Here is a 57,671-nt window from a genome sequence, read left to right on the forward strand (position 1 = left end):
TTCGGTTCCTTGCGCGAGTTCCGTCCGCGCTGCCGAAGTTTCACGGTAATACATCAAGTATTACCGCAAAACTGTGCCTCGTCAGTACGCAAAATTTACTCGCAAATCACTCTTGTTCAATTATGCGGTATTGCCTTAACAAACAGCAAAACACCCCGAAAACCGGAAAGTTTTCGGGGTGTTTTGCTGCAACAGATGTTCCCGCCCTGTCCGTGAAACGGACACGCGCGGCGACACCGTCCCTCGATTCAAAGGACAAGTCCTTTGAATCGAAAAAGCCGCAGGCTTTTAGCCCTGTACAGCTACTACTTCTACCTCAACCTTAGCGCCGAGCGGCAGAGCAGCTACTTCAACGCAGGAACGAGCCGGAGCGCCTTCCGGGAAGTACTTCGCGTACACGCCGTTGAATGCAGCAAAGTCGTTGATGTCGGACAGGAAGCAGGTGGTCTTGACAACACGGTCAAAGCCTACGCCGCCCTGTGCCAGAACGCACTGCAGGTTCTTCATAACCTGCTCGGTCTGCTCCTCGATGGTGGTTGCTACAATCTTGCCCGCCTTCGGGTCGATCGGAACCTGACCGGAGGTAAATACGAAACCGTTTGCAGCGATTGCCTGAGAGTACGGGCCTACTGCTGCCGGTGCGAGATCAGTGTGCAGAACTTCCTTGATAGCCATGGTGGGAATTCTCCTTTATATATCTTTATTTTTTGATAACAGGGTGAAATGAGTGCTTTTGTGCATAAAATCCGCACAGAAACGCAATTGTGGCGTAGCCAGTGGTAACGACGCACGGTTCATCGAGAGCGATTTACGAGCAAATTTTGCGTCTTGATTAGGCGCGGCTTTGCAGCAATACTTTGTGTATTGCAAAAAGCCGGAACAACATCAAGGCACAAAGGCACAAAATTTCCGTAAAGCGCCGAAGATGCAACCGTGTGGCGTTGCCACAATTACTTCTTGCCGCCCTTGGTCTTTTTCAGACGCTCGGTGTTGGACAGAACGCGCTTGCGCATACGGATGCTCTCCGGAGTGATCTCGAGCAGCTCATCGTCGGAGATGAACTCGAGTGCCGCCTCGATGGACATCTGGCGCGGCGGAATCAGACGCAGCGCATCATCCGAGCCGGATGCACGCATGTTGGTCAGCTGCTTCTTCTTGCAGACGTTTACAGCCATGTCCTCGCCGCGCGGGTTCTCGCCGACGATCATGCCTTCGTATACCATCGTGCCGGGGCCGATGAACAGCGGGCCGCGATCCTGTGCGTTGAACAGGCCGTAGCCGACAGCCTCGCCGGCCTCAAACGCGATCAGAGAACCGGTGGTGCGCTTCTGGATATCGCCCTTGTACGGCTGATAGCCGTTGAATACGGAGGACATAACACCCTCGCCCTTGGTATCGGTCAGGAACTCGGTGCGGTAGCCGAACAGGCCGCGTGCCGGAATGATGAACTCCAGACGCATACGATCGGTGCCCTTCGGGTTCATGGAAACCAGCTCGCCCTTACGAGCGCCCATCTTCTCCATGATCGCGCCGACTGCATCGGTCGGAACGTCCGCGATCATGCGCTCCATCGGCTCACAGGTCTTGCCGTCGATCTCCTTGAGCAGTGCCTTCGGTGCGCCGACCTGGAACTCGTAGCCCTCACGGCGCAGGTTCTCGATCAGGATGGACAGGTGCATCTCACCGCGGCCGCAAACGCGGAATGCGTCGGTGGTGTCGGTTTCGTTTACGCGCAGGGATACGTCCTTGAGCAGCTCACGGAACAGACGCTCACGCAGGTGGCGGGAGGTGACAAACTTGCCTTCCTTGCCGGCGAACGGAGAGTCGTTGACCATAAAGGTCATCTCAACGGTCGGCTCGGAAATCTTAACGAACGGCAGAGCCTCAACGTGCTCGGGGTCGCACAGGGTCTCACCGATGGTTACGCCCTCGATGCCGGAGAAGCAAACGATCTCGCCTGCCTGTGCCTCCTCGATCGGCTGACGGCCCAGCTCCTCGATGGAGTACAGGGTAACCAGCTTTGCGTTGTACGGCTTGGTGTTGCCGTGGTAGTCGCAGACGGTAACCTGCTGACCTACCTTCATCGAGCCGCGCTCGATACGGCCGATGCCGATACGGCCAACGTACTCGTTGTAGTCAATAGAAGAAACGAGCATCTGGGTCGGGCCTTCGGTATCAACATGCGGCGCCGGAATGTGCTCGAGGATCTGCTCGAACAGCGGGGTCAGGTCCTTGCCCTCCACGTTCGGGGACATGGAAGCGGTGCCTGCACGGCCGGAGCAGTAAACGATCGGGCTGTCCAGCTGCTCGTCGGTCGCATCAAGGTTGAGCAGCAGCTCGAGAACCTCGTCGCCGATCTCGTTGAGACGAGCGTCCGGACGGTCGATCTTGTTGATTGCAATGATGATCTTGTGACCGAACTCCAGTGCCTTCTGTAGCACGAAGCGGGTCTGCGGCATCGGGCCTTCTGCTGCGTCAACCAGCAGAACAACGCCGTCTACCATCTTGAGGATACGCTCTACCTCGCCGGAGAAGTCGGCGTGGCCCGGGGTATCTACGATGTTGATCTTTACGCCCTTGTAATGTACAGAGGTGTTCTTTGCCAGAATGGTAATGCCGCGCTCACGCTCGATGTCGCCCGAGTCCATGACACGCTCCTCTACCACCTGATTTTCGCGGAAAGCGCCAGCCTGCTTGAGCATCTGATCGACCAGAGTAGTCTTGCCATGGTCAACGTGCGCAATGATGGCGATGTTGCGTAAATCGTTACGGATCATATATTCTATTCCTCCATCAGCGGGATTATTTTCGTACAGAATTTATTATACCCGTTTTTTCGTTCATTTTCCACCTATTTTATCGTCAAAATTACGGCGATATATCCGCTCTAAATTGTAAAATATTTTGCTAACTGATAAAGATTCCGCTCAGGATACAGTTGACGCAGACAGACCGCTGCCGTACAATAAGGAAAAAGGCGCAAGCCTGATAAAAGGAAGGAGAATCTCTATGAACAAAATCGAAAAGGCAATGCTCTGCACCGTACTGACCGGCGCGATGGCAGTCGGCGCCGCAGGCGCGGCTGACCTCGGTTCCCTGTCTCCGCAGGGTGCTAAGGCGTATCTGAATCAGATCACCACCCTGCAGAACAAGTATGGCAAAGCTGCCGCCCGCACGGACGATGGCTTCAAGGGACTGCTGACCGGACTTTCCATGGCAAAGCTGGTGGATATGGACGGCGATAAGATTCCCGAGCTGTACTGCGGCGCAGGTCTGGCAGGACAGCATATGTACTCATATGCAGACGGCAAAATCTACGCACTGAATATTCCGGAGAGCGTGAGCAATTTCGCCACGGATGTTTCGCCGTGCGCAGATTTCTATGTTGACGACACGAAAGCCTATCTGGTGGACGGGCACGAAATAATGAACGGCTTTCCTGTCCGCTACCTGACCAAGCAGGGCCGCAAGATCGTCACCGCGCTGACCTATACCGATGCCATCGACGACGATACTGGAAACCATATCTGTACGCTCAACGGCGAAAGCGTGACCTATCACGAGCTAAGTGCCGCACAGGTTGCCTTCACTAAGGGTATGACCTGGGAGCACTACTCCTTCTGGGAAAGCCCATACAATGTGCCGGAGGTGCGCTCCGCCCGCGCATCGCTGACCGACACCATCACTTCCCTTCGCACGCTCACCAATCCGACTGCATATGTTTCCAGGCACAAGGTCGAGCTCAACGGTGCAAAGGTCAATCTTGCAGCCTATACCATCAACGGCAGCAACTATTTCAAGCTGCGCGACCTCGCCGCTGCCCTCAAGGGTCTGGACAGCGAGTTTGCGGTAACATGGAACGCCGCCCAGCAGCGCATCGACCTGACGAGCAAGACCGCATACACGCCGGTCGGCGGCGAACAGGCTGCCCTGCCCGCCGGCAATAAGGCCGCCACGCTCACGAGCGCCGCTGTCTACCTCGACGGCAACCCGCTTTCCCTCACCGCCTACTCCATCGGCGGCAACAACTACTTCAAGCTGCGCGACCTCGTTTTCGCGCTCGGCTTTTCCGTGGATTGGGATAACGCCACCTCTACTGTTACCATTTCGGCTCAGTAATGGAGAATTGAGAATTACAAAAAAGCCATAGCGCGATTCAATCCCGGTTTGCTTGCAAGCCGCACCCGCATGGCAGGATTTCGCATAGAAATCCGAGCCATTGGCTCCGCCGCAGCGGACCGCGCGTAAGCGCGGATTCCATCGCGTTTACCCGCAAACGCAAAAATTCCGAGGACATGTGCCTCGGAATTTTTACAAGAAAGCCTCTCAGTGTGCCCGCCTTCGGCGGACGCGCTGAGATGCGCAAGGACGTATCCGAGTCAAAGGCTCGGTACGTTCCTCTCGATTAAAAGGCCGAAGGCCTTTCAATCGAGAAGCGAAGCGCCCTTACTGGTTTGCTTCGATGTAGTTTACGATGTCACCGATGGTGCTCATCTTAGCAGCTTCCTCGTCGGAAATCGTTACGCCGAAGTTCTCCTCGAGGTCCATCATCAGCTCTACAACGTCCAGAGAGTCTGCGTTCAGGTCTTCCTTAACCTTGGTGTCCATGGTCATGGTGGAAGCGTCAGCGTCAAACTTGTCTGCCAGGATTTCACATACCTTTTCAAACATGGGATTTACACTCCTTCATTACTTTCTTGATTTATTGTTCTGAAAACTCCGACTCTGCGGAATTTTTCATACCGTTTCTGCAGCATCGTGTCGATGTCCGGCTCAGCATCCAGCTCGGCAAGCTGGTCGCGCAGCGTGCGCGCCACATTGCGGATAAGCTGTGCGGAGGATGTGCCCTCCTGAATGATGCCTTCGATCATACCGAAGCTGTACAGGTCCTGCGCGGTGATATGCAGCGTGTCCGCTGCCTCCGCCTCGCGCTTGGGGTCCTTCCAGAGAATGGACGCGCAGCCGCGCGGCGAAATAACCGAATACAGGGCGTTCTCGAGCATGAGCACACGGTCTGCCACCGCCAGCGCCAGTGCGCCGCCGGAGCCGCCCTCACCCGTCACGATAGAGATAACAGGCGTTTTCAGCTCGATAAACTCATACAAACAGCGGGCAATGGCCTCGCCCTGACCGCGTTCCTCCGCGCCAACGCCGCAGAACGCGCCGCCGGTGTCAACAAAGTTGATGACCGGGCGGTGGAATTTCTCCGCCTGATGTGCGAGACGCAGGGCCTTTCGATAGCCCTCCGGGTGCGCCATACCGAAGTTGGCGTCCATATTCTGCTCAATGGTGCGGCCCTTGCGGTGACCGATTACCGTCACCGGTGTGCCGTTGAAGTAGCCAACGCCGCCGAGGATGGCATGGTCGTCCGAAAAATAGCGGTCGCCGTGCAGCTCGGTGAAGTCGGTGAACAGCTCATTGATATAGTCCGTGATCATCGGACGCTTGGTATCGTGAATGATACGCATTTTTTCACTTGCGGGTTTGTTAGTCACGACGCCACACCTGCCATTTCTTGGACTTGGAGCCGCAGTGCAGCTTCAAGAGTTTTTCCAGCGTTTCTCTGAGTTGATTACGCGGAACTATTTTATCACAGAAACCGTGCGATAGCAAGAACTCCGAGGACTGAAAATCGTCCGGGAGGGTCTGACCGATGGTTCCCTCGATAACACGGCGGCCGGCAAAGCCGATGGTCGTGCGCGGCTCCGCGAGGATAATATCGCCCAGCATGGCGAACGACGCGGTAACGCCGCCCGTGGTCGGGTCGGTCAGCACGGTGATATACAGCAGTCCGGCGTCCGAGTGACGGCGCGCCGCCGCGGACACCTTTGCCATCTGCAGGAGCGAAAACATGCCCTCCTGCATGCGCGCACCGCCGGAGCAGGTGAACAGCACGACAGGCAGACCCTTTTCGGTCGCGTACTCGAACAGGCGGGTCAGCTTTTCACCGACGACCGAACCCATGGACGCCATCATGAAATGGCTGTCCATGACGCCGATCGCGGTCTCCACGCCGCCGATCTTACACACGCCGGTCTTGACTGCGTCCGGCATGCCGACCTTTTCAGCCAGCACTGCCGTTTTCTCTGCGTATCCCGGGAAGTGGATCGGGTCCGCCGGTGCCAGATTTGCGTACAGCTCCTCAAAGCTGTCCTTATCCGCGATCTGACGGATGCGCGTGCGCGCGAGCAGTCGTCCGTATCGTCCGCAGTGCGGGCACACATACAGATTCTTGCCGTAGGCATACGCCTTCAGTTCTGCGCCGCAGCCCTTGCAGGTTACGACCTTGGCCGCTTCGTCCTCCTGCGGTTTCATTTCCATAGAGGTCTCGCGTGTTTTTTGAAACAGGTCGATCAGACCCATGCGTAACTCCCCTTTCACTGTTAAGATCAATACCGCGTGATTGTTTACAATCATGCGGTATCACCTCTTGAATCCTGCAGATTAACAGTCTGCGGATTGCAAAAATCTGCGGATTGCTCAAACTCCTTCGGATTCAACTATGCTTGTGCTAAATCTATTATACCATAATAAATGATTTAGTCAAAATCGCCGTTTGCGATGGAATTAACATTAAAGTTTGCTTCCACAAACGCCTTCGAGCACAGGATGTGCATCTGATAGTCGGTTGCGGTCACAACACCCTCGAACAGCATCTCCGCGAGGGCACGGCGCATGCGAACGATGGCCTGCTCACGGTCGGCGCCGTAGACGATCAGCTTGCCGATCATGGAATCGTAAAACGGCGGAATCTTGTAGCCCTGATAAGCCGCGGAATCCACGCGCACGCCGGGACCGCCCGGCAGATGCAAGGACACCAGTGTGCCCGGACAGGGTGCAAAGTTTCTCGACGGGTCCTCCGCGTTGATGCGGCACTCGATGGCGTGACCGCGGATGGTCAGATCCTCCTGCTGAAAGGACAGCGGCTCGCCTGCCGCCACGCGAAGCTGCTCGCAGACCAGATCTACGCCGGTGACCTCCTCGGTGACCGGGTGCTCGACCTGAATGCGGGTGTTCATCTCGCAGAAGTAGAAATTGCGATCGTTATCGACCAGAAATTCGATCGTACCCGCGTTTCGGTAGCCGACGCGCTTTGCCAGTGCAACAGCCGCCGTGGTCATCTTCTTGCGCAGCTCGGGCGTGACGAAAGCCGACGGACTTTCCTCGATCAGCTTCTGGTGGCGGCGCTGCACCGAGCATTCACGCTCGAACAGGTGCACCACGTTGCCGTAGTTATCGCCCAGAATCTGCACCTCGATATGGCGCGGATTGTGAATATATTTTTCCATGTACAGGCGGCCGTCACCGAAGTTGGCGATAGCCTCTGCAGCGGCGCTGTCGTACGCGTCCTTGAGGTCCTTGACGCTCTCCGCCACGCGGATGCCCTTGCCGCCGCCGCCGGATGCCGCCTTGAGCATGACCGGATAGCCGATGCGCTCGGCCTCGGAGATGGCTTCGTCAAAATCGCGCAGCGGACCGTCCGTGCCGAGCGCGACCGGAACGCCTGCAGCGATCGCGTTGCGCTTTGCCTCGGATTTGTCGCCCATCAGACGGATGGTTGCCGCAGTCGGGCCGATAAACGCCAGACCGGCCTGCGTGATGCGTTCGGCAAAATCCGGATTCTCGGACAGGAAGCCGAAGCCCGGATGAATGGCCTGACAGCCGGAAGCCAGCGCCGCCGAAATGATATTATCCATATTCAGGTAGCTGTCCGCCGCACGAGCCGGACCGATGCAGACCGCTTCGTCCGCGATCTGCGCGTGCAGCGCTTCGCGGTCAGCCTCGGAGTAAACGGCCACCGAGATAATGCCTAAATCACGGCAGGCCTGAATAATGCGGACCGCAATCTCGCCGCGGTTCGCAATGAGTACCTTCTGAAACATTCGATTAGCTCTCTCCCGCCTCAGTCATTGATGACCATGCATTTGATCTCCGCTTCGGCGGCCTTCTCGTCACCGACCCAGGCGATGCCCTCGGCTACTGCCATCGGGCCGCGGCGCTTGGTGAAGGTGACTTCCAGACGAAGGGTATCGCCCGGCTTTGCCATTGCGCGGAATTTCGCCTTGTCAATGCCGGTGTAGACCGCAGTCTTGCCCTTGAATTCGGGCAGAGACAGCAGCGCTACGCCGCCTGCCTGCGCGAGCGCCTCCAGACGGAACACCGCGGGCATGATCGGGTTGCCCGGAAAGTGGCCCTGGAAGAAGAACTCGTCGCCGGTCAGGTGCAGCGCACCGACTACATGGTTCTCGTCCATTTCGAGGATCTCGTCCACCAGAAGCATCGGCGGACGGTGCGGAAGGATCTCCATGATCTGTTCTTTGTTCAGCATATTATAATCCCTCTCAATCTAAAAAGCAAGATAATTACCGCAAAACTACAGTTTTGCCGGTAATAGGAACGGATCGTGGACCGTTCCCAAGTCATACGAAAGTTCCTCCCGTCGGTCGAAACTTTCTCCCTCTATCGGTATAAAAACGGTGATACTTGCTCCCCGTTTTTATGAATTTGCTATGCAAATTCTATTGAATCCGCGCTGATGCGCGGCAGATGCTTACGTCTTACTCAATAACACAAAGGACTTGGTTATACTCCACCATATCGCCCGGCTGCGCCATAATGCGGATGACCTTGCCGTCGCACGGTGCCTTGATCTCGTTCATGATCTTCATCGCCTCGATGATGCAGAGGGTATCGCCCTCCTTCACCTGCTGACCGACCAGCACGAACGGCGGTTCGTCCGGAGACGGAGAAGAATAAAACGTGCCGACCAGCGGGCTCTTCACCTGCGTGCCTGCCGGAAGCTGCTCCTCTGCCGGTGCCGCGTCTGCGCTCTCCGCTGCGGGTGCTGCCGCCGGCGCCGCTGCGGGTGCCGCCGCTGCTACAGGTGCTGCAGCAATCACGGGAGCCGGTTCAGCTGCCTTGATCTTGATTTTTGCGTCATCCAGCTCGAGCTCGACCTCGCCCAGCTTTTTTGCAGCCAGTGCGTCCATCAGCTCAAGCGCGATGTCTTTCAATTCTTTGATGTCCATTTTTATACCTTCTTGATCAGGATGCAGGCGTTGTGGCCGCCAAAGCCGAGCGAGTTGGAGATGGCAACATTGATCGGCATCTCAACCGCCTTGTTCGGGGTGATATCCAGATCACACTCCGGATCCGGCTCCTTGTAGCCGATGGTCGGCGGTACAATGCCCTCGCGGATTGCCATAACGCAGGCAATGGCCTCAACCGCAGCCGCGCCGCCCAGCAGATGGCCGGTCATGGACTTGGTGGAGGATACCTTCACGTTGTAAGCCTCGTCACCGAACGCCTTTTTGATGGCGATGGTTTCGTACTTCTCGTTGAGCGGGGTCGAGGTGCCGTGCGCGTTGATGTAGTCAACGTCAGCCGGGGTCAGACCGGCATCCTCGATCGCGCCGCGGATAGCGTGTGCAGCCGCTTCGCCGTCCGGAGACGGGCTGGTGATGTGGTACGCGTCGCCGGAGGCACCGTAGCCTGCCACCTCTGCCAGAATGGTCGCGCCGCGCTGCTGTGCGTGCGTCAGGCTCTCGAGTACGAGACAGCCTGCGCCTTCGCCCATGACAAAGCCGGAACGGCGTGCATCGAACGGGATGGAGGCCGCCGTCGGGTCCTCGCCCATGTGAACCGCCTTCATGTTCTGGAAGCCTGCCATCGAGATCGGGATAATGCCGTTCTCCGTGCCGCCGCAGACAACAACGTCCTGATAGCCGTGGCGGATGGCGCGCATTGCCTCACCGATGGAGTGGTTGCCGGTCGCGCACGCGGAAACCGGGCAGAAATTCTCGCCCTTGAAGCCGAAGTGCATGGAGATATACGCCGCCGCGATGTTGGCGATCATCTCCGGGATAGCAAACGGCGAAACGCGGCCGGGACCCTTTTCGAGCAGCTTCGGGACCTCCTGCTCTGCAACGTGCAGACCGCCTACGCCCGAGCCGAAGATAACGCCCGTGCGATAGGGATCGAAATTGCCTTCCTTGAGGCCCGCCTGCTCGACAGCCTGAATCGCTGCCGCCATTGCGTAATGCACATTTGCGTCTGCGCGGCGCGCATCACGCTTCTCCATATACTGGGTCGGGTCGAAGTCCTTGACCTCTGCACCCAGCTTTACCTTAAAATTGGATACATCAAACTTGGTGATGGGACCGATACCGCACTTGCCGGTCTTGAGCGACTCCCAAAACGACGGCACATCGTTGCCGACCGGAGTGATGGCACCCATGCCGGTGATTACTACACGTTCCATATATTTGCTCCTTCATTCCAATATCACGCATTTATCTAATCGCAATTTTTATTCCACGCAGCAAAAAGGTATCACCGGATAATTCGGCAAGAGCAATTTGCGCAGGAATTTTGCGTTCTGATTAGGCGCGGGTTTGCAGCAATACTTTGTGTATTGCAAAAAGCGCAGCAGTGCGGCCGGAGCCTGCACAAGAAACTGCGGCCGGCATCAGAGCGGAAAATTACCGCAAAGTGCCGCAGGCGAATTGTCCGGTGATGCCTTAATAAAGTCCGCCGTCAGCGATGATCGTCTGGCCGGAAATATAGCTTGCAGCGTCGGAGGCCAGAAAGGCAACCACGCCTGCGATCTCCTCCGGCTTGCCGAAACGGCCGAGCGCGATCTGCTTCTTGGCGTTCTCGCGGATGTCCTCGGGCACCTTGTCGCTCATCTCGGTGGCGATCCAGCCCGGAGCGACCGCGTTTACCGTAATGCCGCGCGCACCCAGCTCCTTGGCGGCGGTCTTGGTCATGCCGACCATACCCGCCTTGGCAGCGGTGTAGTTGATCTGGCCGTAGTTTCCGGTGAACGCCGAAACCGAGGTGATGTTGATAATACGGCCCTGCTTTGCACGCATCATCATCGCACCGCACAGGCTGAGCATGTTGAATGCGCCCTTGAGATTGGTGCGGATAACGTCGTCGAACTGGTCCTCCTTCATGCGGACCATCAGACCGTCGCGGGTAATGCCCGCATTGTTGACGAGAACGAACGGTACGCCGATCTCTTCCTTAATTTCCTTGAGCGCGGTGTTGCAGGCGTCATAGTCCGCAACATCCCACTTCTTCACATAAGCGTTAACGCCGTGCGCGCGGCACTTCTCCGCCACAGCCTCAGCCTTTTCGACCGAGGACGCACAGTTGATGAGGACGTCGAAGCCGTCCTGCGCCAGCTTTTCCGCGATTGCCGCGCCAATGCCGCGGGAACCGCCGGTTACGATTGCTAAGCTCATTGTTTACTCCATTCTATAAGCAGGCAAGAGTGAGGAGTTTTCGTATCTCTTCACTCTCCGCTCTTATTCAAATCTCTTGTAAGCGTTCTTCAGAAGGTCTTCTGCCTGCGCGGTCATGCCCTTGAGAATCTCCTCGCACGGATGCAGCTCCTTGAGCATACCCGCAATCTGGCCGGACATGAACGTGCCCTCCTCATAGTTGCCGTCCTGCACGGCCTTGCGCAGCGAACCGGCGGTTGCCTTCTCAAGCTCCTCAAGGGAGGCATTGGTGTTCTGCTTCTCGAGCTCGAGGCACTTGCGCGCCATCGGGGTCTTGAGCGAACGCACCGGATGACCGGACGGACGACCGGTAACAACGGTCGAAATGTCGGTAGCCTTGAGAACGAGCTCCTTGTACTTATCCGAAATATAGCACTCGTTGGATGCAAGGAACACGGTGCCGCACTGTACGCCTTCGGCGCCGAGCATCATGGCAGCTGCCATGCCGCGGCCGTCTGCAATGCCGCCTGCGGCGATGACCGGAATGCTCAGTGCGTCTACGACCTGCGGAACGAGCGGCATGGTGGTCAGCTCACCGATGTGGCCGCCGCCTTCCATACCCTCTGCGATAACCGCATCTGCACCTGCGCGCTCCATGCGCTTTGCCAGTGCAACCGAAGCAACGACCGGCATAACCTTAATGCCTGCGTTCTTCCAGTCCGCGATATACTTGCCCGGATTGCCTGCGCCGGTGGTCAGCACTTCGATCTTCTCGTCGATAGCCAGCTGCGCCAGATCATCCGCATTCGGGGAGAGCAGCATGATGTTCATACCGAGCGGCTTGTCCGTGATGGCACGCGCCTTATGGATCTCCTCACGGATGTAATCCACCGGAGCCGCGCCGCCCGCGATGATGCCCAGACCGCCGGCCTTGGAAACCGCAGCCGCAAGATGATGCTCTGCGATCCACGCCATCGCGCCCTGCACGATCGGGTATTCGATACCGAGAAGTTCTGTGATCTTGGTTTTCATAGGTCATTCTCCCCTTTTATACAGGTAATTTCTTGTAATTCTAAATCTATCAAGTTATTATAGCATATTTTTCACGAAATGTAACCAAATGTTATTGCGCTGAATATCTGGTATCGTACATTTCTGTTGAATATTGTACTGTAATTACAATTTCAGCACAAAAGCGCCATAAGTAAGTCCTCCGCCGAAGCCGGTGCAGACAATGGTCTGACCCTCGTGCAGCAGGCCGTTCTTACGCATTTCGTTCAGGCAGATCGGCACGCTTGCCGACGAGGTATTGCCGAAACGGTCCATATTGACGTAGATCTTCTCCTTCGGCAGATGGTATCTGCGTGCAATAACATCCAGAATACGCAGATTCGCTTGATGCGGTACCACCCAGTCGATTTCCTCTGCGGTGACGCCCGCCCGCTTGAGTGCGGTGTCGATCGCAAGCGGTACGGCTCTTGCGGTGAAGCGCACGACCGGTGCACCCTGCATTTTCAGGAAACGCGCCTTCGGATCCACCGTGCGGTCGCCGGAAAGCGGATCCTCGACCGGCAGGGCTTCCATGTGCAGGTACTCTGCACCCGAGCCGTCTGCCGCAGTGAAGGTAGACAGAATGCCTACCGATTCGTCCTCGGTCGCCTGATAAACGGCCGCAGCGGCACCGTCGCCGAACAGAATGCAGGTCGAGCGGTCGGTGTAGTCCACGATGCGCGAAAGCGTTTCCGCCGAGACAACCAGTACGGTCTTTGCCTTGCCGGATTTAATGTAGCTGTCCGCAATGTCGGTCGCGGAGACAAAGCCGGTGCAGGCATTGTTGATGTCGAACGCGCCGACCTGACGCGCCCCCAGCTTGTCCTGCAGGATAGACGCCGTATTCGGCGTGTTGGTATCCGGCGAGCAGGTGCTGACGAGAATGAGGTCAAGCTCCTCTGCGGTGATGCCTGCGTCCGCGAGTGCGTCCTGTGCGGCACCGAGCGCCAGCTCCCATGTATGTGTATTCTTTGCGATGCGGCGCTCGCGCACACCGGTGCGCTGCACGATCCACTCATCGTTGGTATCTACCATTTTTTCCAGCATGGCGTTGGTCAGGACAAAATCCGGAATGCAGGCGCCCGTGCCGATCAATTTACTGTTGATGATTTCCACGCTCCTAAAAAGTCCAAATCGCTCTCCCAAAAAGCGTGGAAAAGCGACAATAGTTAGATTGACAAAGTATTCTCCGACTATTATAATAAAAGCACAGTAGATTGTCAAGACAGACCGTTATTATTTAGCAACACTTTGTGCGAAAATATCTATTAAAATACGGTGCTGTCAGCGTTTGATTATTATTTTGGAGGAACGAAACGTGAACTACGGTTTTGCATTTTTCCCGGGTCAGGGCGCACAGGCCCCCGGCATGGGCAAGGATCTTTATGAGAACTCGCAGGCTGCCAAGCTGGTTTTTGAGGAAGCAAGCGAAGGCGCCGGTCTGGATGTAGCCAAGCTGTGCTTTGAGAGCGACAAGGAAACGCTCTCCCGCACGGAGAACAGCCAGATCGCTATTTTTACCCATTCCATGGCAGCCTGGGCTGCACTGAAGGAAGCGGGCGTGGAATTCAAGGCAGCGGCAGGCTTCTCGCTCGGTGAATACACCGCACTGGCGGCTGCAGGCGTTGTTTCCCTCGCAGACGGCGTAAAGATCGTTTCCATGCGCGGCAAGCTGATGCAGCAGGCTGCGGACTCGATCGACGGCGGCATGGCGGCTATCCTCGGACTGGAGGACAGCGTAATTGAAGAAGCCTGCGCGAAGGTGACCTCCGGCGTTGTTCGTCCGGTAAACTATAACTGCCCGGGTCAGCTGGTTATCGCAGGTGAAAAGGCGGCTCTGGCAGAGGCGATCGAAAACTGCAAGGCTGCAGGCGCACGCCGTGCGCTCCCGCTTGCGGTATCCGGTGCATTCCACACCCCGCTGATGGCAAAGGCTGCCGCAGAGCTGCGCGCTTACGTTGCGGACTTTACCTTCTCCGCACCAAAGATGGATATTTACTCCAACCTCGACGGCAAGGTTTACGACTGCTCCGACCTGCCGGCACACCTCGAGCAGCACATGATCTCTCCGGTTCGCTGGACGCAGCTGGTGAAGAACGGCATGGCTGCCGGTCTGACCTCGGCGTGCGAGATCGGTCCGGGCAAGACGCTGACCGGCTTTGCGGGCAAGATCAGCAAGGAGCTGACCTGCAAGACCGTGCAGGATATGGCAGGCGTCGAAGCCGCCTGCCACTAAGGGGGACAGCGTCCCCCTTAGTTACCGAGGCAGTTTCCTTGGGAACTGCCTCGGATAACCCCCTCTCGTCCGCACGGCGGACGAGGCTCGGGACACGTGTCCCGAGGCAGTGGGATAAAAGTCAGGTACACGCCCTGACTTTTATAGAGAATTGAATGCGGCGCACTGCGGTGCGCCTGTCCTGCCTGTTTCGGCTTTGCCGAAATGCGGCAGGAGCTGCAAAAAAAATTGCACGCCCTTGGGCGTGCTCTTTTTTTACTGTGGAACGGTAAAATCCGCTTTATCCCAGAAAGCCCAAATGCTCCAGCAGGATTTTGAGACCCATCAAAATCAGCACGATACCGCCGAACAGCTCTGCGCGGGACTTGTACTTTGTGCCGAACACATGGCCGATCTTCACGCCGATGCACGACAGCACAAACGTGGTTGCACCGATGAACGACACCGCCGGAACGATATCGACCTGCAGGAATGCAAACGTCACGCCGACCGCAAGTGCATCAATGCTCGTGGCAACCGCAAGCGGCAGCATGGTCATAAAGCGGAACGAATCGCTGACGCTTTCGTCATCGTGCTCGCGCGACTCGCGCACCATGTTTGCGCCGATAAGCCCCAGCAGCACGAAGGCGATCCAGTGATCAATGCTTGTGATGAGCGACTGAAAACGCACGCCGAGTGCATAGCCGATGAGCGGCATTAAAAGCTGAAAGCCGCCGAAATACAGTCCGCAGATGACCGCGTGCTTAGCCTTGAGCGTGCGCACGCTCAGTCCCTTGCAGACAGACACCGCGAACGCATCCATCGACAGACCGACTGCGATTAAAAACAACTCCAATAAACCCATTTTCTTGTCCTCCTCAGTCGTTTATCCGGCGGAAAACAGGCACAAAAAAAGACCCATCTGCCGCGTAGAACAGATAAGTCTCGTCATTTCATGCAAAACCAGAGGAGCGTCCTCCCCAGTATGTTGGCTCTGCCGCGCGGCGGAACGCTCCGCGCCGACTACTCCCTTATTGCGCTTTATGATAGCATATGCGCAGCCGAAAGTCAATATGCGGGCAAAATTGTTGCCCTATGCAAACCGAAAAGCCGATACGGAAACGGCGGCACAGACTGTCCGGTGTGCCCGAACCGCGCAGGCGGTTCGCCCTGTCCGGGCGGGGAGCTTTGCCGTGAACCACAGCGGGGAATTGCCGCTACGCGCGGCAGGCGCACAAGAGGGTAGACAACCTGCGGTTTTCCACCCTCTTGTGAATCTCCCCTTTTCCCTACTACCTTGGGTGCAGACGGTAGACTGCGTAAGCAGGAAAAGGACGCGGCAGTCGGGTTACCTCAGCGTGTCTTTCTCCGCCTTTTCGCAGTTCACAGACAGCGTACTGCTACACATGCGGGTTAATCAACGCAGAGTGCGGCACAAGGTGAATTGCCCAAAGGGCAAGAGAGGGTCCTCTGGAGGATGACAGTGCCGCACAACTCGTAAGTCTGGAGTTTGCGGACAGCACCTACGGATTAGGCGTTCGGTGCAATTTATCCTCGCAGGTGCCGTGCGTTACAACGTGCCAAGGATTTGCGCGACACGGGTATGTCGCGCCTGCGTAGAGTTAATCTTATGTGTAGCAGTACGGTCTCCGACACTGCGAATAGGTTGCGAAAGATGCGGAAGAAAAAATCCTCTGCCGTTCCCTTTTTTCGCAGCGGTCACATGTCGGCAATCTGCGCCAGACCCTCCAAGGGAAAGGGGTGATTCATAAGAGGGTGGAAACCGTAGGTGTCTACCCTCTTGTGCCCCCGCCGGGTAGGCGCACTCCCCGCTGAGGTTCAGCGAAAAACCCCCCCGCCCGTCAGGGGCGAACACGCTGACGCAGTTCGTGTGCCCCGCTCAGCCGGTGCAGAGAAACAGGCTGCCGCCCGGAAAGGGCGAACCGTTCACACGGTTCGGGCACACCGGAAAGTCCGTGCCGAGAAATCTTCGCTCGAAAAGCGCACGCTGGCGCAACTCTCCCAACGTTTTCCCTTGTGCAATGCCGCAAAATGCGCTATACTTATTTTATATGACTTGAAAAAAGAGGTTACAGCAATGAAACTCCAAACCAGACTGGCGGTGCTGGTGTGCAAGGCATCGGGCGCTGTTCTGCGCAAGCTGGGCCGCGGCGGCACCAACCTGCCGGGCAAGCTGGCACTGAAAATTGATAAAAATATTCTGGGTGAGCTGTCGCGCGGCGTAAAGGTCACGGTCGTGACCGGCACGAACGGCAAGACCACCACCTCCCGCATGATCGAGCAGGCGTTTGCCGATGCGGGACTCAAATATTTCTCCAACAAGTCGGGCGCGAACCTGCTGACCGGCATCATCGCGGTATTTGCACAGCACGCCACCCTGTCCGGCAAATGTCCGTACACGCACGCGCTCATCGAATGCGACGAGGCGGCCTTCCGCAAAACGAGTGAATACCTGCCGGTCGAATGTCTGGTCGTCAACAACATTTTCCGCGACCAGCTTGACCGCTACGGCGAAATTACGCACACGCTCAACGCCATCCGCGAGGGTATCACGCATGTGCCGAATGCAACGCTCTGCCTGAACGCAGACTGCTCGCTCACCGCTTCCCTTGCGGACAGCGTGCCGAACAAGATCGTCTGGTTCGGCGTGAATGTCCCGATCTACAAGGAGACCGCGCACGAGCTGTCCGACGCGCCGTACTGTATCCACTGCAAGACCGAATATGAGTACGATTACATCACCTACGGTCATCTCGGCGGCTTCCGCTGCCCGAAGTGCGGCTACCACCGCCAGACACCGCAGGTCGCTGTCACCAAGGTGCTCGCCACCGGCGCGGACTCGTCCGACATCGTACTGGACATCTTCGGTCACGAGCACGAGGTACACGTCAACCTGCCGGGCGGCTACAACATCTACAACGCCGCCGCAGAGGCCGCTGTCGCGCATGTTGTCGGCATTGATGAGCAGACCGCGGTCAGCGCGCTTTCTCAGTTTGAGTGCGGCTTCGGCCGTGCCGAGCAGTTCAAGCTCGGTCAGGCACAGGCGCGCATGATGCTGGTGAAGAATCCTGCCGGCTTCAATCAGGTCATCAACCTAATCGCGCACGACGAGGGCAATTACAAGCTGGCGTTCCTGCTCAACGACCGCTTCGCGGACGGCACGGACATCAGCTGGATCTGGGACGTGGATTTTGAGGCACTCGCTGACCAGCAGGTGCGCTTTACACGCGTACTGGTTTCCGGCGTGCGTGCGGATGATATGGCGCTGCGTCTCAAGTACGCAGGCTTTGCCCCCGAGCGTATCGAGGTTATCCGCGAGTACGACAAGCTGCTGACCGAGATCGGCTCGGATGAGACACCGGCGTTCCTTATGCCGACGTACACCGCCATGTTCGACCTGCGCGGTGAGATCAGCAAACACACAGACGTCAAGGCGTTCTACGAATAAGGGGGGCAACTGCAATGGAACTGAATATCTGCCATCTTTACCCCGACATTCTCAATCTGTACGGTGACCGGGGCAACATTATCACGATGAAGCGCCGTCTGGAGAGCCGCGGCATCAGCGTCAATGTGGACGAGTGCTCGATCGGTCAGCCGCTCGATGTGGACAAGTACGACATTTTCTTCATCGGCGGCGGACAGGACTTCGAGCAGGAGGTGCTGCTGCGCGACCTCGCCTCCGGCAAGGGCAAGGACATCTGCACCGCTGTTGAGGAGGAGAAGGTGTTCCTCGCCATCTGCGGCGGCTACCAGATGCTCGGCCAGTATTACAAAACGTGGGACGGCGTGCAGCTCGACTTCATCGGCGCGATCAACGTGCACACCATCGGCGCGAAAGAGCGCATGATCGGCAACTACATGTACCGCACAACGCCCGAGAGCAGCGGCTCCATCGTGGTCGGCTTTGAGAATCACTCGGGCAAAACCTATCTCGGTGAGGATGTCGCGCCGCTCGGCATGATGATCAAGGGCTACGGCAACAACGGCGAGGACCAGACCGAGGGCGCACGCTACAACAACGTGTTCGCCACCTACTCGCACGGCTCGCTGCTGCCGAAGAATCCCGTGCTGTGCGACTTCATCCTGCAGACCGCGCTCGACCGCCGCTACGGCAAGACCGAGCCGCTCGTGCCGCTCAACGATACTCTTGAGCTGAACGCGCACAATTATATGGAGCAGCGATTGAGCAAGTAATTAGGAATTTGGAATGAGTAATTCGTAATTGACGCGGTGACGGAGATTTCCTGCACCGGCTTTGCGGGGTGCCCGAACCGCGTGAGCGGTTTGCAATTTCCGGGCGAGGACATTGCGGCGTCCGCCGCGGGGACAAAGAGGAAGATTCACAAAAAGGAGGAAACCGTTGGTTTCCTCCTTTTTGTGCGCCTGCGGCAATACTCTCCGCCCGGAAAGAGCGTACCGCTGCGCGGTTCGTGTGCACCGGAAAGCGAGTGCAGAGAAAAACCGCCGCCGGTCAGCCAACCCATTACGCAATTCCTAATTCCTGCTTAAAATCCTTCTCTATGCACCAACTGATACAGCAGTGCATTGACAATGGACGCGGCTACATTCGAGCCGCCCTTGCGGCCTCGTGCGATGATATACGGCGTGTTCCCGCCGATGAACAGCTCCTTCGCCTCGACCACGTTGACAAATCCGACCGGCACGCCGATGACGAGCGCAGGCGCGACAATGCCTTCCTCAATCAACTCATGCAGACGGATAAGCGCGGTCGGCGCATTGCCGATGGCGAAGAGGAGCGGGCCTTCCAATTTGGCGGCGTGCTCCATCGAAACGACCGCCCGCGTGACACCGCGAGCCTTGGCCTCGCTTGCCACCTGCTCATCTGCCATCAGGCAGACCGCCTTTCCGCCGAGCTTTGCCAGCGTCGCCTTGCTCACCCCGGAGAGCGCCATATTGGTATCGGTGACCACCGTTGCCCCTGCCGCAAGCGCGGCTTTTGCCTTTTTAATCACGTCCGGCGAGAACGCGAGACTGTCCGCGTAGTCAAAATCCGCCGTGGTGTGAATGACGCGCTTGACCACCTCAGCGATGCCCGCCGGAAACGTGCGCTCGCCCAGCTCGGCGGTGATGATCTCAAACGACCGCTTTTCGATGTCCTGCGGCTTCATGTATCCGTTCAAAATTCAATTCCCTCCCGCGCAGCGATACCCTTCTCAAACGGATGCCGCTGCATTTTCATTTCTGTAATGTAGTCCGCGTGTGCCTGCAGCGCTTCGGACGGACCCCGTCCGGTCAGTACGACCTCGAGCGTTTCCGGTTTGGTCTCGAGGAAGTCCGTGACCGTTTTCTCATCCAGAAAGCCGCACGAGATTGCCGCGCAGACCTCATCCAGCACGAGCAGCCGCGCGTGCTCCCGCACGGCAAAGCCGGTTGCCGCATCGAAGGTGCGGGTGAGCGCGTCCGCTGTCTCCCGCTTCTCCGCATCCGTCATGCGGAACGAGAACTTGCCGACCGGATTGGCTGCCATAACGGTCACTTCGGGCAATTTCGCCAGCACACGGCATTCACCCGAGGTCCCATCCTTGAGAAACTGCGCGAACACGACCTTGTTTCCGCGGCCCGCGCAGCGCACCGCCAGACCGACCGACGCCGTAGTTTTGCCCTTGCCGTCGCCGCAGTAAATATGAATGAGTCCTGTCATGCTTTTCCCTCCATAATGTGGTAAATCCACTCCATATCGAGCGATTTTCGCACCGAATCCGCCAGTTTGTCATACTGCTGCTCCTTGTAGGCGTGTGTGTCGAGCGCTTCACCGGTGAGCGTCACGCCCTTCTTTTTCGCCAGTGCTTGCGCCGTCCGCAGCGCCGCCTCCGGTGCATCGAACACGCCGTGCAGATAGGTGCCGAAGGCGTTTTCCGTCTGACAGCCGTCCTCGATTTCGCCTTCCCTGCGAAGCAATCGAACGAGCGGCTTTGCACTCGCGTCGCGCACGGTTTCGCCCATGTGAATCTCGTAGCCCTCAACCGCCAGACCGCTCAAATCGGACAGCACGCCGTCAATCTCAAGCAGCGTGCCGCGCGTCTGCGTCGTGGTCTTGCTCGGGCGGAACACCGTGTCGATCGGCAGCAGATTCATGCCGCGCAGACTGCCGCCGCCCTCGGTATTATCCGGGTCGGACACCGTGCGTCCCATCATCTGATAGCCGCCGCAGATGCCGAAAACCGGCGTACCTGCCGCGTGCGCCTTGAGAATCTGCGCCTCCATGCCGCTCTCGCGCAGCCAGCGCAGGTCTGCCAGCGTGGACTTGGTGCCCGGCAGGATAATCAGGTCGGCTCCGGCAAGCTGCGCCGGTTTGTCCGCGTACGCAACGCTCACGCCGGATACACGCGAAAGTGCGGAAAAATCCGTGAAATTGGAAAGACGCGGCAGCTTTACCACCGCAATGTTCACCAGTGCGGGAGCAGCCTTTGCGTCCAGACGCTCGGACAGGCTGTCCTCATCGTCGATGTCAAAATGACCGTACGGCACCACGCCGATAACCGGCTTGCCGGTCAAATCCTCGAGCTGCGTCAGACCCGGCCGCAGAATCTCCACGTCGCCGCGGAATTTGTTGATGATGAGACCGTGAATGCGCGCCTGCTCGTCCTCATCGAGCAGCTTGACCGTGCCGTACAGCGACGCGAACACGCCGCCGCGGTCTATATCGCCGACCAGCAGAACGGGCGCATCCACCAGCTTCGCCAGACCCATATTTACAATATCATCCTGCTTGAGATTGATCTCTGCCGGACTGCCCGCCCCCTCGATCACGATAATGTCGTTCTCGGCGGCAAGACTGTCAAATGCGTCCTTGATAATGGGCAAAAGCGCCTTTTTGTGCCCCCAATACTCCCGCGCGGTGCGGTTTCCTTGCGCCTCGCCCATGATGATGACCTGCGAGCCAACATCGCTCGTCGGCTTGAGCAAAATCGGGTTCATACGCACATCGGGCGCGATGCCCGCCGCCTCGGCCTGCACGACCTGTGCGCGGCCCATCTCCCTGCCGTCCGCCGTGATGAACGAGTTGAGCGCCATGTTCTGTGACTTGAACGGCGCAACGCGGTAGCCGTCCTGCCGGAAAATCCGGCACAGGGCCGCGCAAAGCAGGCTTTTGCCGGCATTTGAGCATGTGCCCTGTATCATGATAATTTTTGCCATTTGCAAACCTCCCGCATAATGGAAAATCGAAAATGGAGAATGGAAAATGTCACTGCCCTTGCGCCCGCGGCGCTGTCAAATCCGCGCAAAGTGCGTACCTTCATTCTCCATTATCCATTTTCAATTATCAATTTGATTGCGTTTAGCAAGCACTTGCTTGCTTCTCTCGTTTTTACGGCAACGCGATAATATCCTGCCGAAAGTCCGCGATAATTATCGCAGTTTCGTATCATTATGCCGTGTTCCGCGAGTTTTTCGTGCAGTCCGGTATCGTTTGAACGGAACAGCAGAAAGTTGGCCTCGCCCGGAAAGACGGTCAGTCCGCAGGCTGCAAGTCCGTCGGATAAAAACCTGCGTTCCTTGGCAATGCGTTTGGCGGTTTCCGTGGCCCAGTCCGGCTCGTTTGCCGCCGCGACGGCGCACGCCTGCGCGATGACCGACACGTTCCACGGCTGTCCGGCATGGTATAATTTCTCAATCAGCGCCGCGTCCGCCGTCATGCACCAGCCGAAGCGCACACCGGGCACGGCGTACATTTTCGTGTACGCGCGCAGGATGATCAGGCCGGGATCGGATTCCAGCAGGTCTTTCAGTGTGTGCTGCGCGGCGTCCTCCAGAAAGTCATTGAAACACTCATCCACAACCGATTTTACGCCGTTTTCTGTACATTTTCGGACGATTTTCCGCAGAAGCTCCGGTTGGGCGGTTCGCCCGGTCGGATTGTTCGGATTGCAGAGATAAACCGCATCCAAATCCGGTGAAATCTCGTCCAAAATACGTTCTGTGAGCGCAAAACCGTCCGTTTCCCGCAGATTATGCACCCGAATCTCCGCACCTGAGAGCGTGCGCTCGTACTCCGCAAAGGTCGGTGCTGTGAGAAGTACCTTGCGCGGTTTCAGCACCGCCGCAAGACGGTCGAGCACATCCGCCGCACCGTTGCCGCAGTACAGAAAATCCGGATTGACGCCTTCTCTCGCACCAATCGCCTGCCGCGCGGCGCGGCAAAACGGGTCGGGATACTGCGTGCAGTTATCCACAGCCCTGTTCATGGCCGCGCGTACCGCGTCCGGTATGCCGAACGGATTGATGTTCGCGGACAGGTCGAGCGGCGCGAAGCCGTGGCGGTCGATGTAGGTTTGGATATCGCCGCCGTGGACATAGGTTGGCAATGTTGTCACCCTTTCAAATACGAATTTTCTCTCTCGCACAGCATCCTAACTTTTTACGATCAGGCGGATTACACAGCACAGCACCAGCGCAAACACGCTTGCTGCCGTCATCAGATCGACCGCTGCGAGAATATCCGTGCGGTCTACGCGGCGGATCGGATCACCGAAGGCGGCCTTTTTAACGACTTTGCCGAAGTAGCTGGCATCGCCGCCGAGCTGGATGTGCAGCGCGCCCGCGCACGCGGACTCGGTCTGACCGGCGTTCGGACTTTTGTGCTTATTGCGGTCTCGGCGATAAATCCGCAGCGCATTTCGGTTATCGAGATGCAGCATTCCGGCACCGGCGATCATGCACAGTGCGGACAGTCTGGCAGGAATAAAGTTGAATAAATCATCCATTTTTGCCGAAAATTTGCCGAAATACTCGTACTTTTCGTTATGATAGCCGACCATGGAATCCAGCGTGTTGACCGCCTTGTACAGCATGCCGAGCGGCGCTCCGCCGATGAGCATGAACACGAGCGGCGAGACCACACCGTCCGTCAGGTTCTCAGCCACGGTCTCAACAGCGGCCTTGACAACGCCCTCCTCGGACAGCTCTGCGGTGTCGCGGCCGACGTACCACGCGATGGCCTTGCGGCCCTCCGCAAGCGACTGCTTGATCGCGCCGTAGACATGGCAGCCGGCGTCTGCGAGGCTTTTTCGTGCGAAAATCATCCAGCAGAGCAGCGTTTCGACGGCAAAACCGAACCAGAAGTTCACATGATACAGCCAGCGCAGAAGGAAAAACGGCACGGCAAAGCTCACACCGCAGGTGATGAGCCAGAGTAAAATTCCGGCGAATGTCAGTGCCGCGGGCGTTGCGGGAAAGATGCGGCGCAGCACTTTTTCAGCCGCTGAGATGAGTTTTCCGACCGCACATACCGGATGCGGCAATTTTTTCGGGTCTCCGAGCAGCCAGTCGAGCGCAAAGCCAAGCAGCACGGCAAGGGTTATCGTCATGGTTGTTCTCCTTTGATGAATTGCGGCACGCCTGCAATCACGCGCACGACTGCGTCTGCTTTCTGTGCCAAAGCACAGCACAGACGACCAACCGCTTCACGCCAGTTTTCGTCCGCACGGTCGATAGGAACGATGCCGCAGCCGATCTCATCGCAGGTGATAACGTGTCCGCACAGCGTATCAGCGAGTGACAGCGGGTCTTTGTCTTCCTTCAGCATTTTTCGCACGATTTCGTGCAGATTTTCAATTCTCGGCAGGTCTGCATACAGGTTTTCGGCAACTTTTCGTTTCCCCTGATATGCGCCGCCAATGATGAGCACGGTCATAAAATCAGCCCTCCAATCGCTGCTGCCGCAAGCGTGATCAGTTCCGACAGCGAGATGCAGAATCCCGCCAAGTCTCCGGTGACACCGCCGAACACACGGCGGCTTATGTGCTCATGCACAGCATACCACACAACGAGCACGATAACGAGCACTTTTGCCGCAGCAAGCGCGTGCGGCACGCGGTATATCCACAATCCGAGAAGCACCGCAAACAGAACAAATTCAGCAACTAACATGCGCGATACCGCGCGTTTATCGCTGTTTTCTGCAAAAATATGTGCAAGTCCGCTGTCTTTTGCACACGGTGACGCAACCACCTTGCGGCCGCCCATCGCCCGTGCGAAAGCAAATCCTGTGCATGCCAGCGGAAGAAGCACAGGCCGGTCGTAAATCTGGGCAAAACACCCGACCTCGGCCAGCAGGAATGCCATCAGCCAGAGCGGCCCAAACGCGCCAACGTGCGGGTCCTTGAGGATGGCCAGCCGCTTTCCCCGGTCGCCGAACGAGCACAGCGCGTCGCAGGTGTCGCACAGGCCGTCCAGATGAATGCCGCCGGACACCGCCAGAGGAATCAGCGCTGCGATCGCAGCGTAAAACACACCTGCTGCGCCGAAATGCATGCAAAATGCGAACCAGAACCACTCTATCGCACCGATCAGCACACCGATGAGCGGCAGGAAGCCAAGTGCCCACCGCATGGTCTGTTTTTCCCAGTTCACCTGCGGCACAGGTATCGCTGAATACATCGAAAACGCCACTAAAAGGCCGCTTATCACACTTTTCAAGGCTGTTTTCCCCCTTTTATCGGCAGTAAAATGCCGCATACCGATTCATATACCGCATCAGCCTGTTCGGTCAGCGCCTGATGCAGTTCGCCTAATATCTTGATATATTGCAGGGTTTCCGGCGGGTACGGCACGCCGTCCGCAAAGATTTCGTTGGAAACGATAACCAGCGTTTCACAGTATTTTTGCAGATTATCCACGCCTGCAACAATGCTGTCGAACGCCGATCCTACGCCTGCGCCTTCCGGCGCAAACAGCTCGTTTGCCAGCAAATTGCCCAAATCCTCGAGCAAAATTCCGTCGTATTGCTGAGAGAGCCTGAGATTCGCTAAATCAAGTGTTCTCTCCACCGTAGCGAACCCTTTTCCCGCACGAAGCGCCCGATGCCGCGCAATCCGCGCCTCTGCAGACTTGCCGAACGGCTGCATGGTCGCCAGATATAATCGACTCTGTGCTTTTTCACACAACAGCCGTTCCGCGTGCTCCGACTTGCCCGAAGCCGCTCCGCCGGTCACTAAAATCAGCATTTTCGCTCCCCTTTCTTAATTAGACTTGCAATCCGCTCTGATTTTCGATACAATAACTTTATCCGAGTAAGTTGAGGTAAGGAAAAATGGAGCTGCATTACGATATCACCAAACAGGATTTTATTGATTTTAATTTGAATTATTACAACAATAATGCGATTGTTCAACGCAGCATTCGCACCATGAGAATCGCCACTGCGGCTATTGTCATTCTCGGCGGCAGTGCGCTCATGTACTGGCTGCACACGCTCACGCCGGTTTCCATCGCGGTTTACGTTGCGCTCGCTGCCGTCTGCTTCTGGGGCACACCGCGCTATATGCGTCATAAAATGATCAAAAATATCGAGAAAATCCTCAAGAACGCGAAGAACAAACAGCTTTGCGGACCGAAAACGCTCACGCTGCGTGAAAGCGAATTCGAGCTGTCCGGCGAGAACGAAGATACCGTTTACCAGTATTCGGCCGTTCAGCGCACCGCAACCGATGACAAGCATTATTATATTTTTGTTGATGAATTCTCCGCGGTCATCGTGCCGTTCTCAGCGTTTGAAAACGATGCGCAGAAGCAGGAGTTCTATAACAAAATCACCGCAAATATCGCGGATGAAGCTCTGAAATGCTAAGAATTTGAACCGTAAGCACCGAGTTAACGCTCGGTGCTTTTTGCTGCACACAGTATTCCTGCAAAGAATGCGGGCAGATCGCATTTATCGGCGTTACACACAATATTTATATAAAAATTTGTGCTATCTGTCAGACAAACAACTACTTTTGCGGCTGATATGCCTCCATTCCAATGTCCGCGAAGCTCACCATTTCCCGATATGGCGCCAGTGCCAGGTCCAAAAGCGCCACGCCGGCCGCCGCGCCTGTCCCTTCCCCGAGGTGCATGCCCGCCGTCAGGAACGGTCGCTTGCCGAGTGCATCGAGCAGCAAAATGCTCGCCGGTTCGTCCGATCTGTGCGCTGCGACCATAAAATGCACAGATTGCGGACACAATCGCACGGCGAGAAGCGCCGCCGCGCACGAAATCACGCCATCAAGCACGACCGGAATGCGCTGCGCCGCCGCACCCAGATACAGGCCGCACAAACCCGCGATATCCAAACCGCCGACCTTGTGCAGCACGTCGATCGAGTCATTCGGGTCGGGTTTGTGAAGCGCCAGCGCCGCCTCGATCACTGCGATTTTTCGCTCCAGCCCGGCCGTTGACAGACCCGCTCCGCGTCCTGTGACCGCCGCAGCCTCCGCGCCGGTGAGCGCCGCCGTGACTGCCGCGCTCGTAGTCGTGTTGCCGATGCCCATTTCGCCGCCAATGAGCAGCGAATATCCCTTTTCGGCACACATTTCCGCCATTTTAATGCCGATTTCGACCACTTCGAGCGCCTCTTTCCGCGTCATGGCAGGCTCATGTGCAAGGTTTGCAGTTCCGCGCCGAACGGCAAATTGCAGCACTTTTTCGCTCTTTATTGGCTGTGTAATACCGATATCGACCGGAAATACATCCATTCCGAGATGTTTTGCCATCAAACACACGGTGGACTCGCCGCGGCCCATATTTTCCGCGACCGTGGCTGTCACCTCCTGCCCGCACTGCGTCACGCCCTCGGCGACCACGCCGTTGTCCGCGCAGAAAACAACCGCTGCACGTCTGGAAATATCCGGCACTGGCTGACCGAGAATACCCGCAAGCTGCACAATCGCGTCCTGCAGAAGACCCAGTCCACCGAGCGGCATGGCAATATTTGCAAAGCGGTTTCGCGCCGCCGTCATGCTTTTCTCATCCAGCGGCCGGATGGCAGAAACAGTCTGTTCAAGTGTCATTTTCCGCTCCTTTCTGCGCATTTTCGGACAAAATTCGCTGCAATTTCAGTTTTCGCACGGAAATACAAATGCGGAAATCCTGCGTAGAGTGTGTCCGACGCAAAGCCGCAGTCCCACGCGCGCCCGTTTGGCTTGACCGCGCGAAAATCTGTGCCATTATCCACAGCCTGTGCATAATGGAACTCGTGCACAGGAAATTGTCCACCGGCTTCGCACAGCAGGTTATCACTGTTTGCCGTGAGCGTGACATAGCCGAACGGCTGCAGCCTGTGCGTCATGTGCGCCGAAGTCGGCAGCACGCCTGCCATTGCCGCGCCGTCGAGCGACTGCAGCAGATAAAGAAATCCGCCGCATTCGGCAACTGTCGGCAAACCGTTTAGAATCGCTGTTTTGATAGAATCTCGCATGATTTCATTCTCTGAAAGCTGTTTTTCGTACAATTCCGGATATCCGCCGCCAAGGTACAGACCGTCGATATTCTCCGGCAGCCGCTCGTCTGTGAGCGGCGAAAACGGCACAAGCTCTGCCCCCAGTTCACGCAGCACATCGAAGTTATCCTCGTAATAGAAGCAGAATACACGGTCCTTGGCTACCGCGATCCGCACCGGAAAATCGGTCGCACGAGCGAGCGGCATATGCGTATCGGTCAACGGTTTCGCCGTCTGTGCTAATGCACACAATGCGTGGAGGTCAATGCCTTCCTCTGCCGCATCCGCGAGCCGATCAATTTTCTCACGCAGGTCGGACAGCTCGTCCGCCGTCACCAGACCGAGGTGGCGATCAGGTATTTCGGCCTCCGGAACCGGCGGCAAAAAGCCGAGCACAGGCAGCCCCGCTTTCTCTGCAATTTGTTTGTAAAACGAGTACATTCCCGCCGAAACGCCGTTCAAAATCACTCCTGCAAGCGTATTTTCCGCAAATGTGCGGAACCCGTGAATCTGTGCCGCAAGCGACAGCGACTGCCCCTTAGGCCGCACGATCAGCACCGCAGGCGTGCCGGTTGCGCGGGCCAGATGCGCCGCCGAAGCCGTATCCGTCGTACCGGAAACGCCGTCGTAAAAGCCCATGACGCCCTCGATCACGCCGAAACCGTCCGGCCGGATATGCCGCGCAAGCTGACTGCGAATACCGGCCTCGTCCTCGAAAAACAGGTCTAAATTGCGGCTCGGAACGCCCAAAACCGCCGTGTGGAACATCGGGTCGATGTAGTCCGGACCGCACTTGAACGCGCTGAGTGTTACGCCGCGGCGCTGCAGCGCCCGCAGAATCGCGGTCGTGACCGTCGTCTTTCCGCAGCCACTGCCGGTGCCCGCAAGCAGCAGTCTTGGTGCATTATTTTGTGTCATTTGCGGCCCTCCCGGACAGAATAAACACCGGATTGTTCGCAGTCAGCATGGTGTACGCGCCGACCGGCTTGCCGCGCGTGGCTGCCAGCTGTGTGACCTCGATGTCAGAAAACCCCAATTCTTTCAAGGCCGTCTGCGCCGCAAACAAGGTCTCGAGCGCAATCGCGTTCACGACCACGCGGACTTCCGGATTTTTCTCCCTGGCAAGTGCCAGAATCTCCCGCATTCTGCCGCCGCTCCCGCCGACGAACACGCAGTCCGGTGCCGGAAGGTCCTCCAGCGCCTCCGGTGCAAATCCTTCAACGATTTTTACATTATATCCGCCGAGTTTTGTGCGGTTTTCACGCAAGAGCGCGACCGCTTCCGGCTTTCGCTCGACGGCATAAACCGTGCCGTCGCCAGCCTTGCGCGCCAGCTCGAGCGTGACCGCACCGGTGCCCGCACCCACGTCCCAAACCGTGTCGGTCGGTCGGACAGTCAGGCGGTTCACCGACACCCACCGGACCTCTTCCTTGGTCATCGGCACCTTTCCGCGCGTGAGCATTTCATCTCGAATCGGTTCGTTTTTGTTCGCCGCACGCGGATTTTCGATCAGCAGAACCGCTAAATCCGGGCATGAAAGCTGCGCGATCTCTGCGGCTGTGCCGTGCACAATCCGCTCATTTTCCGCGCCGAGATTTTCCCCGAGATGAACAGAGAGCGCGCCCAATCCCGCATCCGTAAGGCTGTTGCAAACCGCCTGCGCGTTGTTCTCGCCGCCGGTCAGCGCAAATGTTGCCGCATGGTAACTTACGGCACCGAGAATATTTCCTGCGCGACCGTGCAGGCTCTTAAAACACAGATTTTCGTAGGAAATGCCGCATTTCGCGCACATATACTGCATGCTTGACAATCCCGGCACGAGTGTTACCCCGCCGTATGGCAGGAGCCGCTCGCGCAGCTTTCCGGCCGCGCTGAAGAATCCCACATCGCCGGAAACGAGCAGAGATATGTGCTTTTCTGTGCACTGTATTGCCCGCTCAGCCAGCTCGGAGAACGCGCACACCTCAGCTTTGGCGGTCAGCGCCGCGAGCCGTTTTGTCGCGAACACCGCCTCCGCCGTTTCCAACGCGCGAACCGCTTCGCCGGTCAGCGTATCCGCCGTGCCCATGCCCGCCCCGATGATGGTGAATATGCGCTGCACTTTTTCCGGCTGTAAGCCGAGCAAATCCGCGAGAAATCTCTGCATTTCCACCTGATTTTTTCCGTTTTCCACACGCGGACGCGCAATGACCAGTACCTTTGCGCCGACCTCCTCGGCTGCCGCGACCTTCTCCGCAAAGCCGCCGGACGCGCCGGTGTCCTTGGTCACGAGGATTTTTGCGCCGGTCTCGCGCAGCAGCGCCGCGTTCATCGCCTGCGAAAACGGGCCCTGCATGGCGATGATGTGCGCGCCCGGGAAGCCGAGTGCGGCGCACTTTTCGAGCACCGACGCGGTCGGCAGCACGCGCGGGAACAGGCGCGTTTGGAAGTCCTGCACCGCCGTGTACGCTTCCAGTTCTTTACTTCCTGTGGTGAGCAGGACCGCGCCCTTGTGCGCGTTCAGCCAGTCAACTGCGGCGGCTGTGTCCAGCACGATTTCGCAGTTCTGATAAGGCAGGGCAGGCCGCAGCAGCCGCTCGTAGCGTGCGCCCGATTTCGCACAGGCCGCCCGCAGATTGTCGGTCACAGCCGCCGCGTACGGATGCGTTGCGTCGATGAGCAGCGTGTCCGAGGTCAATCGCTTTTCCATCTCCCGCTCATCCAAACGGCCCTCGTGAACCGTGATTCCCGCCATCGGCTCCATTACTGCTGCGCCATACTCTGTGGCAACAAAAACCTCCGCCTGCACGTTATTTTTCGACAAAAACCGGCACAAATCATGTCCTTCTGTCGTACCGGAGAAAATCATCAGCTTCATACGCCGCGATACCCCCTCGGCGTGACCATGCGGCCGTCCATCACGCGCGTGCGGCTGTTGCCGACAAACACAGTGGTCAGCATATCGACCTGTGTATCACGCAGCTCACCGAGCGTTGTAAGCGTGCAGCTTTCGCCTTCTCGGCCAATGCTGCGCACCAGACCGCAGACGGTTTCCGGCGACACGATCTCCAGCAGAATATCGCAGGCTCGGCGCAGATGGTCGGTGCGCTTTTTGCTCGACGGATTGTACAGCACGATGCAGAAATCGCCAGCCGCTGCGCCGCGCAGACGCTGCTCGATCTTGTCCCACGGCGTGAGCAGGTCGGACAGGCTGATGCAGGCAAAGTCGCATGTCAGCGGCGAGCCGAGCACGGCGCCGCCCGAGCAGGCCGCCGTGATGCCCGGAATAACCTCGACCTCGAGGTTCGGCTCGTGCTCGCAAAGCTCGAGCAGCAGGCTCGCCATGCCGTACACACCTGCATCTCCCGAGGACACAACAGCGACCGTTTTGCCCTGTTTTGCCGCCTCAACCGCCGCTTTGCAGCGCAAAACCTCGCGTGTCATGCCGGATTCGATGCGCTCCTTGCCCGAAATGAGGTTCTCGATCAAATCAAGGTACAGGCCGTAGCCTGCCACGCAGTCACATTTTTCCAGAGCACGCACTGCGCGCAGCGTCATCTGCTCCTCGCCGCCCGGCCCGATGCCGATGCAATACAGCTTCATGCTTCACCCTCCCGTTCTTCAAACGTCACGCGCCAGTCCGGCACGGCGACAGCCGCCGTCACGCCGTTCTGCGCGAATTTGTGCAAGATAAGTGTGCCGTTCTGTGCTGCGCACACAGCCGCGCGTTCGCACACATTATCTACGCCGACGGTCTGCTGCACGAACGCCGACCGGCTGAATTCGCCTTGTGCGTCCTGCAGCTGCTCGGCCGTAAAAGTACGGAACGGCAGTCCGTGTTTTTCGCAAAACAGCAGCAAACCCGGCTCATTCTGCTTGATATCAATGCTCGCCGCGCCGCAGATCGCCTGCCAAGGCAGTTTTGCCGAGGCAAGCGCCGCCTGAACCGTCTGCTCGATGGCATCCGCGCCCGTGCCCTTGCGGCAGCCAATGCCGAGATGTGCAATCCGCGGCACAAGATGCAGCGTGTGTGCAAACGGCTGTGCGTCTGTGCGAAATCCAATCGTAAACCCGCTTTCCGCGTCTTTTTTGAGGTCAATACGGGCGGGCAGCAACCCGTCTATCGGAAAATCCGAGCGAACGCCCACGGTTTCCCCTCTGAGCAGCGCACCGGATACATATTTAATATAATGCGGCTCCATGACTGCACAGCTATGTGCTTTTGCCCAGGTGTCCACGGCGAATACCTGCCGACCGTCGGTCGCGGTGGTGAGCACCGGCACAGCCTGCAGACCTTCCGCAAGCCGTTTTGCAATCTCGTTGGCGCCGCCCAAATGCCCGGACAGGAGCGGAATCACGAACTTTCCCTGCTCGTCAATGACGATTACCGCCGGATCATAGGCTTTTCCCATCAAATACGGCGCCGCTGCGCGTACCGCGATTCCGGTCGCGCCCACGAACACGATCAGGTCGCAATCGACCATCGCCTGCTGCGCAAAGCGCTTAAGGCTCGTGCCCGAGAGCGACGCATCCACCGTCCGCGCATACCGCTCACACCGGAAATCCGGCAGGAGTTTTACCGCCTTTTGCACAGTCTGTGCGCCGCACAGGGTAAAGGATACAAATTTTGCGTGCTTCATCGGCTTGCCTCACGAAATTCGGTCGTAAAGGTTGGATCGTACAGCTTGGAGCGCTCGTACTCGGTGCCGAGGAACCCGCCCACCGTGATGAGCGCGGTCTTGGTGATGCCCTCTCGCGCACCGGCTTCGGCGAGGTGTGCGACCGTTGTCCGCACGACCTTTTCGTCCGGCCAGGTGGCCTTGTACACGATGGCCGCAGGCGTGTCCGGCGCGTAGCCGCCCGCGATCAGCCGCTCGGACAGGCGCGCCAGCTGACCCGCCGACAGGAAGATGACCATGGTGGCTCCGTGTGCCGCGAACGACTCGATCTGCTCCTTTTCGGGCACGGGCGTGCGGCCCTCCATGCGCGTCAGGATGACCGACTGGCTGACATTCGGCAGTGTGTACTCGGCTTTGAGTGCCGCTGCCGCGCCGCAGAACGAGGACACGCCCGGGCAGACCTCGTAGGGAATCCCGCGTTTATCCAGCTCGTCCATCTGCTCGCGGTGCGCACCGTACACGCACGGATCGCCGGTGTGCAGACGCACGACCGTTTTGCCCGCTTTCGCGGCAGGCGCCATCACGGCGATGACCTCCTCGAGCGTCATCTTCGCGCTGTTGTATACCTCGCATCCGTCCTTTTTGTAGTCCAAAAGCGCCGGATTGACCAGTGAACCGGCGTAAACAATCACATCTGCCTCGCTCAGCAGACGTGCGCCGCGTACCGTGATCAGATCGGGCGCACCCGAGCCTGCACCCACAAAATAGATCATTCGCTTTGCTCCTTTACCAATATAATAGAGAAATAGCCGCTCGGCTGTTCAAGCGCATCTAAATCTTCGATCAGCCGCTGACCGTCCATGCCAACGCGTTCGATCAGCGCCGCGCTGCCGAGTTCGCCGCGCTGCCGGAGCAGTTCGCGCACCTCCAATACACTCTTTCCGGTCTTCATCAGCACCCTGCTGCCGGAGAGAGAAAGTCCCTCCTCTGCCCTGCCGTGCGTGACCGGAATGACGTGCAGCATTTCCCCGTCCTCGCACAGGGCGCGGCCCATGGCGGCAGCCGCGGCACAGAAGGACGGCACGCCGGGCACCAGCTCGGCAGCATAACCGCGAGCGGCCACGCGCCTGTGTACATACCAGTAGGTAGAATACACCGTCGGGTCACCGAGCGTGAGAAACACCACGGTTTTGCCCTCGTCGAGCAGCGCACAGAGCGCGTCTGCCGCCGCGTCGTGGCTGGCGTTCCGCACCTGCTTGTCGTGCGTCATCGGCATATCGAACAGCAGGATCGTCTTGTCCTGCCCGATGTACGGCGAAGCAATATCCAGTGCGGTCTGTCTGCCGTCGGCGGACTTCGGTGCGGCGACCGCATCGCACTCGCGCAGCAGCCGGATTGCCTTGGCGGTCAGCAGCTCCGGATCGCCCGGACCGACGCCGACTCCATATAAAATACCCTTCATTGCAGTTTCAACCTCTCACAGAGTGCGCGCGCGCCCGCCGACTCGGCCAGCACGCCGTATTTTCCCGTAAACATGATGAATTCTACGCGTGCCTGCCCCTTCATGCGCAGGGCGATGCGGGTTTCCATTTCCCTGCCGATGCGCGACAGGACGGACTGGCGCAGATTCACCTCGTCCAGCAGCTCCACGCACGCGTCCACCGAGATGGCGGCCATCAGTCCTTCGAGTGTCTCGCGCGGTGCGCCGCACAGTGCCGCATGCGCGGTGAAAATCTCCTGCCGTGCGTCTGCGACCGCTGAATGCGTGTTCATCACGCCTGCAGCCATCTTGACCAGCTTTCCGGCGTGTCCGACGAGCAGAATCTCCGGATAGCCGCGGTACGCTGCGTGGTCGAACGCCTCACCGATGAAGTTGGAGCACTTGACCGCGCGTTCAAGGTCAAGGCCGAGCGTGTCCCGCGCGAAATCCGCGCCGTAGTTGCCCGGACACAGGAACGCAATGCGCTGTCCCTGCGCGTACAGGCTGTCCAGCTCCAATCGGATGGTGTCCACAAGCGCCTTTTCGCTCATCGGCTCAACGATGCCGCTCGTGCCGAGAATCGAGATGCCGCCGACGATGCCGAGGTGGCCATTGTAGGTCTGGGCGGCAAGTGCCTCGCCGTCCTCCACCGAAATGGTGACAGAAAAGCCGCCGCCGTATCCGTTCTGTTCCGCGGCCCGGTGCACCGCGTCCGTGATCTGCTGCCGCGGCCCGGGATTGATCGCCGCTTCTCCGACCGGCATCGCCAGTCCCGGGCGGGTAATTCGTCCGACGCCGGCGCCGCCCTCTATGGTAACGCCCTTTTCGATTCGGCGCACGGAAGCCGTGATGCGGACCCCGTTTGTGATGTCCGGATCGTCGCCCGCGTCCTTGCGGACGGTGCAGACAGCCGCGTTTCCGCTCATATGCGCGTCCTCGACCGGCAGGCAGAAGGTGATGCCGCCCGGCGTGTGCAGGTGAATCTCCGGCGGCGCAATTCCGGTCAGCAGCAGCACAGCCGCCGCCTGCGAGGCCGCCGCCGCGCACGAGCCGGTTGTCCAGCCGCGGCGAAGCGCCTTGCCGCCGCGGTAAGCGGTGAGTTTTTCGTCCGGCATGCGGTGCACCTCCCTGTGAAATGTAATCCAATTTATTATAGCATACGCAGGCTTTTATTTGAAGTGCAAACGCGGGATGTCTTTTCCCTGCCCCGGTTAGTCGGTGTCGGAATTTTTATTATTTTCCGCGGCAGTACCGCTCTCCCTGCGATTCTTCATGAATTCTTCATCGCATTGTTTTAGTAGGATAACAAAAATTTTTTATAAATTCGCGCTTTAATTACCATGTTCTGTAAAATAATAAACTTTTCTAAGTGCGAGGTGAAAAAAGTAAATATTTTACGCAGTATTTTTGTACAAAAAGTCTGTTCAAAATTATCATTTTTCACAATAGTTGTTGATAATATTGATAAATACGCGAGATTTTTTTATTCATTCATCCAAATTGCACAAATACATCTTGACAAAGAATTTTAAAAGTGATAAATTTATCTCACGAAAGGACGAAAGGAGGCTGAGCAGGAAATGAAAAAGGTTATCTGTTCGGAACACGCACCCGCAGCCATCGGCCCGTATGCACAGGCAATTGCAGCAAACGGTATCGTATTTACTTCGGGTCAGCTTCCGATTGATCCCGCAACCGGTGCTTTTCCGGAAGGGATCGCAGCACAGACCAAGCAGTCGCTCACCAATGTAAAGGCAATCCTTGCTGAGGCAGGAACCGGTATGGATCAGGTGATCAAGACTACCGTCTTCCTGAGCGACATGAACAATTTCGGCGCGATGAACGAGGTTTACGCCACCTTCTTCGGTGAAGGCAGCTATCCCGCACGCTCCGCTGTGGAGGTTGCAAGACTTCCCAAGGACGCTCTCGTCGAGATTGAGGTAACCGCTCTCCTGCCGTAAGGCAAACCAAAAAGAAAAGAAAACAGCAAAAAAGAAAGGTGCTGTCCGCTAAGCAAAGCCGGAACCGGAAAACCGACTTTGACAACCGGGGTACCTCCAAAACACAAACGGCGTAAAACGCACGATTTAATGGAGGTAATGAAAAATGAACAAGAACGAGAAGCACTATCCGCTGGATGTAGCAATGCCGCAGCACTGTGCATACGCTGTACGCGATCTTCCGCAGGCAACCGTTGAGCAGCGCGAGCGCGCACTGAATGCAACGCACTGGAACGAGTTCGCATTCCCGTCCGGCATGCTGACCGTTGATATGCTGTCTGACTCCGGCACCACCGCAATGACCAACCAGCAGCTGGCTACCCTGTTCCTCGGCGACGAGGCTTACGGCCGCAACACCGGTTATTACGTTCTGCTCGACACCTTCCGCGACATCTTCGAGCGCGGCGGCGAGAAGAACTGGAAGAAGATCATCGACCTCGTTCGCACCGACTGCCGTGACATCGAGAAGATGATGGACGAAGTTTATCTGTGCGAGTACGAAGGCGGCCTGTTCAACGGCGGCGCAGCTCAGATGGAGCGTCCGAACTCCTTCATCATCCAGCAGGGCCGTGCAGCTGAGTCCGTTCTGATGGAAATCGTTAAGAAGATCCTGGCTGCTCGTCATCCGGGCAAGGTATTCACCATTCCGTCTAACGGTCACTTCGATACCACCGAGGGCAACATCAAGCAGATGGGCTCTGTTCCGCGTAACCTGTACAACAAGGAACTGCTGTACGAAATTCCGGAAGGCGGCTCCTACGAGAAGAACCCGTTCAAGGGCAACATGGACATCGAGAAGCTCGAGCAGCTGATCACCTCTGTTGGTCCGGAGAACGTACCGCTGGTATTCACCTGCATCACCAACAACCCGATCTGCGGTCAGCCGGTATCCATGGGCAACCTGCGTGAGATCAACCGCGTAGCTCATAAGTACGACATCCCGCTGGTATTTGATACCGCTCGCTGGGCTGAGAACGCTTACTTCATCAAGATGAACGAGGAAGGCTACGCTGACAAGTCCATCGCTGAGATCGCTACCGAGATGTTCTCTTACTGCGACGCATTCACCATGTCCGCTAAGAAGGACGGCCACGCTAACATGGGCGGCATGCTGGCATTCCGCGATAAGGGCCTGTTCTGGCAGAAGTTCTCCGACTTCAACGAAGACGGCACGGTTAAGACCGACGTTGGCGTTCTGATCAAGGTTAAGCAGATCTCCTGCTACGGCAACGACTCCTACGGCGGCATGTCCGGCCGTGACATCATGGCTCTGGCAGCTGGTCTGTACGAGTCCTGCGACTTCGGCTATATGCATGACCGTGTATCCCAGTGCGAGTATCTGGCACAGGGCTTCTACAAGGCTGGCGTCAAGGGCGTTGTACTGCCGGCAGGCGGCCACGCTGTATACATCAACATGGACGAGTTCTTCGACGGCAAGCGCGATCACACCACCTTCGCAGGCACCGGCTTCTCGCTTGAGCTGATCCGCCGCTATGGTATCCGTGTATCCGAGCTGGGCGACTTCTCCATGGAGTATGACCTGAAGACTCCGGAGCAGCAGGCTGAGCTGGCTAACGTAGTTCGCTTCGCAATCGACCGCAGCCGTCTGACCAAGGAGCATCTGGACTATGTAATCGCAGCTGTTAAGGCTCTGTACGAGGATCGTGAGTCCATCCCGAACATGCGTATCGTTTGGGGCCACAAGCTGCCGATGCGTCACTTCCACGCATTCCTGGAGCCGTACGCAAACGAAGAGAAGTAATTCCCTGTTCTATCCTTTCGTGAAAGGCGATACCGCATAATTGCATAAATTGTGCGGTATTCACGCCAATACCGCAGCAAAGGCGCCGCGGCATTGCATAACAGGAATTTCTCCTGACCTTTTTATAACTTGATAATCAGGGCGTAACCTGTGCCGCGTGGAAAGTGCACAGGAAAGCAAAGGACAAGGGCGTTCTTTTTCCCAGAAAACTAAACAGTTTCTGCGGCAAAGAGGACGCCCTTTTTCTATCCATTTACACATTAAAGGGGTGTAAGATAATGAGTAAAGAGCCTAAAAACTTAGAACAGAGAGATGGTTTCCAGAGTAAATGGGGTTTTATTCTGGCATGTATCGGCTCTGCGGTTGGTATGGGCAACATCTGGCGTTTCCCGATCATGGTGCAGAAGTACGGCGGCATGACCTTCCTGCTTCCCTATTTTATCTTTGTAATTTTGATCGGCAGTACCGGCGTTATCGAGGAGTTCGCTCTCGGCCGTCGTGCAGCCGCAGGTCCGGTTGGTGCGTTCGGTATGTGTACCAAGGAGCGCACCGGCAGTGAGAAATCCGGTAAGGCCATCGGCGCAATCCCGATCATCGGTGCATTGATGCTGGCAATCGGCTACACGGTCGTTCTCGGCTGGATCTTCAAGTACACCTTCATGTCCCTCTCCGGCAGCCTGTTCAATCTCGGCACGGACATGGGCGCAATCGGCGGCACCTTCGGCATGACCGCACCGGAGGCAGAAACGCTTCCTGAAGCCCTCAAGGCAATGGCGTCGGCCGGCTTCTTCGGCATCGGCAACGGCGTATGGCAGATCGTTGCACTGGTCGTTTCCCTCGCCATCATGGTAATGGGCGTTGCAGGCGGCATTGAGAAGGCAAACAAGATCATGATGCCTGTTCTGTTCGGTCTGTTCCTCGTACTGGCAGTCTACATCGGCACTCTGCCCGGCGCATCCGAAGGCTATAAGTACATTCTGACCCTGAATCCGGCCGGTCTGGCTAAGCCCGACCTGTGGGTATTTGCATTCGGTCAGGCGTTCTTCTCCCTGTCTGTTGCAGGCAACGGTTCTGTAATCTACGGTTCCTACCTGTCCAAGAGCGAGGATATCCCGTCCTCCGCACGCAACGTAGCAGTATTTGATACCCTTGCAGCTCTGCTGGCAGCAATCGTTATCATTCCGGCAATGGCAGTTGTTCTCGGCGCCGGCATCAACGACGTAAAGGGCGGCCCCGGCCTGATGTTCGTTTACCTCGTAAACGTATTCAACGCAATGCCTGCCGGCCGTATCATCGGCGCGATCTTCTACGTCTGCGTACTGTTCGCAGGTGTATCCTCCATCGTAAACCTGTACGAAGCACCGATCGCCTTCCTGCAGGAGCAGTTCAAGTTTAAGCGTGCAGCAGCCGTTGGCACCATCGGTGTGATCGGTCTGGTCGTTTCCATCGCAATTCAGCCGTGGACCTCTCAGTGGATGGACGTTGTTTCCATTTACATCTGCCCGCTCGGCGCTGCTCTGGCTGGCGTTATGTTCTTCTGGGTACTCGGCAAGGAAAAGGCACTTGCTGCTGTTAACGAAGGCGCTAAGAAGCCCATCGGCAGCTGGTTCTTCCCGCTTGGCAAGTGGGTATACGTTATCTGTGCAATTGCTGCACTGATCCTCGGCATTATGTACGGTGGCATTGGCTAATCCCTCAAGCCGTCACCAGTCTTTCAAAAGACGTTCATGGAGTTTATGAATCGTCTGTATCCCCCTTTTGTCCCTGTCCCCCGTCACTGCTGTGTGGCGGGGGACATGCTTTTCTAATTAGAAATTAGCAATCAGCAGGCAGTAATCGCTGCATGCAAAGCAAAACCCCGGCTTTGCCGTACTTGACAAAACCGGGGCTGCTCGGGTATAATATACCCAAGGGATGCTGTTCAGGCAGTCAGACCTTAATTGATTAGCGATTTTTAGTCACTGACCGTTCGAGGCCTAATCGAGCGGTCAGTGCGCTTTTATACAGAAAATGTACAGCAGGATTACTGCACATACGAAAAGCCGAAGCAATTTCTTCTGCATTTGCGACACCTCCTTTCCTCCCCAAACCGAGGAAAGAAAGAAGGTCTGACCGCTATCGGAACAACATCTGCTTATAGTATAGCATATACGACAGAATATTGTCAATAAACCGTCCTTTCGGGCGGTTTTTGTTGTTATAGCAGAAAAGAGACGAACCAAGCAGGCTCGTCTCTTTTTACGTTGTATGGAGAAGATTCAGTTAAAGTAAACGATATCTTCCTTCGCCTTTTCGGCGGGTTCTACCGTGATGGCATGCAGCACCGGACCGGGACCGCGGTACTGCGGCAGCTCCTCGACGGTGATGGACGCCGTTACCTTGACCCAGTCGCGGTTATGCAGCTGATCGCGGTCGGGATAGCGGCAGAGGAAGCCGAGGAAGGTGACGTCATCCGCGCAGCAGACCATGCCGAAGCGGCCGGGCACGAAGCTGTCGGCGGGCACATCCTTGCCGACGTATGCCTGGGCAAGAAAGCGGACGGTCTTGCCGTCATACTTCATCGGGTCGCCGGTGGCGTCGATGTACCAGAGGCCGTAGTCCTCCGGCTGGATGTCGATGATATCCGCATCCACGTCAAACGGCAGCGGCATATTGCGGGCGTAGTCCTCGGAATTGCCGTTCACGTCATCCAGATAGATCGCCGCACGCGGGTTCATCGCCTTGATGTTCTTCTTGTACAGCATATCCTTCAGCGCGTCCGTGCAGCGGTTGAACACAACCAGATCCGCAGTGGTGATATGCTCGAACATCATCGGGCCGATGTTGTTGGAATACAGCTCAAACGTGGTCGCATCGACCGTGGTGACGATCTGGTACAGCTCCCAGCGGGCAGGAAACGCCTGCATCAGCTTTTCCAGCTTCCACATGCCGTTGTACTCAACAAGAATGCGGTCCGGCTGGTATTTCTGCTCCACGCGCTTGAGGATATTCGGCGTCAGACGGTCCTCGGACTCGATCGGCACAAGCGCGGTGCCGTAGTGCAGCAGCCACTTCTCGTCGTACTCCTCGATGCCTTCTTCGCACAGCAGCAGCACCGTGCGCTCGTTCTCGGTAAAGTTCGGGTCCGCGAGAATGTCCTGAATGAACTTGGTCTTGCCGCTCTCCAGAAAGCCGGTAAAGACGTATACCGGAATAGGTTCGTTAGCCATAATCTGGTTACCTCACTTTTCGTTTACGCCGAACAGCGCAGCGATGCGCTCCTCATCCAGTTCGGAGCCGATGACGCACAGACGGCCGGTGTAATCGGCAGTGCCGCGGCGAATTTCGGGTGCGCCCGGAACGTAGTCAAAGTGCAGCCACTCGCCGCCGTCTGCGCACGGAACGATGCCCTTTGCACGCAGTACGGTGCCGAGCGTAACATCACCGAGCGCGGTAAGTGCCGCGTTAAGCTCGGCCTCGGTGTACTTGCGGGTCGTTTCCTTACCCCAGGAGGTGAATACCTCGTCAGCATCGTGGTCATGGTCGTGACCGCAGCAGCAGTGACCGTCGTGGTCGTGATGATGATGGTGCTCGTGGTCATGCTCATGCTCATGGTCGTGGTCGTGGCAGCCGCAGGTGCAGTGCTCGTCATGCTCGTGATGATGCTCGTGCTCATGCTCGTGGTCATGCTCGTGCTCGTGGTCATGCTCGTGCTCATGGTGGTGATGATGATGCTCGTGGTGCGGCTCGTGCGCGATTTCCTCGAGAACCTCCGCAACGAGGTCGCGGCTGCCTTCCATGGTGGAGAGCAGCTGCTCGCCGGTCAAATCCTTCCACGGGGTGGTAACGATGCGGGCGTGCTCATTCAAGCCGCGCAGCATGGCAACGGTCTCGTCGAGGCGCTTCTCCGGGCACTCAGCCGTGCGGGACAGCAGGATGGCACCGGCATGCGCCACCTGATTCTCGAAAAACTCACCAAAGTTCTTGAGGTACATCTTGGCCTTGAGCGCGTCAACAACGGTTACAAAGCTGTTCAGCTGAACCTCGAGGTGCGCGTTCTGTACCGCAGCGATAACATCCGACAGCTTGCCGACGCCGGACGGCTCGATCAGGATGCGGTCCGGATGGTACCGGTCCACAACATCGTGCAGCGCCTTGCCGAAGTCGCCAACCAGCGAGCAGCAGATGCAGCCTGCGTTCATCTCGTTTACAACAATGCCGGCATCCTTGAGGAAGCCGCCGTCAATGCCGATCTCACCGAACTCGTTCTCGATCAGAACAACCTGCTCACCCTTGAGCGCATCGGCCAGCAGACGCTTGATGAGGGTCGTCTTGCCGGCACCCAGAAAACCGGAAATAATATCAATTTTAGTCATGCTTTGTCGCTCCATTTCTATGCACGGCACAGGGATTCCCGAACCGTACTTAAATTTTCCGAACGCTTATATTATACCACATTTATCGAAAAAAGAAAAGCTATTTGGTTAGCGGGCGCTAATCTTTCTGACTGCGCGGCGCGTGAGAGAGCCGCGACGCAACAAAACCCCGGCCCTGTCGCTTGACAAGACCGAGGTTCTGCGGGTATAATATACCCAAGGGATGTTGCTAAGCAACCAGACCTTTCCGTATCATAGTTAAACTAAGATGACCGTTCGGGCCCTACTCCGAGCGGTCATCTTGCTTTTATACAGAAAATGTACAGCAAAATCACTGCACATACCAACAGCTGTACTGCCTTTTTCTGCATCCGCGCCACCTCCTTTCCTCCTCGAACTGAGGAAAGAAAGAAGATCTGACCGCTAATGGAACAACATCCGCTTATAGTATAGCATATCCTGCGGAAATCTGTCAATCAACCGCCTTTACAGGCGTTTTTTTATTTTTTGCACAAAAAAAATGGAGAACGGAACGCATTTTCCATTCTCCACTTTCCATTCTCAATTTGAATTATTCTCCCATCACCTGAAAGACAATATCCCGCACGCGGTTGCGGGTATCGCACTCCACAAGGGTCAGATTCTGCCACGGGCCGATGGTGATCTCGCCATTCACGAACGGGATAACGATAAACGGGCTGAGCAGCGCCGCCTTGATGTGCGACGAGCCGTTATCATCGTGCCAGGTATCGTGGTGGTGGTAATGAATGACCGCACCGGTCTCATCGCGGTAGGGCGAAAAGACGTCCATCGCCGCCTTGAGGTCATGGTAGACCATGCCCGGCTCAAACTCGAGCGTGGTCAGACCGGCAACGCCGCCGGTGGTAAAGCCGGTGATCGTGCCGGACTTCATGCCGGTCTTGCGGCAGGCGTTCTGCACCGCTGCGCGGAAGTCATCGGTAACGTCAATCATGCCCATGTGGGCCTTGGTTTTGTAGGTTTTGGTTTCGGTATAAACAGGCATTTGCGATTCTCCTTTAGAGGCACTCTAAGTAGCGGCCGTACAGCGTTTTGCTGAGGTCGGCGGCGTGACGGAGCAGCGTCTGACGGCTGATATAACCGCGCGCGTACGCAATCTCCTCCAGACATGCGATGTAGCGGCCGCTCTCATCCTGCACGCGGCGGACAACCTGTGCGGATTCGAGCAGATTCTCGGCGGTACCGGCATCCAGCCAGACGAAATCCCGGTCGAGCTTTTCAACGTGCAGCTGACCGCGTTTCATGTACTCGATATTGACATCCGTAATCTCCAGCTCGCCTCTTGCCGAGGGCTTGAGTCCGCGGGCAATCTCCATAACCGAGTTATCGTAAAAATACAGACCCGGAATGATATAGTTAGACTTCGGATAGCGCGGCTTCTCCTCGATGGAAATCGCACGGCCCTGACCATCAAACTCCACAACGCCGAACGCACGCGGGTCATCGACATAGTAGCCGAACACGCAGGCGCCGGATTTCATCTGCACGGCACGGTCCAGATAGCTCTGGAAATTGGGGGAATAGAAGATATTATCGCCCAGAACAAGGCAAACCGAGTCATCCCCGATGAACTGCGAGCCGATGAGCAGCGCGTCCGCGATGCCGCGTGCAACCTCCTGCACCTCGTAGGTGATGTTGACGCCGAAGCGGCCGCCGGAACCGAGCAGACGGTAGAACGGGCCTTCCTCTCCGGGCGGGATGATGATGAGAATATCGCGGATACCGGCCTGCAGGAGCGCAGCCAGCGGATAGTAGATCATCGGTTTATCGTATACCGGCAGCAGCGGTTTGCATACCGGACGTGTCATCGGGTACAGGCGCGAGCCCTTACCGGCGGCAAGAATGATTCCTTTCATTGGCTATTCCTCTATCTATATGGTTTTGTGAGATTAGTATAGCACATTTCGGGCAAATAAGAAAGCAATTTTCTAATAAAGCAGAGAGTGGAGAGCACTTCGCTCTCCACTCCTCACTCTTTCTCAATCGTCAGCACCGAATGATACGGCATCGGCTTTCCGTCCACGGCGTTATCGCGCGATGCGCCGCTGAATTCATACTCGTACCGGAAATCCAGCCCGTCGAGATGCGCCTCCTTGACGTTTTTCGTATCCGGTGCATCGTATTCCCAGCCGTCGTCAATGATGTCATCCCTCATGTGGGCGGCATACAGCCAGCTCCATTTGGCATACGCGGCCGCAAAGGCGTAATACACCGTCATGCGCTCCTGATAGCCGCACGAGCCGTTCTGCGAATCCGAAACCACCGTCACAGACTGCACATAGCCGTCCGCATCGGTTTCGACCGTCACATCGGATACAGAATCGCCCAGCGAGAAGAAATACCTGCCGCCCATTCCCACGTCGCTATTCCAGCTGCCGTCCGGCCGGACATACGGCGCCATGCCCTGATTATATTTCAGGCAGTCGTTGCAGTTCTCCACATACTCCGCAAGAGTCAGCTCGCCGCGATTGGGCGGCAGCTTGGCGTACAGGTCAATGCCGTAACCTGCGGCTGCTCGCAGCGCGATCACCAGCAGGTACAGCGCCACTCGATACCAGCGCACCTCCCGCTCGCGGACAACGATGCTGCACCCGTTCTCCAAATCCCACGGGAGCTCCTCTTCTTTGCACGCGCGGTAGCACTTGTAATTGTAGTACCAGTCGAAGAGCGGCAGCGCATAGCAGTTGCCGTAGCCGAACACGCCCCACAAACGGGCATATGCGGTGCGGATGGACAGCTTTTCTCCGTCCTCATCGCGGACGGACAGCCCGAATATCCACTTGCCGGGCGTTGTGCCCCAGTAATGCAGCAGCACCGGCTCGAACACGAACGTCAGCAGCCAGCTGACATACCCGCACGCGAGCGTCCACGCCAGACTCGCCCTGAAATTCTCCGGATTGATGCGGAACACCCACTGCGACAGCATCGACCACAGCAGACCATACAGTCCGGCATCCACATTGCGGGCAAGGTAGCGCCGCCACGGACAGCCGGTCGGCGGGATGCGGTCTTTCTCGCGCGGGTCGTCTGCGGGCAGCACGATGGACTGATACCGGTCTACATCCAGCCCGTTCCACTCCGCTCTGTCCTCGCAGATGGCGCGGCACATCGCATACGCCAGTTCGCTCTCGCGGATGTCCCCCTGCAATACGTCGAGCTGGCCTGCCGCCGCCTCGGGCAGCGCTTTCTCGCCGCTCTCGATGGCGCGGATGTCGGGCACGCTCAGGCGCAGCCGCCGCAGCAGCATGATCTTCCGCAGTGTCTGTACATCATCCTCGGTGTAGTCGCGGTAGCCGTTCTCTCCGCGTGTCGGCTTGAGCAAGCCTTCCTTCTCGTAAAACCGGATGTTCGCCCGGGATAAGCCCGTCCTGCGCTCTGCTTCCGCTATGTTCATACGATCACCTTCCCTTCTATTGATTACATTATAAGGGATAAAGCGGGTTTACAGTCAAGTGTTTTCGGGGAAAATGTTAAGAAAAAAGAGTGGATAAAACTCCACTCTTTCTTATTTTAATTCAGCTTAATTCAGCGCTGCAATGGACTCTTCCAGCTTTGCGAGGTGCTCGCGCAGCTTTTCGGCCTTTTCGCGCTCGGCTGCAACAACCTTCTCGGGTGCCTTATCGACAAACTTCGGGTTGTTCAGCTTCTTCATAACAAAGTCGATATCAGCCTCGACCTTGCTCTTTTCCTTGCCGAGACGGGCCCGCTCGGCCTCGAAGTCGATGAGGTCGCCCATCGGCATATAGATCTGTGCGTCGCCGGTGACGACAGAAGCCATCTTCGCAGCGTCCGCCGGAACCGCGTCGATCAGTTCAATCTCGGAAGCGTAAGCCAGCTTGGGGAAGAAGCCTGCGCCTGCGGAGAAGGTGTCCTTCTTCTCGGTCAGGATGAGCACCTTGGCCTTCTTGGAGGGCGGTACGTTCATCTCGGCACGGCGGTTGCGGATGGCGCGGACAGCGTCCATCAGGCTCTCCATCTGTGCCTCCTCCGCGGCAAAGTGCAGCTCGTCCTTGTATTCCGGCCATGCGGATACCATAACGGACGGGCCTTCATGCGGCAGCGCCTGCCAGATGGTCTCGGTGATGAACGGCATGAACGGGTGCAGCAGCTGCATCGCGCCGCTCAGCACATAGCAGAGCACCTTCTGTACGTTCTCGTCGCCGGTCTGCAGACGGGTCTTTGCAATCTCGATATACCAGTCGCAGAAGTTCTCCCAGATGAAGTCGTTCAGCTTGGCAGCTGCCAGACCCAGCTCGTACTGGTCGATGTTGCGGGTAACATCGGCAACCAGTGTGTTGAACTTGCTGATGATCCACTTGTCCTCGATGGCAAGGTCGCTCGGCAGCTCGACTGCCTTGTCCTTGTCGATGGTCAGGTTCATCTGGATAAAGCGGGATGCGTTCCAAATCTTGTTGCAGAAGTTGCGGGACGCCTGTACGCGCTCATCCGAGAAACGCATATCGTTTCCGGGGCTGTTGCCGGTTGCGAGGGTGAAGCGCAGCGCATCCGCGCCGTACTGGTCGATGACCTCGAGCGGGTCGATGCCGTTGCCGAGCGACTTGGACATCTTGCGGCCCTGTGCATCGCGCACCAGACCGTGGATATAAACCGTCTCGAACGGGGTCTCGCCCATGTGCTCCACACCGGAGAAAATCATGCGGGCAACCCAGAAGAAGATAATGTCGTAGCCGGTAACAAGCGTAGAGGTCGGGTAGAAATACTCCAGCTCCTTGGTCTTATCCGGCCAGCCGAGCGTGGAGAACGGCCACAGCGCAGAGGAGAACCAGGTATCCAGTACGTCCTCCTCCTGATGGATATGCGTGCCGCCGCACTTCGGGCAGGTGCATACATCGGTCTTGGAGACGGTCATCTCGCCGCAGTCCTCACAGTAGAACGCCGGAATGCGGTGACCCCACCACAGCTGACGGGAGATACACCAATCGTGTACGTTTTCCATCCAGCGCAGGTAGGTCTTGGAGAAGCGGTCGGGCACGAACTTGGTCTTGCCCTCGTTTACTACGTCCATCGCGGGCTTGGCGAGCGGCGCCATCTTGACGAACCACTGTGCCGAGGTCATCGGCTCAACGGTGGTGCCGCAGCGGTAGCAGGTGCCTACGTTGTGCTCGTGGTCCTCAATCTTGACCAGCCAGCCGCCTTCCTCAAGGTCCTTTACAACCGCCTTGCGGCACTCGTAGCGGTCCATGCCCTCGTACTTGCCGCCGTTTGCGTTGACGGTCGCGTCCTCGTTGAACACGAGAATCTGCTCGAGGTTGTGGCGCTGACCCATCTCGAAGTCGTTCGGGTCGTGGCACGGCGTAACCTTAACACAGCCGGTGCCGAACTCCATGTCAACGTACTCGTCACCGAAGATCGGAATTTCGCGGTTCATGATCGGGAGGATGCAGGTCTTGCCGATCAGGTGCTTGTAGCGCTCGTCGTTCGGGTTGACGGCAACGCCGGTATCGCCCATGAAGGTCTCCGGACGGGTGGTCGCAACGACCAGATCGCCCGAGCCGTCCGCGAGCGGATAGCGGATGTGCCACAGCTTGCCCGGCTGGGTTTCGTACTCAACCTCAGCGTCGGACAGAGCGGTCGCGCAGTGCGGGCACCAGTTGATGATGCGGTGGCCCTTGTAGATCAGGCCCTTGTTGTACAGGTTTACAAAAACCTCGCGGACAGCCTTGGAGCAGCCCTCGTCCATAGTGAAGCGCTCGCGGTCCCAGTCGCAGGAGGTGCCGAGCTTCTTGAGCTGGCTGATGATGCGGTTGCCGAACTTGTCCTTCCACGCCCATACGCGCTTGAGGAACTCCTCACGGCCGAGGTCGTAACGGGTCAGACCCTCCTCCTTGCGGAGGTTCTCCTCTACCTTGATCTGGGTTGCAATGCCGGCGTGGTCGGTGCCCGGCATCCACAGCGCCTCGTAGCCCTGCATACGCTTGGTGCGGATGAGGATATCCTGCAGAGTCTCGTCGAATGCGTGGCCCATGTGCAGCTGGCCGGTAACATTCGGAGGCGGGATAACGATGGTGTACGGTTTCTTGTCCGGATTGACCTCGGCGTGGAAGAAGCCGGAATCGACCCAGAACTTGTACAGCTTGTCCTCGACCGATTTCGGGTCGTAGGTCTTAGGCAGTTCGCTCATTGATCTATCTCCTTCAATTTGATTTACGATATACATGCGGGATACTTCTGTGCAAACAAAAAAGAGCATACTCATCCCGACAACAGGACGAAGTATGCTCCGTGGTACCACCTGAATTCGCGTAAAGACGCGCACTCGTTGCCCCGTAACGCGGGTTAGACGGAACAGCTTAACGAAAATTCGGCTGTTCTGCTCCAAAGCGACCTTCTTCTTCCCCGCCGAGGTGCTTGCACCGACCGCACCCTCTCTAAACGCGCAAAGGAAAAATACTCCTCTTTTTCACTGCATTTGTGCTATTAACTTTAATAGTATAGCTGTTAAATTCGGGTTTGTCAAGGGATATCCCTTGTTTTCCGGCACTGACCCTCTGGGGCACTTGAACCGCGCAGGCGGTTCACCCTATCCGGGCGGCAGCTTTTTTCAGCACCGGCTGAGCGGGGCACTCGAACTGCGTGAGCGTGTTCGCCCCTGACGGGCGGCTTCTTTTCTGCTCCGGCTGAGCGGGGTACTTGAACCGCGCAGGCGGTTCACCCTATCCGGGCGGCAGTTTTTTCGCTGAACCTCAGCGAGGGGGATTCGCCGTCTGCGGACGGCGGGGACGTTGCGGCGCCCGCCGCGGGGGCAAAAAGGAAGGGACACCTGCGGTTTCCCTTCCTCTTTGAACTCCTACCTTTCCCTTGCTTCCTAATCTGGCGCAGATTTCCTATATGTGACCGCTTCGAAAAGGGGAACGACAGAGGATTTTTTCTTCCGTGTCTTTCTCAACATATTCGCAGTGTCAGATACATTACTGCTACACATGTGATTTCATCTAAGCAGGCGCGACATAACAGTGTCGCGCAAGTCGTCAGCACGTTATAATGGACAGGGCCTACGAAGATAAATTGTACCAAACGCTTAATTCGCAGGTGCCGTGCGGTATAACGTGTTAAAGAGTTGCGCGGCACGGTTATGCCGCGCCTGCGTAGAGTAAACCGTATGTGTAGCAGTACGTTGTCTGTGAACTGCGAATATTTTGCGAAACAAACGCAACGGTAACCCGACTGCCGTTCCCCTATTTCGCAGCGGTCACATGTCGGCAATCTGCGCCAGACTATCCAAGGGAAAGGGGTGATTCACAAGAGGGTGGAAACCGCAGGTGTCTACCCTCTTGTGCCCCCGCCGGGTAGGCGCACTCCCCGCTGAGGTTCAGCGAAAACCTCCCGCCCGTTAGGGGCGAACACGCTCACGCAGTTCGTGTGCCCCAGTCAGCCGGTGCAGAGAAAGGAGCCGCCCCGTCGGGGCGAACACGCCTGCGGCAGTTCGAGTGCCCCGCTCAGCCGGTGCAGAGAAACAGGCTCCCGCCCGGCAGAAACTTACGACAGTCTCCGCTTAAACTCCTCATACCCAAACATGCGCACGACCTCATCCGTGCCGTCGGCGCGCCGGATGGCGATCAGCGGCAGCGGCATGCCGTTAAACGTATTGGTCTTGACCATGGTGTAGAGCGCCATGTCCTCGAACACGACCTGCTCACCGGCGCCGAGCGCCACATCGAACGAATACTCACCGATGACGTCGCCTGCGAGGCAGGAGCGGCCGGTCAGCAGATAGGTGAACGCCTTTTTGCCCGGCTCGCCGCCGCGGTACACCGGCGGACGGTACGGCACCTCGAGCACGTCCGGCATATGGCACGCCGCCGAGGTATCCAGAATCGCAATGTCCTTATGGTTGTGCATCACCTCGAGCACGGTGGAGACCAGATAGCCCGCATTCAGCACAACGGCCTCGCCCGGCTCCAGATAAACCTGCACCTTGTACTTTTTCTGCAGATAATCAATGCAGTGCACCAGCGTTTCCACATCGTAATCCGCACGGGTGATATGGTGGCCGCCGCCGAGGTTGATCCATTTCAGGCCGTCCATATACTGACCGAAATTCTGCTCAAATGCAGCGACAGTCCGCACCAGATCGTCCGAATTCTGCTCGCAGAGCGTGTGGAAGTGGAAGCCCTCAATGCCGTCGAGCAGCTCCGGCTGAAAATTCTCTATCGTAATGCCGAGGCGCGAATCCGGACCGCACGGGTCGTACATTGCGTGGTCGCTCGGCTGCGTGGAGCACTCCGGATTGAGCCGCAGGCCGCAGCTCTTCCCTGCTGCACGGGCAAGGCTGCCGTAGGCCTTCCACTGCGTGAACGAGTTGAACACAATATGGTCGGCGTACTCCAGAATCTCGCGGAACTCGCCCTCCGCGTAGGCCGGCGCGTAAACATGGGTCTCGCCGCCGAATTCCTCATGACCGAGCCGTGCCTCGTACAGACCGGAGGCCGTTGTGCCCGCCAGATACTCCCGAATCAGCGGGTACACGGAAAACATCGAGAACGCCTTCTGCGCCAGCAGGATCTTCGCGCCGGTGCGTCTGGCAACGTCCCGCAGGACGGCCAGATTCTGCACCAGACGGTTTTCATCGAGCAGGTAGCAGGGCGTAGGAAGCTCAGTAAATTTCATATCAGTCCACCAGTACCGGCTTGTCGTTGATCTGCCACGGCAGACCCCACTTGTTCAGCGCCTCCATGTACGGATCGGGATCAAACTCCTCGACCGTGTACACGCCCGGCTTGTTCCACTTGCCGGTCAGCAGCATCGCCGCGCCGATCATCGCCGGAACGCCGGTGGTGTAGCTGATGGCCTGCGAGCCGACCTCGCGGTAGCACTCCTCGTGGTCGCAGACGTTGTAAATGTAGGCGGTCTTTTCCTTGCCGTCCTTCTTGCCGGTGAAGATGCAGCCGATGTTGGTCTTGCCCTTGGTGCGCGGACCGAGCGTTGCCGGATCGGGCAGCAGCGCCTTGAGGAACTGGATCGGCACGATCTGGTGGCCCTCAAACTCGATCGGGGTGGTGGACAGCATGCCGACGTTCTCCAGGCAGTTCATGTGAGTCAGGTAGGACTGACCGAAGGTCATGAAGAAGCGGATGCGCTGCACGCCCGGAATATTCTTGGCGAGGGACTCGATCTCCTCGTGGTGGAGCAGGTACATGTCCTTGTGGCCGACCTGATCGAAGTCGTACTCGCGCTTGATGCTCATCGCCGGAATTTCAACCCAGTGACCGTTCTCCCAGTACGAACCCGGTGCGGATACCTCACGCAGATTGATCTCCGGGTTGAAGTTGGTCGCAAACGGATAGCCGTGGTCGCCGCCGTTGCAGTCCAGAATGTCGATGGTGTCGATTTCATCGAACAGGTGCTTCTGTGCGTAAGCGCAGTACGCCTGCGTTACGCCCGGGTCAAAGCCGGAGCCGAGCAGAGCGGTCAGACCGGCCTCCTCAAACTTTTTCTTGTACGCCCACTGCCAGGAGTAGTCAAAGTACGCGGTAAAGCCCTCGTCCTTGCAGCGCTTCTCGTAAATGGCGCGCCACTCCGGATCGTCAGTGTCCTCCGGCTCGTAGTTTGCCGTATCCATGTAGTTTACGCCGCACTTAAGGCACGCATCCATGATGGTCAGGTCCTGATACGGCAGCGCAATGTTCATCACGATGTCCGGCTTGTACTCGTCGATGAGCGCGCACAGCTCGTCCACGTTGTCCGCGTCCACCTTGGCGGTGCGGATCTTGGTTGCGGTCGTGCCGTCCAGCTTCTCCTTAATCGCGTCGCACTTGCTCTTGGTGCGGGACGCGATCATAATTTCCTCAAAAACGTCGCTGTTCTGGCAGCACTTGTGGATAACTACGCCGGCAACACCGCCGCAGCCGATGATCAATGCTCTTCCCATTGTTAATTCCTCCTCATTTTTAACTGTATATATAATTTAGATTTATTGAATGGTCTTTATTTGTTAAACTGCCGCTTGAGAAGCGAACGGAACTGCGCCGCACCCGCGGCGGGGGCAAAAAGGGTAGACACCTACGGTTTCTACCCTCTTTGAACACCCGTTTCCCTTGTTGGGATAGCTTGGGTGCAGACGGTAGACTGCGTAAGCAGGAAAAGGGGAACGGCAGTCGGGTTACTCTTGCGTGATTTTCGCAAAATATTCGCAGTTCACAGACAGCGTACTGCTACACATGCGGGTTACTCTACGCAGAGCGCGGCATAGCAGTGCCGCGCAAATCCTTGGCACGTTGTAACGCACGGCACCTGCGAGGATAAATTGCACCGAACGCCTAATCCGTAGGTGCTGTCCACAAACTCCAGACTTACGAGTTGCGCGGCACTGCTATGCCGCGCCTGCTTAGATGAAATCACATGTGTAGCAGTAATGTATCTGACACTGCGAACAGGCTGCTCAAGAGGACGGACTCCGAAGGTAGTTCGTCCGCAGCAGAGAAAAAATCCTCTGCCGTTCCCCTATTTCGCAGCGGTCACATGTAGGCAATCTGCGCCAGACTATCCAAGGGAAAGGGGTGAAAATCAGAGGGTGGAAACCGTAGGTGTCTACCCTCTTGTGCGCCCGCGCGGCGTCAGCGCACTCCCCGCTGAGGTTCAGCGAAAAACTCTCCGCCCGGATAGGGCGAACCCGCCTGCGGTAGTTCGTGTGCCCCAGTCAGCCGGTGCTGAAAAAAGGCTGCCGCCCGGAAGGGGCGAACACGCTCACGCAGTTCGCGCGCCCCAGTCAGCCGGTGCAGAGAAAAAGGCTGCCGCCCGGAAGGGGCGAACCCGCTTGCAAAACGGATACCCAAACCCAAACCGGAGCGGTTTTCTCACGATTCCGTTATTCTTCCACCTTTTCCAGCAGCTTCTGCACATAATTCGGCAGATAGAACGCACCTTTGTGCAGATTGGTATTGTAATATCTGGTTTCCAGTCCCAGACTGTTCCACCAGTCCGGATTCAGATCGCGCACCGGATGCACGCCGCGCGACGAAAAGCCGAACAGCCAGTGTCCGGACGGGTAGGTCGGGATATGTGCCTGAAACAGACGGCTCAGCTCAAACGAGTGCACGATATTGCGGTGCGCTCTCTGGCACGCCAGCGCATCGCCCTTGTAGAACGGGCTTTCGTGCTGGTTGACGAGCACGCCGTGCTCCTTGAGCGCCTTGTAGCAGTTGCCGTAAAATTCCATCGTGAACAGGCCCTCGCCCGGGCCGAACGGGTCGGTCGAGTCGATGATGATAAGGTCGTACTCGTCCTCAATCCGGCGGATATACTTTAATCCGTCCTGATAGAGAATGTGCACACGCGGGTCGTCGAGCGAACATGCCACACCGGGCAGGTACTCTTTGCAGACCGCGACAACGCGCTCGTCAATCTCCACCAGGTCGATGTGCTCGATGTGCTGATAGCGGCACAGCTCGCGGACACAGCCGCCGTCACCGCCGCCGATGACGAGCACCTTTTTAATCTTCTCACCGAGCACGGCCATCGGCACATGCACCATCATTTCATGATAGATGAACTCGTCCCGCTCGGTCAGCATCATGTAGCCGTCCAGCGTGAGAAACCGACCGAATTCCTCGCATTCAAACACGTCGATGCGCTGAAAATCGCTCTGTTCGGTGTAAAGCTGACGGTCTACCTGTATCTGCAGCCCAACCGTCGGCGTGTGCATTTCAGTAAAGGTAAGTTGCATGAGTGAAACGCTCCTTTTATTCCGGGCTGACAACGCCGCGGATGACCTGCAGGTTGTTCACCTCGGGGTCCTCGGTGCCGAGCAGCATGCAGTTCTTTTCCTTGGCGTAGCGAATATAATCAAGAATATCGCGGGTGATACGCTCACCGGGCGCGAGGATCGGGATGCCGGGCGGATAGCACATGACAAACTCCGCGCAGATGCGTCCGACCGACTCCTCGAGCGGCATGGCCTTCTTGTCCGCGTAGAACGCCTCCTGCGGGCCGGCGACCACCTGCGGCGAGATGTACTCCTGCCGCATGAGCGTTGCCTTGTCGCGCTTGTAGCGGCGGCGAATGTCCGCGAGAGCGGCCACCAGACGTTCGAGGTCGCGCTCTCTGTCACCCACCGAAACATACGCCAGCAGGTTGCCGAGATCGCCGAACTCGGTCTGAATATCATAAAAGTCGCGCAGAATGTCGTACACCTCGATGCCCGCCAGACCAACATCCAGCGTGTTTACCGCCAGCTTGGTCGTGTCGAAGTCGTATACCGTGTCGCCGTTGATCAGCTCGCTGCCGTAGGCGTAGTAGTCACCGAGGGCGTTGATCTCCTCGCGGGCGTAGGTCGTCAGGTCAACGACTTTTCGGAAAATCTCCTTGCCGTGCAGTGCAAGGTTCTTGCGCGAAATATCCAGGCTGACCATCAGCAGGTACGAACCCGAGGTCGTCTGCGTCAGGTTGATGATCTGGCGAACGTGCTCCGCGTTCATCGACGGGCCGCACAGCAGCAAGCTGGACTGCGTGAGCGAGCCGCCCGACTTGTGCATGGAAACGGATGCTAAATCCGCGCCTGCCGCCATCGCGGAGACCGGCATATTCTCACCGAAGTAGAAATGCGTGCCGTGCGCCTCATCGGCCAGCACCTTCATGCCTGCCGCGTGCGCGAGCCTTACGATTTCCCGAATGTTCGAGCAGATGCCGTAGTAGGTCGGGTTGTTGACGAGCACCGCCTTTGCGGACGGGTGCTTCTCAATAGCGGCCTTCACGTCTGCAACCGACATACCGAGCGAAATGCCCAGCCGGTCATTCATCTGCGGGTTGACGTAAACCGGAATCGCACCGGTCAGTACGAGTGCGTTGATGACGCTGCGGTGTACGTTGCGCGGCAGAATGATCTCGTCGCCGCGTTTGACCACGGAGAGAATCATCGCCTGTACGCTGCTCGTCGTGCCGCCCACCATCAGGAAGGCGTGCGCCGCACCGAACGCATCGGCGGCCAGCTCCTCGGCCTCGCGGATAACGCTGGTCGGGTGGCACAGATTGTCGAGCGGCTTCATCGAGTTGACGTCCACCGTCATGCACTGCTGACCGAGGAATTTCGTTAATTCCGGTGAGCCGCGTCCGCGCTTGTGGCCGGGTACATCGAACGGCACAATACGCATGTCTTTGAAGTTTTCGAGCGCCTCCATGATTGGCGCACGGGATTGATCCATAAAAATGCCTTCTTTCGGCAGAGAATGATATACTGCGCTTTCGCGCGAAGCGCGCATGAAATACAAATCTGCGCAGCAGATTGATAAAAACCGGGAGCATGTATCACGGTTTTTATACAAGGAATAAAATTTGTGTGCCGCGCAGCGACGCGCAAAGTTTATTGTGAGACAAATCCGAACATCGTTCGGTTTGTCTTTTTCGATTGAAAATGTATTTTCAATCGAAATCAGTAGATGTTCTTGCCCGAAAATATCTCAATCATCTCTCGTCTGAGGTCGGAGTGAATCTTGAGTCTTGTTTTCGGCGGCAGCTCATAGATGTCGGTATTGAACAGGTAGTTCTGCAGATCGACCTCCTTGAGCAGCATTCTCGTGTGGAACAGATTGGACTGGTACACGTTAATGTCGTAGGCGTCGTACCGCTCGAGCGTTTTCGGGTCGATAAAGTCCTGAATGGACGTCATATGGTGATCCATGAACAGCTTTTTGCCCTCGATATCGCGGGTAAAGCCGCGCACGCGGTAGTCCATGGTGATGATATCCGAATCGAACGAGCCGATCAGGTAATCGAGCGTAGACAGCGGCGTGATCTCGCCGCAGGTGGCAACATCAATATCCACGCGGAAGGTGGCAAGGCAGGTATCCGGATGGTATTCCGGATAGGTATGCACGGTAACATGGCTCTTGTCGAGGTGCGCGACAATGGTATCCGGCTCGAGCGCGGGCTTCATGTGCTCCTCCGCGATGAGAAAGGTTACCGAGGCGCCCTGCGGGTCGTAATCCTGCTTGGAAATGTGCAGCACATGCGCACCGATCATCTCGGTCACCCGCTCGAGAATGCCGGTCAGTCGTTCGGAGTTGTACTGCTGGTCGATATATTTGATGTAGTCACGCTGTTCGCGCTCGGTCTTTGCATAGCAGACATCATAAATGTTGAAGGACAGCGCCTTGGTCAGGTTGTTGAACCCGTAAAGTTTAAGCTTGTTCTGCATTTCATATCCTCACAATACCAAAAAATCCCCAGGCGAAAGGGGTACACACGGTACGCTTTCACTTGAGGATGATCGTTCCCTTTGCAGGTCATTCCTGCATATTCCGTAGGTTTTAGGCAAGAGGAAAGAGTCTATATAGCAAGAATCGTTACTTTTACTACTCTTATTGATCGTTTCACAAGTGTGATGCGCCCGCGGCACACGGCTTTTAGTCAGCCAACTTATAAAATTCAATAAGGCAACAAAGTTGCCAGTTTCGGCATTTGACCCGGCTGTCCGTATGGCCTTGGCACCGTTTTCGCGCAGAAACCGGGCGGTCAAAGAAATTCTGCTGAAAGGCTTCGCCTCTCCGAATAACTTTTATTATAAGGGAATCCGAGTGCAAATGCAAGATTTTATTGCAGAATTTAATGACTGTCGCGAAACTACAGTTTCGCCGACAAGAGGAACAGACCGTGGGCCGTTCCAAAGTCGTCCAAAAGTTCCTCCCGATGGTCGAAACTTTTTCCCTCTATAAGTATAAAAACCGAACGCTATCCTTGCGCGGCTTCTCGGCCGCGCTGCGTGGCACATGTCCCCGGTTTTCATGAATTTGCACAGCAAATTCTATTTAATGCGCACTTATCGTGCAATATAATATGCCAATTTTGATACCATTTCTGCAAATTTCTATTCGTTGCTCAAAAAAAGTTTACAGTCTTTGTTTTGAAAAATCGCGTAAAACGTAGTACAATGGAAAAAGCAAGACGATATCATTCTGAAAAGACAAGGTGAATCATGGCACGCAAAAAGAAAAGCAAGGGACTTCGGGTCAGCCTGATGCTGACGGTCGGACTGATGATCGTGTCGTTTGCGGCAGGCATGCTGACACAGAAGATCGTGTTCCGCGAGCCGCAGACCGACGCCGGTCTGACCTACATTGAGGATATTCCGGTGATGACCGACTTTCTTCCCGAGGGCACACGCGCCCGTCCGGGACAGAAGCGCGAGATCAGGTATCTCGTCATCCACGAGACCGACAACACCGGCACCGGCGCAAATGCGGCCGCGCACAACTCGTTCATCCACCAGAACGCCAACGCCGGGGAGGGCATTGTTTCGTGGCACTACACGGTGGACGATCACGAGATCTACCACCATCTGCCGGATGATGAGACTGCCTACCACGCAGGCGACGGCATGGAGAAGAACGGCGGCAACATGAACGGCATCGGCATTGAAATGTGCGTCAACTCGGACGGCAACTACGAACAGACGCTCATCAACACCGAAAAGCTGTGTGCGCGGCTGCTGATCGAGTACGACCTGAACCCGTCCAAGGCACTGAAAAAGCATCAGGACTTTTCGGGCAAAATCTGCCCGTCCACCCTCATCAACAGCGGCCGCTGGGATGAATTCTGCAGCGCAGTAACCGCCAAATACAAGGAGCTGAAGGCCGATGCGGCGGCAAACGCATCATAAGCATCCGGTTAGCAGCATGCAACCATGTGCAAAAACCGTGGAAAATCAAAGGGCGATTTGTCGTAAATCGCTCTTTCTTTTTGCCCTCTGA

General features: G+C 57.0%; 49 protein-coding genes and 1 other annotated feature. Of the genes, 9 read left to right on the plus strand and 40 right to left on the minus strand.

Features of this window, described 5'->3' with window-relative positions; all coding sequences use genetic code 11:
- Positions 1-288: 288 nt before the first annotated feature.
- Both ACWVX6_RS02285 and typA read right to left on the minus strand, forming a co-directional pair.
- Positions 289-675, minus strand: coding sequence for a RidA family protein (locus tag ACWVX6_RS02285; RefSeq protein ID WP_117488854.1), 387 nt, complete (start codon positions 673-675; stop codon positions 289-291).
- A 275-nt stretch (positions 676-950) separates the two neighbouring features.
- Positions 951-2,777 (minus strand): translational GTPase TypA, encoded by a 1,827-nt coding sequence (typA, locus tag ACWVX6_RS02290; RefSeq protein WP_118667951.1) that lies wholly within the window; start codon positions 2,775-2,777, stop codon positions 951-953.
- A 232-nt stretch (positions 2,778-3,009) separates the two neighbouring features.
- On the opposite strand from typA, the gene ACWVX6_RS02295 reads away from it, so the two are divergent.
- Positions 3,010-4,119, plus strand: coding sequence for a stalk domain-containing protein (locus ACWVX6_RS02295; RefSeq protein WP_455152240.1), 1,110 nt, complete (start codon positions 3,010-3,012; stop codon positions 4,117-4,119).
- Positions 4,120-4,446: 327 nt separating this feature from the next.
- Here the strand turns inward: ACWVX6_RS02295 and acpP are convergent, their stop codons facing one another.
- The 10 genes from acpP to ACWVX6_RS02345 form a co-directional block, all read right to left on the minus strand.
- On the minus strand, positions 4,447-4,671 hold the full coding sequence (gene acpP, locus ACWVX6_RS02300; protein WP_110435152.1) for an acyl carrier protein: 225 nt from the start codon (positions 4,669-4,671) through the stop codon (positions 4,447-4,449).
- Between the two features lie 5 nt (positions 4,672-4,676).
- Positions 4,677-5,468, minus strand: coding sequence for an acetyl-CoA carboxylase carboxyltransferase subunit alpha (locus ACWVX6_RS02305; protein WP_117751498.1), 792 nt, complete (start codon positions 5,466-5,468; stop codon positions 4,677-4,679).
- 19 nt (positions 5,469-5,487) lie between these two features.
- A complete protein-coding gene (accD, locus tag ACWVX6_RS02310) occupies positions 5,488-6,321 on the minus strand; it encodes an acetyl-CoA carboxylase, carboxyltransferase subunit beta (RefSeq protein WP_455152321.1) in 834 nt (277 codons plus the stop codon).
- Between the two features lie 218 nt (positions 6,322-6,539).
- Positions 6,540-7,883, minus strand: a complete 1,344-nt coding sequence (gene accC, locus ACWVX6_RS02315; protein ID WP_455152241.1) for an acetyl-CoA carboxylase biotin carboxylase subunit — start codon at positions 7,881-7,883, stop codon at positions 6,540-6,542.
- 20 nt (positions 7,884-7,903) lie between these two features.
- Positions 7,904-8,329, minus strand: coding sequence for a 3-hydroxyacyl-ACP dehydratase FabZ (gene fabZ / locus ACWVX6_RS02320; RefSeq protein WP_181967688.1), 426 nt, complete (start codon positions 8,327-8,329; stop codon positions 7,904-7,906).
- 229 nt (positions 8,330-8,558) lie between these two features.
- Positions 8,559-9,029 (minus strand): acetyl-CoA carboxylase biotin carboxyl carrier protein, encoded by a 471-nt coding sequence (accB, locus tag ACWVX6_RS02325; protein ID WP_455152242.1) that lies wholly within the window; start codon positions 9,027-9,029, stop codon positions 8,559-8,561.
- Between the two features lie 2 nt (positions 9,030-9,031).
- Entirely contained in the window at positions 9,032-10,261 is a 1,230-nt protein-coding gene (gene fabF, locus ACWVX6_RS02330; protein ID WP_455152243.1) for a beta-ketoacyl-ACP synthase II, read from the minus strand.
- 259 nt (positions 10,262-10,520) lie between these two features.
- Complete coding sequence (gene fabG / locus ACWVX6_RS02335) at positions 10,521-11,249, minus strand: 3-oxoacyl-[acyl-carrier-protein] reductase (RefSeq protein WP_116704637.1); 729 nt, start codon at positions 11,247-11,249, stop codon at positions 10,521-10,523.
- A 63-nt stretch (positions 11,250-11,312) separates the two neighbouring features.
- Entirely contained in the window at positions 11,313-12,260 is a 948-nt protein-coding gene (gene fabK / locus ACWVX6_RS02340; protein ID WP_118285714.1) for an enoyl-[acyl-carrier-protein] reductase FabK, read from the minus strand.
- A 144-nt stretch (positions 12,261-12,404) separates the two neighbouring features.
- Complete coding sequence (locus ACWVX6_RS02345) at positions 12,405-13,394, minus strand: beta-ketoacyl-ACP synthase III (protein WP_455152244.1); 990 nt, start codon at positions 13,392-13,394, stop codon at positions 12,405-12,407.
- A gap of 202 nt (positions 13,395-13,596) precedes the next feature.
- Here ACWVX6_RS02345 and fabD point away from each other — a divergent pair, with 202 nt between their 5' ends.
- On the plus strand, positions 13,597-14,514 hold the full coding sequence (gene fabD / locus ACWVX6_RS02350) for an ACP S-malonyltransferase (RefSeq protein WP_118478366.1): 918 nt from the start codon (positions 13,597-13,599) through the stop codon (positions 14,512-14,514).
- Between the two features lie 280 nt (positions 14,515-14,794).
- Here the strand turns inward: fabD and ACWVX6_RS02355 are convergent, their stop codons facing one another.
- A complete protein-coding gene (locus ACWVX6_RS02355; RefSeq protein WP_118360852.1) occupies positions 14,795-15,358 on the minus strand; it encodes a manganese efflux pump MntP in 564 nt (187 codons plus the stop codon).
- 1,233 nt (positions 15,359-16,591) lie between these two features.
- On the opposite strand from ACWVX6_RS02355, the gene ACWVX6_RS02360 reads away from it, so the two are divergent.
- Positions 16,592-17,962, plus strand: coding sequence for a MurT ligase domain-containing protein (locus ACWVX6_RS02360; RefSeq protein ID WP_455152245.1), 1,371 nt, complete (start codon positions 16,592-16,594; stop codon positions 17,960-17,962).
- A 14-nt stretch (positions 17,963-17,976) separates the two neighbouring features.
- Positions 17,977-18,711 carry a type 1 glutamine amidotransferase gene (locus tag ACWVX6_RS02365; RefSeq protein WP_117488874.1) on the plus strand — a complete coding sequence of 245 codons (735 nt, stop codon included), beginning with the start codon at positions 17,977-17,979 and terminating at the stop codon, positions 18,709-18,711.
- 311 nt (positions 18,712-19,022) lie between these two features.
- Here the strand turns inward: ACWVX6_RS02365 and ACWVX6_RS02370 are convergent, their stop codons facing one another.
- The 8 genes from ACWVX6_RS02370 to ACWVX6_RS02405 all read right to left on the minus strand — a co-directional run bounded on the left by ACWVX6_RS02370 (position 19,023) and on the right by ACWVX6_RS02405 (position 25,484).
- Positions 19,023-19,646: a precorrin-8X methylmutase gene (locus ACWVX6_RS02370; RefSeq protein WP_455152322.1), complete on the minus strand. Its 624-nt coding sequence runs from the start codon at positions 19,644-19,646 to the stop codon at positions 19,023-19,025.
- Positions 19,647-19,654: 8 nt separating this feature from the next.
- Positions 19,655-20,179 carry a cob(I)yrinic acid a,c-diamide adenosyltransferase gene (locus ACWVX6_RS02375; RefSeq protein ID WP_455152246.1) on the minus strand — a complete coding sequence of 175 codons (525 nt, stop codon included), beginning with the start codon at positions 20,177-20,179 and terminating at the stop codon, positions 19,655-19,657.
- Positions 20,176-21,675: a cobyric acid synthase gene (locus ACWVX6_RS02380; protein WP_455152247.1), complete on the minus strand. Its 1,500-nt coding sequence runs from the start codon at positions 21,673-21,675 to the stop codon at positions 20,176-20,178. The genes ACWVX6_RS02375 and ACWVX6_RS02380 overlap by 4 nt, the downstream gene beginning before the upstream one ends.
- Before the next feature lie 110 nt (positions 21,676-21,785).
- A complete protein-coding gene (locus tag ACWVX6_RS02385) occupies positions 21,786-22,844 on the minus strand; it encodes a pyridoxal phosphate-dependent aminotransferase (RefSeq protein ID WP_455152248.1) in 1,059 nt (352 codons plus the stop codon).
- A 45-nt stretch (positions 22,845-22,889) separates the two neighbouring features.
- A complete protein-coding gene (gene cbiB, locus ACWVX6_RS02390) occupies positions 22,890-23,846 on the minus strand; it encodes an adenosylcobinamide-phosphate synthase CbiB (protein WP_455152249.1) in 957 nt (318 codons plus the stop codon).
- Positions 23,843-24,172: a bifunctional adenosylcobinamide kinase/adenosylcobinamide-phosphate guanylyltransferase gene (locus tag ACWVX6_RS02395; protein WP_118728938.1), complete on the minus strand. Its 330-nt coding sequence runs from the start codon at positions 24,170-24,172 to the stop codon at positions 23,843-23,845. The genes cbiB and ACWVX6_RS02395 overlap by 4 nt, the downstream gene beginning before the upstream one ends.
- Entirely contained in the window at positions 24,169-24,996 is an 828-nt protein-coding gene (locus tag ACWVX6_RS02400) for an adenosylcobinamide-GDP ribazoletransferase (RefSeq protein WP_455152250.1), read from the minus strand. Before ACWVX6_RS02400 ends, ACWVX6_RS02395 begins: the two co-directional genes overlap by 4 nt.
- Entirely contained in the window at positions 24,954-25,484 is a 531-nt protein-coding gene (locus ACWVX6_RS02405) for a bifunctional adenosylcobinamide kinase/adenosylcobinamide-phosphate guanylyltransferase (protein ID WP_455152251.1), read from the minus strand. The genes ACWVX6_RS02400 and ACWVX6_RS02405 overlap by 43 nt, the downstream gene beginning before the upstream one ends.
- Positions 25,485-25,666: 182 nt before the next feature.
- Here ACWVX6_RS02405 and ACWVX6_RS02410 point away from each other — a divergent pair, with 182 nt between their 5' ends.
- Entirely contained in the window at positions 25,667-26,107 is a 441-nt protein-coding gene (locus ACWVX6_RS02410) for a YcxB family protein (protein ID WP_158578261.1), read from the plus strand.
- Between the two features lie 142 nt (positions 26,108-26,249).
- Here ACWVX6_RS02410 and cobT read toward each other — a convergent pair whose 3' ends face one another.
- Genes cobT through cbiD form a run of 8 tightly spaced genes read right to left on the minus strand, consistent with a single transcriptional unit; the run spans position 26,250 to position 34,929 of the window.
- Positions 26,250-27,308 (minus strand): nicotinate-nucleotide--dimethylbenzimidazole phosphoribosyltransferase, encoded by a 1,059-nt coding sequence (gene cobT, locus ACWVX6_RS02415; RefSeq protein ID WP_455152252.1) that lies wholly within the window; start codon positions 27,306-27,308, stop codon positions 26,250-26,252.
- A complete protein-coding gene (locus ACWVX6_RS02420; protein ID WP_455152253.1) occupies positions 27,305-28,654 on the minus strand; it encodes a cobyrinate a,c-diamide synthase in 1,350 nt (449 codons plus the stop codon). The genes cobT and ACWVX6_RS02420 overlap by 4 nt, the downstream gene beginning before the upstream one ends.
- Entirely contained in the window at positions 28,641-30,593 is a 1,953-nt protein-coding gene (gene cobK / locus ACWVX6_RS02425) for a precorrin-6A reductase (protein WP_455152254.1), read from the minus strand. The genes ACWVX6_RS02420 and cobK overlap by 14 nt, the downstream gene beginning before the upstream one ends.
- Positions 30,590-31,318 (minus strand): precorrin-3B C(17)-methyltransferase, encoded by a 729-nt coding sequence (gene cobJ, locus ACWVX6_RS02430; RefSeq protein WP_455152255.1) that lies wholly within the window; start codon positions 31,316-31,318, stop codon positions 30,590-30,592. The genes cobK and cobJ overlap by 4 nt, the downstream gene beginning before the upstream one ends.
- Positions 31,315-32,355 (minus strand): cobalt-precorrin 5A hydrolase, encoded by a 1,041-nt coding sequence (locus ACWVX6_RS02435; RefSeq protein WP_455152256.1) that lies wholly within the window; start codon positions 32,353-32,355, stop codon positions 31,315-31,317. The genes cobJ and ACWVX6_RS02435 overlap by 4 nt, the downstream gene beginning before the upstream one ends.
- Positions 32,352-33,107 carry a precorrin-4 C(11)-methyltransferase gene (cobM, locus tag ACWVX6_RS02440; RefSeq protein WP_455152257.1) on the minus strand — a complete coding sequence of 252 codons (756 nt, stop codon included), beginning with the start codon at positions 33,105-33,107 and terminating at the stop codon, positions 32,352-32,354. Before cobM ends, ACWVX6_RS02435 begins: the two co-directional genes overlap by 4 nt.
- On the minus strand, positions 33,104-33,796 hold the full coding sequence (gene cobI / locus ACWVX6_RS02445) for a precorrin-2 C(20)-methyltransferase (RefSeq protein ID WP_455152258.1): 693 nt from the start codon (positions 33,794-33,796) through the stop codon (positions 33,104-33,106). The genes cobM and cobI overlap by 4 nt, the downstream gene beginning before the upstream one ends.
- Positions 33,793-34,929: a cobalt-precorrin-5B (C(1))-methyltransferase CbiD gene (cbiD, locus tag ACWVX6_RS02450; RefSeq protein ID WP_455152259.1), complete on the minus strand. Its 1,137-nt coding sequence runs from the start codon at positions 34,927-34,929 to the stop codon at positions 33,793-33,795. Before cbiD ends, cobI begins: the two co-directional genes overlap by 4 nt.
- A gap of 465 nt (positions 34,930-35,394) precedes the next feature.
- Here cbiD and ACWVX6_RS02455 point away from each other — a divergent pair, with 465 nt between their 5' ends.
- From ACWVX6_RS02455 to ACWVX6_RS02465, 3 genes are all read left to right on the plus strand, one after another.
- Positions 35,395-35,775: a RidA family protein gene (locus ACWVX6_RS02455; RefSeq protein ID WP_110435180.1), complete on the plus strand. Its 381-nt coding sequence runs from the start codon at positions 35,395-35,397 to the stop codon at positions 35,773-35,775.
- A 145-nt stretch (positions 35,776-35,920) separates the two neighbouring features.
- A complete protein-coding gene (locus ACWVX6_RS02460; protein WP_455152260.1) occupies positions 35,921-37,576 on the plus strand; it encodes a tryptophanase in 1,656 nt (551 codons plus the stop codon).
- A 278-nt stretch (positions 37,577-37,854) separates the two neighbouring features.
- Positions 37,855-39,267, plus strand: coding sequence for a sodium-dependent transporter (locus ACWVX6_RS02465; protein WP_455152261.1), 1,413 nt, complete (start codon positions 37,855-37,857; stop codon positions 39,265-39,267).
- Between the two features lie 567 nt (positions 39,268-39,834).
- Here ACWVX6_RS02465 and ACWVX6_RS02470 read toward each other — a convergent pair.
- The 11 genes from ACWVX6_RS02470 to speD form a co-directional block, all read right to left on the minus strand.
- Positions 39,835-40,785 (minus strand): TIGR03943 family putative permease subunit, encoded by a 951-nt coding sequence (locus ACWVX6_RS02470; protein ID WP_455152262.1) that lies wholly within the window; start codon positions 40,783-40,785, stop codon positions 39,835-39,837.
- Between the two features lie 12 nt (positions 40,786-40,797).
- A complete protein-coding gene (locus tag ACWVX6_RS02475) occupies positions 40,798-41,931 on the minus strand; it encodes a CobW family GTP-binding protein (protein ID WP_455152263.1) in 1,134 nt (377 codons plus the stop codon).
- A gap of 571 nt (positions 41,932-42,502) precedes the next feature.
- Positions 42,503-42,955 (minus strand): YjbQ family protein, encoded by a 453-nt coding sequence (locus ACWVX6_RS02480; RefSeq protein ID WP_117488921.1) that lies wholly within the window; start codon positions 42,953-42,955, stop codon positions 42,503-42,505.
- Positions 42,956-42,968: 13 nt separating this feature from the next.
- Positions 42,969-43,826, minus strand: a complete 858-nt coding sequence (gene rfbA / locus ACWVX6_RS02485; protein ID WP_455152264.1) for a glucose-1-phosphate thymidylyltransferase RfbA — start codon at positions 43,824-43,826, stop codon at positions 42,969-42,971.
- A gap of 113 nt (positions 43,827-43,939) precedes the next feature.
- Positions 43,940-45,364, minus strand: coding sequence for a MerR family transcriptional regulator (locus ACWVX6_RS02490; RefSeq protein WP_455152265.1), 1,425 nt, complete (start codon positions 45,362-45,364; stop codon positions 43,940-43,942).
- Between the two features lie 126 nt (positions 45,365-45,490).
- Positions 45,491-48,112 carry a valine--tRNA ligase gene (locus tag ACWVX6_RS02495; RefSeq protein WP_455152266.1) on the minus strand — a complete coding sequence of 874 codons (2,622 nt, stop codon included), beginning with the start codon at positions 48,110-48,112 and terminating at the stop codon, positions 45,491-45,493.
- A gap of 80 nt (positions 48,113-48,192) precedes the next feature.
- Positions 48,193-48,404 (minus strand) — a binding site (T-box leader).
- Between the two features lie 1,063 nt (positions 48,405-49,467).
- Positions 49,468-50,598, minus strand: coding sequence for a carboxynorspermidine decarboxylase (nspC, locus tag ACWVX6_RS02500; RefSeq protein ID WP_110435190.1), 1,131 nt, complete (start codon positions 50,596-50,598; stop codon positions 49,468-49,470).
- Position 50,599: 1 nt separating this feature from the next.
- Positions 50,600-51,859: a saccharopine dehydrogenase family protein gene (locus ACWVX6_RS02505; RefSeq protein ID WP_118361766.1), complete on the minus strand. Its 1,260-nt coding sequence runs from the start codon at positions 51,857-51,859 to the stop codon at positions 50,600-50,602.
- A gap of 936 nt (positions 51,860-52,795) precedes the next feature.
- On the minus strand, positions 52,796-53,653 hold the full coding sequence (gene speE, locus ACWVX6_RS02510) for a polyamine aminopropyltransferase (protein ID WP_110435192.1): 858 nt from the start codon (positions 53,651-53,653) through the stop codon (positions 52,796-52,798).
- 16 nt (positions 53,654-53,669) lie between these two features.
- Positions 53,670-55,127 (minus strand): aminotransferase class I/II-fold pyridoxal phosphate-dependent enzyme, encoded by a 1,458-nt coding sequence (locus ACWVX6_RS02515; protein WP_455152267.1) that lies wholly within the window; start codon positions 55,125-55,127, stop codon positions 53,670-53,672.
- Positions 55,128-55,354: 227 nt separating this feature from the next.
- Complete coding sequence (gene speD, locus ACWVX6_RS02520) at positions 55,355-56,119, minus strand: adenosylmethionine decarboxylase (RefSeq protein ID WP_110435194.1); 765 nt, start codon at positions 56,117-56,119, stop codon at positions 55,355-55,357.
- Positions 56,120-56,896: 777 nt separating this feature from the next.
- Here speD and ACWVX6_RS02525 point away from each other — a divergent pair.
- A complete protein-coding gene (locus tag ACWVX6_RS02525) occupies positions 56,897-57,580 on the plus strand; it encodes a peptidoglycan recognition protein family protein (protein WP_455152268.1) in 684 nt (227 codons plus the stop codon).
- Positions 57,581-57,671 lie beyond the last annotated feature (91 nt).

Source organism: Butyricicoccus sp., assembly GCF_977037065.1.

Bases quoted from the DNA above. Each gene is read 5' to 3' on its own strand.
- ACWVX6_RS02480 (WP_117488921.1), bottom strand. From the start codon at position 42,955: ATGCCTGTTTATACCGAAACCAAAACCTACAAAACCAAGGCCCACATG.
- cobK (WP_455152254.1), bottom strand. From the start codon at position 30,593: ATGAAGCTGATGATTTTCTCCGGTACGACAGAAGGACATGATTTGTGC.
- fabK (WP_118285714.1), bottom strand. From the start codon at position 12,260: ATGAAAACCAAGATCACAGAACTTCTCGGTATCGAATACCCGATCGTG.
- cobM (WP_455152257.1), bottom strand. From the start codon at position 33,107: ATGATCTATTTTGTGGGTGCAGGCTCGGGTGCGCCCGATCTGATCACG.
- fabZ (WP_181967688.1), bottom strand. From the start codon at position 8,329: ATGCTGAACAAAGAACAGATCATGGAGATCCTTCCGCACCGTCCGCCG.
- ACWVX6_RS02370 (WP_455152322.1), bottom strand. From the start codon at position 19,646: ATGAAGCCGCAGGACATCGAAAAGCGGTCGTTTGAGATCATCACCGCC.
- ACWVX6_RS02285 (WP_117488854.1), bottom strand. From the start codon at position 675: ATGGCTATCAAGGAAGTTCTGCACACTGATCTCGCACCGGCAGCAGTA.
- ACWVX6_RS02365 (WP_117488874.1), top strand. From the start codon at position 17,977: ATGGAACTGAATATCTGCCATCTTTACCCCGACATTCTCAATCTGTAC.
- ACWVX6_RS02395 (WP_118728938.1), bottom strand. From the start codon at position 24,172: ATGACCGTGCTCATCATTGGCGGCGCATATCAGGGGAAACGAAAAGTT.
- ACWVX6_RS02295 (WP_455152240.1), top strand. From the start codon at position 3,010: ATGAACAAAATCGAAAAGGCAATGCTCTGCACCGTACTGACCGGCGCG.
- ACWVX6_RS02360 (WP_455152245.1), top strand. From the start codon at position 16,592: ATGAAACTCCAAACCAGACTGGCGGTGCTGGTGTGCAAGGCATCGGGC.
- rfbA (WP_455152264.1), bottom strand. From the start codon at position 43,826: ATGAAAGGAATCATTCTTGCCGCCGGTAAGGGCTCGCGCCTGTACCCG.
- ACWVX6_RS02375 (WP_455152246.1), bottom strand. From the start codon at position 20,179: ATGACAGGACTCATTCATATTTACTGCGGCGACGGCAAGGGCAAAACT.
- ACWVX6_RS02355 (WP_118360852.1), bottom strand. From the start codon at position 15,358: ATGGGTTTATTGGAGTTGTTTTTAATCGCAGTCGGTCTGTCGATGGAT.
- fabF (WP_455152243.1), bottom strand. From the start codon at position 10,261: ATGGAACGTGTAGTAATCACCGGCATGGGTGCCATCACTCCGGTCGGC.
- ACWVX6_RS02420 (WP_455152253.1), bottom strand. From the start codon at position 28,654: ATGACACAAAATAATGCACCAAGACTGCTGCTTGCGGGCACCGGCAGT.
- cbiD (WP_455152259.1), bottom strand. From the start codon at position 34,929: ATGCCGGACGAAAAACTCACCGCTTACCGCGGCGGCAAGGCGCTTCGC.
- accB (WP_455152242.1), bottom strand. From the start codon at position 9,029: ATGGACATCAAAGAATTGAAAGACATCGCGCTTGAGCTGATGGACGCA.
- acpP (WP_110435152.1), bottom strand. From the start codon at position 4,671: ATGTTTGAAAAGGTATGTGAAATCCTGGCAGACAAGTTTGACGCTGAC.
- cobJ (WP_455152255.1), bottom strand. From the start codon at position 31,318: ATGAAGCTGTATTGCATCGGCATCGGGCCGGGCGGCGAGGAGCAGATG.
- accD (WP_455152321.1), bottom strand. From the start codon at position 6,321: ATGGAAATGAAACCGCAGGAGGACGAAGCGGCCAAGGTCGTAACCTGC.
- cobT (WP_455152252.1), bottom strand. From the start codon at position 27,308: ATGACACTTGAACAGACTGTTTCTGCCATCCGGCCGCTGGATGAGAAA.
- ACWVX6_RS02305 (WP_117751498.1), bottom strand. From the start codon at position 5,468: ATGCGTATCATTCACGATACCAAGCGTCCGATGATCACGGACTATATC.
- ACWVX6_RS02435 (WP_455152256.1), bottom strand. From the start codon at position 32,355: ATGAAGCACGCAAAATTTGTATCCTTTACCCTGTGCGGCGCACAGACT.
- ACWVX6_RS02405 (WP_455152251.1), bottom strand. From the start codon at position 25,484: ATGCTGATTTTAGTGACCGGCGGAGCGGCTTCGGGCAAGTCGGAGCAC.
- speD (WP_110435194.1), bottom strand. From the start codon at position 56,119: ATGCAGAACAAGCTTAAACTTTACGGGTTCAACAACCTGACCAAGGCG.
- ACWVX6_RS02410 (WP_158578261.1), top strand. From the start codon at position 25,667: ATGAGAATCGCCACTGCGGCTATTGTCATTCTCGGCGGCAGTGCGCTC.
- cbiB (WP_455152249.1), bottom strand. From the start codon at position 23,846: ATGACGATAACCCTTGCCGTGCTGCTTGGCTTTGCGCTCGACTGGCTG.
- ACWVX6_RS02460 (WP_455152260.1), top strand. From the start codon at position 35,921: ATGAACAAGAACGAGAAGCACTATCCGCTGGATGTAGCAATGCCGCAG.
- typA (WP_118667951.1), bottom strand. From the start codon at position 2,777: ATGATCCGTAACGATTTACGCAACATCGCCATCATTGCGCACGTTGAC.
- ACWVX6_RS02475 (WP_455152263.1), bottom strand. From the start codon at position 41,931: ATGACTAAAATTGATATTATTTCCGGTTTTCTGGGTGCCGGCAAGACG.
- fabG (WP_116704637.1), bottom strand. From the start codon at position 11,249: ATGAGCTTAGCAATCGTAACCGGCGGTTCCCGCGGCATTGGCGCGGCA.
- ACWVX6_RS02470 (WP_455152262.1), bottom strand. From the start codon at position 40,785: ATGGCTAACGAACCTATTCCGGTATACGTCTTTACCGGCTTTCTGGAG.
- ACWVX6_RS02525 (WP_455152268.1), top strand. From the start codon at position 56,897: ATGGCACGCAAAAAGAAAAGCAAGGGACTTCGGGTCAGCCTGATGCTG.
- cobI (WP_455152258.1), bottom strand. From the start codon at position 33,796: ATGAAGGGTATTTTATATGGAGTCGGCGTCGGTCCGGGCGATCCGGAG.
- ACWVX6_RS02495 (WP_455152266.1), bottom strand. From the start codon at position 48,112: ATGAGCGAACTGCCTAAGACCTACGACCCGAAATCGGTCGAGGACAAG.
- ACWVX6_RS02400 (WP_455152250.1), bottom strand. From the start codon at position 24,996: ATGCGGCATTTTACTGCCGATAAAAGGGGGAAAACAGCCTTGAAAAGT.
- ACWVX6_RS02515 (WP_455152267.1), bottom strand. From the start codon at position 55,127: ATGGATCAATCCCGTGCGCCAATCATGGAGGCGCTCGAAAACTTCAAA.
- accC (WP_455152241.1), bottom strand. From the start codon at position 7,883: ATGTTTCAGAAGGTACTCATTGCGAACCGCGGCGAGATTGCGGTCCGC.
- ACWVX6_RS02490 (WP_455152265.1), bottom strand. From the start codon at position 45,364: ATGAACATAGCGGAAGCAGAGCGCAGGACGGGCTTATCCCGGGCGAAC.
- speE (WP_110435192.1), bottom strand. From the start codon at position 53,653: ATGCAACTTACCTTTACTGAAATGCACACGCCGACGGTTGGGCTGCAG.
- nspC (WP_110435190.1), bottom strand. From the start codon at position 50,598: ATGAAATTTACTGAGCTTCCTACGCCCTGCTACCTGCTCGATGAAAAC.
- ACWVX6_RS02465 (WP_455152261.1), top strand. From the start codon at position 37,855: ATGAGTAAAGAGCCTAAAAACTTAGAACAGAGAGATGGTTTCCAGAGT.
- ACWVX6_RS02505 (WP_118361766.1), bottom strand. From the start codon at position 51,859: ATGGGAAGAGCATTGATCATCGGCTGCGGCGGTGTTGCCGGCGTAGTT.
- ACWVX6_RS02380 (WP_455152247.1), bottom strand. From the start codon at position 21,675: ATGGCAAAAATTATCATGATACAGGGCACATGCTCAAATGCCGGCAAA.
- ACWVX6_RS02455 (WP_110435180.1), top strand. From the start codon at position 35,395: ATGAAAAAGGTTATCTGTTCGGAACACGCACCCGCAGCCATCGGCCCG.